Annotated in this window: 46 protein-coding genes and 2 tRNA genes (2 of these 48 cut by a window edge); 34 read left to right on the forward strand and 14 right to left on the reverse strand. The window is 49.0% G+C overall.

The window, feature by feature from the left end; genetic code table 11:
- Nucleotides 1–149, reverse strand: partial view of a serine/threonine transporter SstT gene (gene sstT, locus DXD12_RS12155; protein ID WP_118638435.1) — the 5' portion only. Its footprint begins 1,075 nt before the window's first position; 149 of the gene's 1,224 nt are visible here — the first part of the coding sequence; its start codon is at nt 147–149; the stop codon falls past the left edge of the window.
- A gap of 369 nt (nt 150–518) precedes the next feature.
- Between sstT and DXD12_RS12160 the strand changes: the two genes are divergently transcribed.
- The 5 genes from DXD12_RS12160 (at nt 519) to DXD12_RS12180 (ending at nt 6,528) form a co-directional block, all read left to right on the forward strand.
- A complete protein-coding gene (locus tag DXD12_RS12160; RefSeq protein ID WP_022359584.1) occupies nt 519–1,028 on the forward strand; it encodes a QueT transporter family protein in 510 nt (169 codons plus the stop codon).
- A gap of 225 nt (nt 1,029–1,253) precedes the next feature.
- Complete coding sequence (murC, locus tag DXD12_RS12165) at nt 1,254–2,645, forward strand: UDP-N-acetylmuramate--L-alanine ligase (protein WP_118638436.1); 1,392 nt, start codon at nt 1,254–1,256, stop codon at nt 2,643–2,645.
- Between the two features lie 548 nt (nt 2,646–3,193).
- Nucleotides 3,194–4,258, forward strand: a complete 1,065-nt coding sequence (locus DXD12_RS12170) for a DnaD domain protein (protein WP_118638437.1) — start codon at nt 3,194–3,196, stop codon at nt 4,256–4,258.
- The gene (locus tag DXD12_RS12175) at nt 4,245–5,237 is read left to right on the forward strand and encodes an ATP-binding protein (protein WP_118482233.1); all 993 of its coding nucleotides are present in this window, start codon (nt 4,245–4,247) and stop codon (nt 5,235–5,237) included. Before DXD12_RS12170 ends, DXD12_RS12175 begins: the two co-directional genes overlap by 14 nt.
- Before the next feature lie 109 nt (nt 5,238–5,346).
- Complete coding sequence (locus tag DXD12_RS12180; protein WP_022359580.1) at nt 5,347–6,528, forward strand: ribose-phosphate pyrophosphokinase; 1,182 nt, start codon at nt 5,347–5,349, stop codon at nt 6,526–6,528.
- 122 nt (nt 6,529–6,650) lie between these two features.
- On the opposite strand, the gene DXD12_RS12185 is transcribed toward DXD12_RS12180, so the two are convergent.
- The 3 genes from DXD12_RS12185 to asnS all read right to left on the reverse strand — a co-directional run bounded on the left by DXD12_RS12185 (nt 6,651) and on the right by asnS (nt 11,105).
- Nucleotides 6,651–8,510: an AAA family ATPase gene (locus tag DXD12_RS12185; RefSeq protein WP_118638438.1), complete on the reverse strand. Its 1,860-nt coding sequence runs from the start codon at nt 8,508–8,510 to the stop codon at nt 6,651–6,653.
- A 5-nt stretch (nt 8,511–8,515) separates the two neighbouring features.
- On the reverse strand, nt 8,516–9,586 hold the full coding sequence (locus tag DXD12_RS12190) for a DNA repair exonuclease (RefSeq protein WP_118638439.1): 1,071 nt from the start codon (nt 9,584–9,586) through the stop codon (nt 8,516–8,518).
- A 127-nt stretch (nt 9,587–9,713) separates the two neighbouring features.
- On the reverse strand, nt 9,714–11,105 hold the full coding sequence (asnS, locus tag DXD12_RS12195) for an asparagine--tRNA ligase (RefSeq protein ID WP_107001706.1): 1,392 nt from the start codon (nt 11,103–11,105) through the stop codon (nt 9,714–9,716).
- A gap of 351 nt (nt 11,106–11,456) precedes the next feature.
- Here asnS and DXD12_RS12200 point away from each other — a divergent pair, with 351 nt between their 5' ends.
- From DXD12_RS12200 to DXD12_RS12240, 9 genes are all read left to right on the forward strand, one after another.
- Nucleotides 11,457–12,320 (forward strand): DUF6282 family protein, encoded by an 864-nt coding sequence (locus DXD12_RS12200; RefSeq protein WP_107001705.1) that lies wholly within the window; start codon nt 11,457–11,459, stop codon nt 12,318–12,320.
- A gap of 42 nt (nt 12,321–12,362) precedes the next feature.
- On the forward strand, nt 12,363–13,442 hold the full coding sequence (locus DXD12_RS12205; protein WP_118638440.1) for a TRAP transporter substrate-binding protein: 1,080 nt from the start codon (nt 12,363–12,365) through the stop codon (nt 13,440–13,442).
- 23 nt (nt 13,443–13,465) lie between these two features.
- Nucleotides 13,466–13,966, forward strand: coding sequence for a TRAP transporter small permease (locus DXD12_RS12210; protein WP_118570683.1), 501 nt, complete (start codon nt 13,466–13,468; stop codon nt 13,964–13,966).
- Entirely contained in the window at nt 13,963–15,252 is a 1,290-nt protein-coding gene (locus tag DXD12_RS12215) for a TRAP transporter large permease (RefSeq protein ID WP_207722853.1), read from the forward strand. The genes DXD12_RS12210 and DXD12_RS12215 overlap by 4 nt, the downstream gene beginning before the upstream one ends.
- A 138-nt stretch (nt 15,253–15,390) precedes the next feature.
- Nucleotides 15,391–16,365, forward strand: coding sequence for a LysR family transcriptional regulator (locus tag DXD12_RS12220; RefSeq protein WP_118638441.1), 975 nt, complete (start codon nt 15,391–15,393; stop codon nt 16,363–16,365).
- Between the two features lie 257 nt (nt 16,366–16,622).
- On the forward strand, nt 16,623–17,897 hold the full coding sequence (locus DXD12_RS12225) for a glucose-1-phosphate adenylyltransferase (protein ID WP_118473001.1): 1,275 nt from the start codon (nt 16,623–16,625) through the stop codon (nt 17,895–17,897).
- On the forward strand, nt 17,894–19,015 hold the full coding sequence (gene glgD, locus DXD12_RS12230) for a glucose-1-phosphate adenylyltransferase subunit GlgD (RefSeq protein WP_022359575.1): 1,122 nt from the start codon (nt 17,894–17,896) through the stop codon (nt 19,013–19,015). The genes DXD12_RS12225 and glgD overlap by 4 nt, the downstream gene beginning before the upstream one ends.
- Before the next feature lie 36 nt (nt 19,016–19,051).
- Nucleotides 19,052–19,336 carry a septation regulator SpoVG gene (gene spoVG / locus DXD12_RS12235; protein WP_107001781.1) on the forward strand — a complete coding sequence of 95 codons (285 nt, stop codon included), beginning with the start codon at nt 19,052–19,054 and terminating at the stop codon, nt 19,334–19,336.
- Nucleotides 19,337–19,491: 155 nt separating this feature from the next.
- Complete coding sequence (locus tag DXD12_RS12240) at nt 19,492–20,988, forward strand: Na+/H+ antiporter NhaC family protein (RefSeq protein ID WP_107001699.1); 1,497 nt, start codon at nt 19,492–19,494, stop codon at nt 20,986–20,988.
- Nucleotides 20,989–21,159: 171 nt separating this feature from the next.
- Here DXD12_RS12240 and DXD12_RS12245 read toward each other — a convergent pair whose 3' ends face one another.
- The 6 genes from DXD12_RS12245 to DXD12_RS12270 form a co-directional block, all read right to left on the reverse strand.
- Nucleotides 21,160–21,783 (reverse strand): transporter substrate-binding domain-containing protein, encoded by a 624-nt coding sequence (locus DXD12_RS12245; protein WP_243105390.1) that lies wholly within the window; start codon nt 21,781–21,783, stop codon nt 21,160–21,162.
- 429 nt (nt 21,784–22,212) lie between these two features.
- On the reverse strand, nt 22,213–23,400 hold the full coding sequence (locus DXD12_RS12250; RefSeq protein WP_118638442.1) for an amidohydrolase family protein: 1,188 nt from the start codon (nt 23,398–23,400) through the stop codon (nt 22,213–22,215).
- 94 nt (nt 23,401–23,494) lie between these two features.
- Nucleotides 23,495–24,913 carry a sodium:solute symporter family protein gene (locus DXD12_RS12255; RefSeq protein WP_182432196.1) on the reverse strand — a complete coding sequence of 473 codons (1,419 nt, stop codon included), beginning with the start codon at nt 24,911–24,913 and terminating at the stop codon, nt 23,495–23,497.
- A 42-nt stretch (nt 24,914–24,955) separates the two neighbouring features.
- Nucleotides 24,956–26,224, reverse strand: coding sequence for an amidohydrolase family protein (locus DXD12_RS12260; protein WP_118629834.1), 1,269 nt, complete (start codon nt 26,222–26,224; stop codon nt 24,956–24,958).
- A 300-nt stretch (nt 26,225–26,524) separates the two neighbouring features.
- On the reverse strand, nt 26,525–27,142 hold the full coding sequence (locus DXD12_RS12265; protein ID WP_118629836.1) for a TetR/AcrR family transcriptional regulator: 618 nt from the start codon (nt 27,140–27,142) through the stop codon (nt 26,525–26,527).
- A 147-nt stretch (nt 27,143–27,289) separates the two neighbouring features.
- On the reverse strand, nt 27,290–28,282 hold the full coding sequence (locus DXD12_RS12270; RefSeq protein WP_107001698.1) for a LysR family transcriptional regulator: 993 nt from the start codon (nt 28,280–28,282) through the stop codon (nt 27,290–27,292).
- Between the two features lie 228 nt (nt 28,283–28,510).
- On the opposite strand from DXD12_RS12270, the gene DXD12_RS12275 reads away from it, so the two are divergent.
- From DXD12_RS12275 to DXD12_RS12285, 3 genes are all read left to right on the forward strand, one after another.
- Nucleotides 28,511–29,053 carry a chromate transporter gene (locus DXD12_RS12275; RefSeq protein WP_118469435.1) on the forward strand — a complete coding sequence of 181 codons (543 nt, stop codon included), beginning with the start codon at nt 28,511–28,513 and terminating at the stop codon, nt 29,051–29,053.
- Nucleotides 29,050–29,625, forward strand: a complete 576-nt coding sequence (locus tag DXD12_RS12280) for a chromate transporter (RefSeq protein ID WP_242995794.1) — start codon at nt 29,050–29,052, stop codon at nt 29,623–29,625. Before DXD12_RS12275 ends, DXD12_RS12280 begins: the two co-directional genes overlap by 4 nt.
- A gap of 819 nt (nt 29,626–30,444) precedes the next feature.
- Entirely contained in the window at nt 30,445–31,833 is a 1,389-nt protein-coding gene (locus DXD12_RS12285; RefSeq protein ID WP_118638443.1) for a uracil-xanthine permease family protein, read from the forward strand.
- Between the two features lie 123 nt (nt 31,834–31,956).
- On the opposite strand, the gene DXD12_RS12290 is transcribed toward DXD12_RS12285, so the two are convergent.
- The gene (locus DXD12_RS12290; protein ID WP_243105391.1) at nt 31,957–33,213 is read right to left on the reverse strand and encodes a transposase; all 1,257 of its coding nucleotides are present in this window, start codon (nt 33,211–33,213) and stop codon (nt 31,957–31,959) included.
- A gap of 13 nt (nt 33,214–33,226) precedes the next feature.
- The gene (tnpA, locus tag DXD12_RS12295) at nt 33,227–33,643 is read right to left on the reverse strand and encodes an IS200/IS605 family transposase (RefSeq protein ID WP_118629838.1); all 417 of its coding nucleotides are present in this window, start codon (nt 33,641–33,643) and stop codon (nt 33,227–33,229) included.
- 220 nt (nt 33,644–33,863) lie between these two features.
- On the opposite strand from tnpA, the gene spoVT reads away from it, so the two are divergent.
- Complete coding sequence (spoVT, locus tag DXD12_RS12300) at nt 33,864–34,412, forward strand: stage V sporulation protein T (protein ID WP_107001695.1); 549 nt, start codon at nt 33,864–33,866, stop codon at nt 34,410–34,412.
- A gap of 421 nt (nt 34,413–34,833) precedes the next feature.
- Here spoVT and DXD12_RS12305 read toward each other — a convergent pair whose 3' ends face one another.
- Nucleotides 34,834–36,162 carry a Na+/H+ antiporter NhaC family protein gene (locus DXD12_RS12305; RefSeq protein ID WP_117796660.1) on the reverse strand — a complete coding sequence of 443 codons (1,329 nt, stop codon included), beginning with the start codon at nt 36,160–36,162 and terminating at the stop codon, nt 34,834–34,836.
- A 533-nt stretch (nt 36,163–36,695) separates the two neighbouring features.
- On the opposite strand from DXD12_RS12305, the gene DXD12_RS12310 reads away from it, so the two are divergent.
- From DXD12_RS12310 to tadA, 16 genes are all read left to right on the forward strand, one after another.
- Nucleotides 36,696–36,971: an HU family DNA-binding protein gene (locus DXD12_RS12310; RefSeq protein ID WP_022360642.1), complete on the forward strand. Its 276-nt coding sequence runs from the start codon at nt 36,696–36,698 to the stop codon at nt 36,969–36,971.
- 131 nt (nt 36,972–37,102) lie between these two features.
- Nucleotides 37,103–37,342, forward strand: a complete 240-nt coding sequence (locus DXD12_RS12315) for an RNA-binding S4 domain-containing protein (RefSeq protein ID WP_022346712.1) — start codon at nt 37,103–37,105, stop codon at nt 37,340–37,342.
- Nucleotides 37,343–37,380: 38 nt separating this feature from the next.
- Nucleotides 37,381–38,046 (forward strand): TetR/AcrR family transcriptional regulator, encoded by a 666-nt coding sequence (locus DXD12_RS12320; RefSeq protein WP_118629735.1) that lies wholly within the window; start codon nt 37,381–37,383, stop codon nt 38,044–38,046.
- Nucleotides 38,047–38,273: 227 nt separating this feature from the next.
- On the forward strand, nt 38,274–45,440 hold the full coding sequence (locus tag DXD12_RS12325) for a ZmpA/ZmpB/ZmpC family metallo-endopeptidase-related protein (protein ID WP_182457081.1): 7,167 nt from the start codon (nt 38,274–38,276) through the stop codon (nt 45,438–45,440).
- 85 nt (nt 45,441–45,525) lie between these two features.
- Complete coding sequence (yabP, locus tag DXD12_RS12330; protein WP_022360387.1) at nt 45,526–45,810, forward strand: sporulation protein YabP; 285 nt, start codon at nt 45,526–45,528, stop codon at nt 45,808–45,810.
- Between the two features lie 10 nt (nt 45,811–45,820).
- A complete protein-coding gene (gene yabQ, locus DXD12_RS12335; RefSeq protein ID WP_022360388.1) occupies nt 45,821–46,219 on the forward strand; it encodes a spore cortex biosynthesis protein YabQ in 399 nt (132 codons plus the stop codon).
- A gap of 1 nt (nt 46,220) precedes the next feature.
- On the forward strand, nt 46,221–46,571 hold the full coding sequence (locus DXD12_RS12340) for a septum formation initiator (RefSeq protein WP_347561390.1): 351 nt from the start codon (nt 46,221–46,223) through the stop codon (nt 46,569–46,571).
- A 165-nt stretch (nt 46,572–46,736) separates the two neighbouring features.
- Nucleotides 46,737–48,155: a SpoIIE family protein phosphatase gene (locus DXD12_RS12345; RefSeq protein ID WP_118638445.1), complete on the forward strand. Its 1,419-nt coding sequence runs from the start codon at nt 46,737–46,739 to the stop codon at nt 48,153–48,155.
- A gap of 276 nt (nt 48,156–48,431) precedes the next feature.
- Nucleotides 48,432–49,775 carry a tRNA lysidine(34) synthetase TilS gene (gene tilS / locus DXD12_RS12350; RefSeq protein ID WP_243027774.1) on the forward strand — a complete coding sequence of 448 codons (1,344 nt, stop codon included), beginning with the start codon at nt 48,432–48,434 and terminating at the stop codon, nt 49,773–49,775.
- Nucleotides 49,768–50,292, forward strand: a complete 525-nt coding sequence (gene hpt, locus DXD12_RS12355) for a hypoxanthine phosphoribosyltransferase (RefSeq protein ID WP_022360393.1) — start codon at nt 49,768–49,770, stop codon at nt 50,290–50,292. The genes tilS and hpt overlap by 8 nt, the downstream gene beginning before the upstream one ends.
- Before the next feature lie 57 nt (nt 50,293–50,349).
- Nucleotides 50,350–52,158, forward strand: coding sequence for an ATP-dependent zinc metalloprotease FtsH (ftsH, locus tag DXD12_RS12360; RefSeq protein WP_333549125.1), 1,809 nt, complete (start codon nt 50,350–50,352; stop codon nt 52,156–52,158).
- A gap of 587 nt (nt 52,159–52,745) precedes the next feature.
- Nucleotides 52,746–54,911 carry a glycoside hydrolase family 13 protein gene (locus DXD12_RS12365; RefSeq protein ID WP_118638446.1) on the forward strand — a complete coding sequence of 722 codons (2,166 nt, stop codon included), beginning with the start codon at nt 52,746–52,748 and terminating at the stop codon, nt 54,909–54,911.
- 156 nt (nt 54,912–55,067) lie between these two features.
- A tRNA-Tyr gene (locus DXD12_RS12370) sits at nt 55,068–55,149 on the forward strand.
- 33 nt (nt 55,150–55,182) lie between these two features.
- Nucleotides 55,183–55,268: transfer RNA gene (locus DXD12_RS12375), tRNA-Leu, on the forward strand.
- A gap of 139 nt (nt 55,269–55,407) precedes the next feature.
- Entirely contained in the window at nt 55,408–56,769 is a 1,362-nt protein-coding gene (locus DXD12_RS12380; protein WP_118638447.1) for a DUF6128 domain-containing protein, read from the forward strand.
- 201 nt (nt 56,770–56,970) lie between these two features.
- Nucleotides 56,971–57,459, forward strand: a complete 489-nt coding sequence (gene tadA, locus DXD12_RS12385) for a tRNA adenosine(34) deaminase TadA (protein WP_117796687.1) — start codon at nt 56,971–56,973, stop codon at nt 57,457–57,459.
- Between the two features lie 55 nt (nt 57,460–57,514).
- Here tadA and DXD12_RS12390 read toward each other — a convergent pair whose 3' ends face one another.
- Nucleotides 57,515–57,671: the final stretch of a branched-chain amino acid aminotransferase gene (locus DXD12_RS12390; protein ID WP_118293773.1), read on the reverse strand. Its footprint extends 869 nt past the window's final position; only the last 157 of its 1,026 coding nucleotides appear in the window; its start codon lies beyond the right edge, outside the window; the stop codon is at nt 57,515–57,517.

Raw genomic sequence — 57,671 nt, forward strand, 5'->3', positions numbered from 1 at the left:
CCCTTTAATGCGTTGACAAATAGATTTCCAAGGATTGAGAGTCCGACTGCCTGCGGAATCATCATTCCCAGAACAGCGCCGAGAATCATGCCGCCCAGAATTCGTTTAGGCAGGCTGATGGCTGTCCAGCGTTCATAGAGTGCTTTCATAAAATACATACTTCCTTTGTGATGATGAAATGGGGTTGACGAGTGTCGGGGAGCTGAGTCAAATGTGCAAATGCAATATCTCCCGAATGATTCAGCTGTCTGTGCAGCATCCGGCACAAAATCACGTAGATTCTATTATACAGGAGATAGAAAGAAAGGGAAAGTGCTTTTTTATGGCAAAGTGGCAGAACTTGCAGTGGCGATAAGCGAAAAGAAAACTTGTATTTCTATCTGCTCTATGTTATACTCATACCCGTTGCAAAGCCCGCAAAAACAAGGTCTTACAGGGCTGCCGCCGATTTCCGGCGTAAAATGAATCGAGTGTTCGTGACCTTCCACTCGTAAAACAAAACTAAAGGAGAATTGAATATGAAAGAAAACAACCTGAAAAACACGTATTTTCTGGCGTATGGCGCGGCGATCGCGGCCATCTACGTAGCGCTGACGATGGCATTCCAACCGATCAGCTTCGGACCAGTGCAGTTCCGTATTTCGGAAGCACTCTGCATCCTGCCGTTCTTTACCCCGGCAGCGATTCCGGGACTCTTTGTCGGATGCTTTTTATCCAATCTGTTCTGCGGGGCAGCCGGACTGGATATCGTATTCGGAAGCCTGGCAACCCTGATCGGGGCAGTCGGCTCCTATGCGCTCCGCAAGAGTAAGGTTTTAGTATGTGTACCGCCGATCCTGGCCAACACGATCATTGTACCGTGGGTGCTCCGGTTTGCATACGGCTCTGAGGATCTGATTCCGTTCATGATGCTGACCGTCGGGATCGGCGAGGTGCTGGCAATCGGCGTGCTGGGAAGCATTCTTCTGGCGGCGTTAAACCGTTATAAAACCATGCTGTTCGGCAAGTGTCTGGCAACGGGACGCTAAGAAAAAGACATAACTTAAATGATATAAAAGATGCACGTTACAGACGGATCGCAGTGCGATGGCTGGCGTGTATCTTTTATTTTTTTTTGCCTTATATTGACAATTTCATGTAAAAGAAGTTAAATTAAAAGGACGTGAAAACACAATGCCTCGCGGTTCCATATCGTTTTTCTATGGCGTCTGCGAAAACAAAAACCGCCTGCGGCGGGGAAGGAATGCACAAATATGAGTGAGAATGTATATCAGATTGATTTTAATAAACCAGAATCCGTCCATTTCATCGGAATCGGCGGTATCAGCATGAGCGGACTGGCAGAGATTTTGATGGACGAGGGATTCACTGTGTCCGGCTCGGACGCACACCGTTCGGAGCTGACCGATAACCTGGAGGCGCGCGGCGCGAAGGTATATATCGGACAGAAAGCGGAGAATATCCAGGATGGCATCGATGTGGTAGTCTACACGGCGGCGATTCACCCGGATAACCCGGAATTTCAGGAAGTAAAACGGCGCGGCATCCCGATGCTGACCCGTGCGGAACTCTTGGGCGAGATGATGCGGAACTATAAAAATGCGATCGCGATTGCCGGAACACACGGCAAAACGACAACCACTTCGATGGTGACGGAGATTTTCTTGCAGGCGAAAAATGACCCGACGATCTCGGTCGGCGGCATCCTTCCGGCGATCGGCGGCAACATCCGTGTCGGCGGACCGGAATTTTTCGTGACAGAGGCGTGTGAGTATACCAACAGCTTCCTATCCTTTTACCCGACGATGGCGGTCATCCTTAATATAGAAGAAGATCATCTCGATTTCTTCAAGGATCTGGCGGATATCCGCCGCTCCTTCAAGCTGTTTGCCGAGCGCGTACCGGCTCAGGGCGCGGTTGTCATCAACGGCGATATCGAGAACTATCAGGAGATCATAGAAGCGGTAAAAGGCAAGGTCATTACTTTCGGTCACAGCCGCGGCAACGATTACAGCGCTGGTGATATCCAGTATGACGCTTACGCGCATCCGTCCTTCGACCTTTATATCGGCGGCGAGAAGAAAGAGCGCCTGACGCTCGGTGTGGCAGGTGAGCACAATGTATATAATGCGCTGGCAGCTATTGCAGTTTCCCTGGAAAATGGTATCTCCATGGATTCCATCCGTGCGGGACTGGCACATTTTACCGGAACGAACCGCCGGTTTGAGAAAAAAGGCGAGGTAAATGGATTTACCATCATCGATGACTACGCCCATCATCCGCATGAGATTGAGGCGACCTTGAAGACCGCGCAGAATTATCCGCACAAGACGCTCTGGTGCATCTTCCAGCCGCACACCTACACGCGGACGAAGGCATTTCTGCCGCAGTTTGCGGAGGCGCTTGCACTGGCAGATAAGGTCATTCTGGCGGATATCTACGCGGCGCGCGAGACCGACACACTGGGCATCAGCTCGGAGGATATCGTGAAGCTTCTAAAAGAAAAAGGAAAAGAAGCCTGGTATCTGCCGACATTCGATGAAATAGAAAAATTTGTCATGGAACATTGTACACAGGGCGACCTGTTGATAACCATGGGCGCCGGAGACGTTGTAAATGTAGGGGAAAACCTCCTTGCGAAATAGATGCGCTCTGAGTGTACATATAGTTATCCACATTATCCACATAGTTTTCAACATATTATGTAAAGGAACTATGTGGATTTTTTGCGCCTAAATGCGGAAATGGGGAAATGCCGAAAATGTTGATAAAATAAGGATTTTGTCGGAGGAAGGGTTATTTTTTGAGGATTTTTGAAGGCTTTTTCCACATTATCCACATTATCCACAATCAAAATAGTGGAAAAATTGGTCTAAAAGTGTCGGCCGCGAACCATAATTAGGAGTATTTCTTTTTAAAAAAAGGTATGTTATGATAGGAACAGACGCAGTGAGCCTGTGATAAATGGATGAAAACTGTCTTGTCCGGAGCAAAATTGTGGAAAAGTCCGGAAACAAAATCAAAACGGTGGAAAAGTAAGAAAACAGGAAAATTTGGATGGAAGAAATAGAGAATATTTCAAAATAAAAGTAAAATACAGCAGTTTGAATGGTTCACACAGCCGCAGACAGCTGATAGATAAATGGTAACAGGAAATGTGAGGACACAGAATGGCTAAGAGGGAAGTTAGAAGATGGGAATAGGACTCAAAAACCGGCTGGCGGTGGGCGCGACGCCGGTTCCGGACGTATTTATTGATACATATATGGCGGGGGCCAGTGGAGAATATGTGAAGGTATATCTGTACCTGCTCCGCCACCAGCAGGAGGAAGTCTCGATCGGACAGATCGCGGACGCGCTCAATCACACGGAGGCGGACGTGCAGCGCGCGCTGGCATACTGGCAGAGAGCCGGGGTGCTGGGAACGGAAGTCGGTGAAGAGGCACAGCGATCGTTTCAGGAGACGCCGGGACAGCAAATTTCGCCGGTTTCCGCTTCAACGGAATCCCTGGCAGGCGCTGGTTCCTTTGCGCCATCTACAAAAACTGCCGCGCGGGAAGCCGCAGCCTGCGATATGTCACGCCTGACCTCGAATGAGTCGTTTAAGCAGCTCATTTATATTGCCCAGCAGTATTTAAACAAGCTGCTCACACCGACGGACTGCCAGATTCTTGGAAATCTCTATTCGAATCTGGGATTTTCCGGGGAATTGCTGGAATACCTGATTGAGTACTGCGTGCAGAACCACCACACCAGCCTGCGCTATATGGAAAAGGTGGCGCTCGGCTGGCATAAGCGCGGCATCAAGGATGTGGAACAGGCGAAAGCGAGCGGCAGGGGCTACACGAAGGGTTCATTCGCGGTTATGCGGGCGATGGGGCTTTCGGACCGGAGCCCGGCGGAGGTCGAGAGTGAATTTATCGAAAAATGGTTCTGGGAGTACGGTTTCACGCGCGAGCTGATCGTCGAGGCGTGCAGCCGCACGATCCGGCAGATACATAAACCGTCGTTTGACTATGCAGACAAGATCCTGCGGGATTGGAAAAATGCCGGGGTCAAGAGCTTCCGGGATGTGTCAGAGCTAGATAAAAAACGGAAGGAAGAAGGCGGGGCGAAGCGCCGGCAGGCGTCTGCAGGCAGCAGCCGTTCTTCCAACCGGTTCCACAATCTGGAGGAACACGGATATGATTACGACGAGATGGTATGGAGCATGATAAACGGAGCGCAGAAGACAGGAGGGGACGATGGCACTCAGTAATTCGCAGTATGAATCGATCATGCGTGTTTATAACCGGACACAGCTTCAGAAGAAACATGAGCTGGACGCGCGGGTTGACGAGGTCTATGAGAAAATACCAGCGGTCCGGGAGATGAACGATGCGATCGCCGCCGCGGCGGTCAAGAGCGCGAAAGAGCTTCTGGCGGGCGATGCGGACGCGGTGAAACGTTTGCGAGGGACAATCGCAGACCTGAAAGAGCAGCGTCAGGTGCTGATGAGCGCCTACGGCTATCCGGCGGACTATCTGGAGATGCAGTATAATTGTCCGGACTGTAAGGATACCGGGTACAAAGACGGCATAAAATGCCACTGTTTCCGTCAGCGGGAGATCGATCTGTTATACGCCCAGTCGAATATCCGGGAAGTGCTGGAGCGGGAGAATTTTTCTCATTTTTCCTATGATTATTTTGATGACACGAAGATCGATCCGCGTAGCGGCAAGACTGCCCGCGCGTATATGGAGCAGGTGACGGCGTTCTGCCACCGCTATGTGGACGGATTTAAAGAAGAAAAGGGAAATATCTTATTTACCGGAAAAACGGGGCTTGGAAAGACGTTTTTAAGCAACTGCATCGCGAAAGAGCTGATTGAGCGCTGTTTCAGCGTCGTGTATCTCCCGGCGGTGGAGATGTATGAGATATTTTCAAGGGATCGCTTCGCAAACGATGCGACCGATGAGGATCGCGACCGCTCCCAGTATTTATTAGAGTGCGATCTGCTGATCATCGACGATCTGGGGACGGAACTGGTGAATACGTTTACGACTTCCCAGCTCTTCTATGTGGTCAACGAGCGCTTAAACCGGAAGAAAGGCACGATCATTTCCACCAATCTGCCGGTCAATGAGATGCGCGACGAGTTTACCGATCGCGTCATGTCACGGATCATAAGCCAGTATCAGATCATTCCGCTCTACGGCGAGGATATCCGGATACGAAAAAAGCTGGAAAACCGGTAATGGGTTGACTTATAAGGGACATAATGATATAAAAGAGACGTTAGAATGCGCTAACATATGCAAAAAAAGCGAATTAACAGAGAGTAAACAGGCTGGAGGAAAATGGAAAATGCTGTACGAAGAGAAAATCATTGAGACGATACCGGTAGGTCCGCTGGGACTGATTCCATTAAAGGGATGTGAGGAACTGGTAGGTAAGGTAGACAAATATCTGGTGGACTGGAGAAATGAGCGCGAGAGCGAGCACAAGACGTCGATCGCATTTTCAGGTTATCAGAGAGACTCCTACATCATCGGGGCAAACACACCGAGATTTGGTTCCGGCGAGGCAAAGGGCGAGATCAAGGCGTCGGTGCGCGGCGATGATCTATATCTGATCGTGGATGTCTGCAACTACAGCCAGACATATTCTCTGTGCGGCATGGTAAACCATATGTCCCCGGATGATCATTATCAGGATCTGAAACGTGTCATTGCGGCAGCAGGCGGAAAGGCACGCCGTATCAACGTAATCATGCCGTTCCTGTATGAGAGCCGCCAGCATAAGCGCTCCGGCCGTGAGTCCTTAGACTGCGCGCTGGCACTGGAGGAGCTGGTAGATATGGGCGTTGAGAATATCATTACCTTTGACGCACACGATCCGCGTGTCCAGAACGCAATTCCGCTCAAGGGTTTTGAGACCGTTCAGCCGATTTACCAGTTTATCAAATATCTGCTGAAAAATGAGAAAGAGCTGGAGATTGACAGCGATCACATGATGGTCATCAGCCCGGATGAGGGCGGTATGTCCCGCGCTGTCTTCTTCTCCAACGTGCTGGGACTCGACATGGGTATGTTCTACAAACGCCGCGATTACACCAGGATCGTCAACGGACGCAATCCGATCGTTGCCCATGAGTTCTTGGGATCCAGCGTAGAGGGCAAGGATGTCCTGATCATCGATGATATGATCTCCTCTGGCGAGAGCATGTTAGATGTAGCGAAGGAATTAAAGAGCCGCAAGGCGAGAAAGGTATTCGTATGCGCGACCTTCGGTCTGTTTACCAACGGACTGCAGAAGTTTGACGAGTACTATGAGAACGGTCTGATCGACCGCGTCCTGACCACCAACCTGGTATACCAGACACCGGAGCTTCTCTCCAGACCGTACTATATCAGCGTCGATATGAGCAAATACATCGCGCTCATCATCGATAACCTGAACCACGATGCCTCCTTAAGCGAGCTGTTAAATCCGACTGGACGTATCAATAAGCTGCTGGCGAAGTATCGGGCGGGAATACGGGACTAAAAATAGACCTTTAAAATAGAAACAAAAAGAACGTCATTTCCGGACCAATACATGTCAGAAAATGGCGTTCTTTTTAATGTCATAGGAAACAGGCAATGTCACGGTTATGTATGAAAGGAGTCCTACAACCGCACTTCATGCACCGCAGCTCCTTCCGCCTTCAGCACCCGCATCTCCCTCTCATGACAAGTAAATACAAGAATCTGCCCGGAATAGGCGGTTGGCAGCCATTTGAGGACGGTTCTCAGGCGCTCGTCGTCGTAGAGGACGAAGCTGTCGTCAAAGATGAGCGGCAGCCGGTCTGCATCGCCCTGGATAAAGTGGGCGGCGGCGAGGCGCAGCGCCAGATAGATCTGGTCGGCGGTGCCGCTGCTGACCTGTTCAAGCGGGATCAGCTTCCGGCGGGTATTTAAAAACGCATTCAAGTTCTCATCGATGCTGATGCTGGAATAAATTCCGCCGGTAATTCCGGCGATCAGGTCGGACGCAGTCTTATTTAAGTACAGGCCGAAAGAATCCCGGATGGTCGTGGAAAGCTCTTTTAAGGTATCAAGCGCCAGATCCACGGAGGCGATCTCCTGATGGATGCGCTCATTTTCATTTAAAATGTGTTTGAGCGCCGCTGCCCGGTCTTTGCAGGCAGATAGGTGCTCCAGCTTTTTCTCTAACTCCCACTGGACGCGCTGTTGTTCCTCGATGACAAGGCTGCAGTCATTCTGCTTTGCCATCAGCGCCGAGATCTGTTCGGAACGTTTTACCAGTGAATCCTCCGAGTTTGTAACGGCGTGGCAGAGCGTGATGAAGCGGTCCAGCCGCTGGGACAAAAGCTTCATGGATTCATCCGAAATCTCGGATTCGCCCAGGTGGCGGCGCAAAATCTCCGATAAAACAGAGGCACTTTTCTCCGCCTCCTGCCTGCGGCGGCTCCGGTGCCGTGTGACGCAGATTCCCAGCATGAGAAGCACAAGAGCGGCGACGCCAAATATGAGGGCGGTGGGACCAGCTCCCAGCCACGGGGACGGAAGCGGGAAGAACGCCAGATATCCGCAGTATGCCGCGCAGATAGCGCAAATTGCTGCTGCGACAAAGAAAAACACCTGGAAAAACCGGGATCCCTTGCTGGAGGAAGACACCTGTGCATGCTGATAGTCCTGGTAGAGTGTTTCAGCCTGACTGCGGTACGCCTCGATGGACGCCTCGTCCGTAAAGGAAAACTCATCCAGTACCTGACGGCTCTTCTGCAGCCGGTCGGATAAATCTTCTTTTTCTATTTTCTGATGTTCCAGTTCATTTCGGACCGAGTCACGCAGTTTTGAGTATTCCTGTAACTGATTCTCATATTTTGGCGAAGAAAGCTCGCGTTCCAGCGCGCGGATCTCGCTAAGAAGGGAGGTATAGTTGACCGAAGCCTCCGGGCTTAACTGGGATTCAAATTGTTTGCGCTGATTTTTCAGATAGGCGGTCGCCTTAGTGATATTGAGCGCCATATTGCCAGAGGTATTCATGTTAGCAATATAGTTTTTCAGTTCTGAAACCATGCCTTCATCGGTCGCACTCTTTAACTGGCTGATGCTGATGGTGTTGTTGTACATGGTTTCACTCATGCCGCCCAAAATTTCCTGCAAAACGGCGCGGCCGTCCGGTTCCTCGCGTCCGGTCGTCTCGTTGATGACGGTAAATTCCTTCTTATTTTTCTGGAACGAGCGCTCGATCCGGTAAATGGTGCCGTCGTCGGATTCAAGCCGGAGCTGCCCCTCGTAGGTGCCGCTGTTTTCCCACGGCTCATATTTGCTGTAGATGTCGTTTCTGGCGGCGCGCCCCCTCTGACGCTCGATGCCGAAGAGCATGCCGCGGATAAAGGTGTGGATCGTGGATTTGCCGGCTTCATTTTTACCGTAAATGACGTTTAACCCATCCTCAAAGGAGACGGCTGTGTCATGAAATTTTCCAAACCCACTGATATAAAGATCAAGAAAACGCATGGAAGCTAACTCCTTTCATCGGTGGTGAGAAGCAGGGCGTGGATGCCGTAAAACAGCGCCTTTTTCTCCACCGGACTCATGTCCGGTTTTTTCAGTGCTTGGATGTAAAAGCCGATCATATCGCTTGGATGCTCGGCAAACAGGGCGGAAAAATCGTATTGCGGTTCCGTCTCATCGATGATATCCGCGATGCGGAAACGCAGCTTTAAGGCGTCCAGATCGAAGGAAATATCGGGATCGCGCATGCCCTGCACCTTGAAGCGGAAAATATTGTCATTGCCGCGCTGTTCGATCTCATGGGCGATTTTTAAGTACAGCTCCGTGTTGGTCGTATCCGGCGTGACGCGGACGATGAGCGGGATGTAGCGGAGCTTCGCCATCGGAATAAAGTCCAGTGTCGTTACCTGACCGCTTTCCGGGTCGATCTCGCCGTAAAGGATGCCGTGCCTGCCGGTCTCGGTCTTATCAAGCGGCTCCGGGGAACCGCAGTATGCCATCTTTTTGTCCAGTAGGATCTCTGGCCTGTGGATGTGCCCCAGTGCGATATACGAAAATCCGGAGGAAGCCAGCGCCGCCCGGTCAATCGGGACGTGGTTCGCGTCGCCGCCGTGCCCCAGCAGAATGTGGATTTTTCCATCCTCCGGCGCTTCAAGAGTATCGAGGCGCGGCTCCGGGATCTCCGCAGTATAGTAAGAAAAGCCGGTCACCTCGGTGTTGATATCCTCAAAATAGACGGATGAGACATCCTCACTTTCCAGAAACGTCACGTTGGAAGCCCAGGAAAAGCTTAAAACAGCTGAATTTTTGCGGATCCGGTCGTGATTGCCCGCGATGATGACAACCTGTGTTTGCGGGATCGTGGAAAACAGGTAATTGACCTCTTTCAGGTCGCGCAGCAGCGGCTGGCGGTGGAACAGATCCCCCGCGATGAACAGGCAGTCCACGCGCAGCTCCTTTGCCTTGGCGATGATGGCGGTAAACGTATCGCGGATATCGCGGCTGCGCTCCCGGCTCCAAGGCTTGTCGCTGTCCGGGGACATGCCCCAGTGGATATCGCCGGTATGGATAAATTTCACATTCTCTCCCCCTTTCAGGAGTCTGTCACTCCGTATGTACATATTGAAATAATAATAGAAAAGGGACTGCTGCAAATAGCAGAAAGCAGATTCCAGTATTTGCGACAGCCCCATAGTTACTTATTGTTTACAGTTCACAGTTGTTTACGGTTCTCGGGAACGGGATGACATCGCGGATGTTGGAAACGCCGGTTAAGTACATCACGCAGCGCTCGAATCCAAGACCAAATCCGGAGTGTCTTGCGGAACCGTATTTACGCAGATCCAGATAGAAATCGTAGTCCTCCTTTTTAAGTCCAAGCTCGTCCATACGCGCCTCTAACTTCTCTAAGCTGTCCTCACGCTGGCTGCCGCCGATGATCTCGCCGATGCCCGGTACGAGACAGTCCATCGCTGCAACGGTCTTGCCGTCCTCGTTCATCTTCATGTAGAATGCCTTGATCTCCTTCGGATAATCGGTAACGAAGACCGGTTTCTGGAAGATCTTCTCGGTTAAGTAGCGCTCATGCTCGGTCTGTAAGTCACAGCCCCAGAATACCTTGTAGTCGAATTCGTCGTTGTGCTCTTCGAGGATGCGGACAGCCTCTGTGTAGGTTACATGACCGAATTCGGAATTTAATACGTGGTTTAAGCGGTCAAGGAGTCCCTTGTCGATGAACTGGTTGAAGAAATTCATCTCTTCCGGTGCGTGCTCTAAGACGTAGCGGATGACATATTTTAACATATCCTCGGCAACTTCCATGTTGTCGTTCAGATCCGCAAATGCCATCTCCGGCTCGATCATCCAGAACTCAGCTGCATGACGGGTCGTGTTGGAGTTCTCTGCGCGGAAGGTCGGTCCGAAGGTGTAGATATTGCGGAATGCCATCGCGTAGGTCTCGCCGTTTAACTGACCGCTGACAGTTAAGTTAGTTGGTTTTCCGAAGAAATCCTGAGAGTAGTCAACCGTGCCGTCGTCCTTTTTCGGAACATTGTTCAGATCCATCGTGGTAACCTGGAACATCTCACCGGCGCCCTCGCAGTCACTTGCGGTAATCAGTGGAGTGTGGACATACACGAAATCGCGCTCCTGGAAATACTGATGGATCGCGTAAGCTGCCAGGGAACGTACACGGAACACAGCCTGGAAAGTGTTGGTTCTCGGTCGCAGGTGGGAGATGGTACGCAGATACTCAAGGCTGTGGCGTTTCTTCTGAAGCGGATAATCCGAAGCGGACGGTCCCTCAACGGCTACCTCGGTCGCCTGAATCTCGAACGGCTGCTTTGCCTCCGGGGTCGCAACCAGGGTACCTTTTACGATAATGGATGCGCCTACGTTTAACTTGGAGATCTCCGCAAAGTTCGGCATTGTATCATGGTAAACAACCTGAAGTGTCTCAAAGTAGCTGCCATCGCTCACAACGATGAAGCCAAAGTTCTTGGAACCGCGCACGCTTCGTACCCAGCCGCCGATCTGAACTTCTTTGTCCAGATACGTCTCTCTGGAACGGTAAATTTCTCTTACAGTGGTTAAATTCATCTCAGTAAACTCCTTATTTTGCAAAATAAACTTTCTCATGCGGACTGCCCTGCAGTGTGCAGACCGTGTTTAACTTTCATTATACTGTATTTTTCTTGTAGATTCAAGGGACGGAGGGAAATTTGCTAGGGGAAGAAACCTGCCCGTATAAAAAGTGACAGCTTTAAAAATTAACAGAAACAAATGCAAAAACAGAAGGAAAGGGCAGAAAACAAGCTGGGTATTGTGTCAACTCTGTGAATACTTGTTTTACAGAGACAAATGCCCGGTGTTAGAATGGGGATAAAGAAAGAAAACCGCGGAATACTTTCAAAGAGTCTATCAAACGGAAAGGGTGTAGACAGAAGAATTATGACTGAACTTGACGCAAATAAAAAAGCGGAAGAGCTTCTGAAAGGTGCGTACGATTTACATGTACATTCATCGCCCTCTGTTTTTCCGAGAGAATTGGATGGATTCCAGTTGATCCGGGAGGCAGACGCGGCAGGAATGGCGGGAGTGATGCTGAAAAGTCATTATGAATCAACGGCTTTGCGGGCAGAACTGATCAACCGCTACAGCGGCTGTAAGGCAAAAGCGTATGGCGGGCTCTGCCTCAACTGCCCGGCGGGCGGCTTGAATGTATACGCGGTGAAAAATGCATTGCGGGCGGGGGCAAAAATTGTATGGATGCCGACCCGGGATGCGAAAAACAGCCTAGTATTCGGAAACATGGAGGGAGATTTCTTCGACCGCAGGGGTATTACCATTCTGGAACAGGATGGAACATTAAAAGAATGCGTCTACGACATCATGGATGCTATCAAGGAAAAAGACGCATTTCTGGCAACAGGACATATCAGCCCGGAGGAATCCCTGATTTTATGCAGGGAAGGACGGAAACGGGGGGTCAATATGATTTTGACACATCCAGAGTTTCCAAGGACGAGGATAGGAAGAGACGATCAGGCGGAACTGGCGAAGCTGGGGGTTGTGATTGAGAAGAACTGGTTTAATCTGGCACAGAAAAGTGTGATGCCGGAAGAGATGGCAGAGACGATTCGGACCGTTGGAAGTGGACACGTATATCTGGCAACGGACCGCGGGCAGAAAGGGGCGCCGACACCCGTTTCGGAATTGAAACGGTTTATCGCCGTGATGCTGACCTGTGGGATTGCGGAAGCACAGATACGGGACATGGTCCAGAAGGTACCGGAAGAAGTGGTATGCAGATAAATTTATATAAATGCACATTTTTTAGAAGGAGGATTTTACATTATGAGGAAAGACAGAGTATTGGCAGGGGCATTAGCAGCAGTGACAGCGCTCAGCATGACAGCGTGCGGCGGCGGACAGGCAGGTGGTACCACACAGGCAGCGGCGGCAGGAACACAGGCGGCAGTCGAGAACACCGCTAACCCGAATGCCGAGACAACACTCAGCATCGGTTATACGACCGCAGCAAACGCAGATGATCCGTATCACTTTACAGCAACCAAATTCAAAGAGATCGTGGAAGAAAAATCCGAGGGCAGAATTGCGGTCAACCTGTATGCGAGCAGTCAGCTTGGTTCCGAGCCGGAGATGTGGGAAGGCATGCAGACCGGAACATGCGACATGGCAGTCATGACGAATGCATATGTTTCTTCTTATGTATCGGCAAACGGTGCATTGGATCTTCCGTTCATTTTTAGCGATTTGGCACAGGCACGTGAGATCGTAGACGGCGATTTCGGTCAGTCCCTGATCGACAATATGGACGGAACAGGCGTTACATGTCTTGCATTTTCTGAGGGCGGATTCCGTCAGTTGTGTACAAAGGACAAAGAAATCAAAGCACCGTCCGATTTGAATGGACTGAAGATCCGCTGCATGGAGACAAAGATTTACCTATCTGCTTATAAGGCGCTGGGTGTAAATGCAACCCCGATGGCATGGGGCGAGCTTTTAACCGCTCTGCAGCAGGGTACCGTAGATGGCTGTGACGCACCGTTAAGTGTATTATATACCAACGGTTTTCCGGATATCTGCAAATACATTGATAATGTAAACCTGTTTTATTCTCCACTTCCGGTATGTATTTCTACCAGTGTATATGAGTCCTTATCTGAGGAAGATCAGGCGATCTTAAAAGAAGCAGCACAGGAAGCAGCCAAAGAAACACGTGAAAACAACGATGCAACCGCTGAAAAGATGGAGTCGGATCTGACGTCTCAGGGCATGACGATTGTATCCTCTGAGGATGTAGATACAGAGGCATTCCAGAGTGCCGTACAGCCGTGCTATGACGAGATGGAATCCTACATCGGTTCTGAGTGGGTGGATCAGATTAAATCCCTGACCGGCACGGAGAGGTGATTGCAGAAAGAGGGTTTGACAGCATGAAAAAATTACAGCAGGTTTCAGACATAATTAATAAGTGCGTCAGTTACATAGGAATGGTGATCTTTATTGTCCTGATTGTTGCCTGTGTGGCACAGGTGTTTTTCCGCTTCATTCTGAATAATTCACTGTCATGGAGCGAAGAACTTGCCCGGTACTGTTTTATCTGGATGCATATGCTGGGCGCTTCCTTGTTGATTGAGGGAAGCGGACATGCTACAGTAACAGCAATCCTGGATCTGATGCATGGAACACTTCGAAAAATTGTCGATATTATCATTGAATTAGTTATCTTTTTTGATGGAACCGTAATGCTGTATGCAGGCTTAAAGCTTGCGTACAGCTCCAGAACTAACTTGAGTACCGCGCTTTCTGTCCCGATGTGGTGTATCAATTCCTCCGTGGCAGTCGGCGGAATCCTTCTGATGTTCCAGGCATTTGTAGCGATTGCGATGATCGTATCAGCGACAGAGAGAAAGGAGGATAAACCGGTATTATGACACTTGTATTAGTAGTATTATTTGGTCTGATGCTTTTAGGCATTCCGGTTGCATTTGCAATCCTTTCTGCCGGAATGGCATATCTGGCGACAACGGGAGGAAGTATGCTGGTAGTCGCACAGCGGCTGATTTACGGTCTTAACTCCTTCACACTGCTTGCAGTCCCACTGTTTATCTTGGTAGGAAACCTGATGGATTTCGGTGGTATTTCCAAACGTCTGACCGATTGGGCGAAGAGTATTTTAGGCTGGCTTCCGGGCGGACTTGGAATTGTAACCGTATTCAGTTGTGCGATCTTTGCAGCGCTGACGGGCTCTGGTCCGGCGACGGTAGCAGCGATTGGTTCAATTATGCTTCCTTCCATGCTGAAGGCAGGTTATTCCAGAGAAACGAGCGCGGGGTTAGTTGCATCGGCAGGTGCATTGGGACCAATCATTCCTCCGAGTATTCCCATGATTATTTATGGAGTTACAATGAATCTTTCAATTCCGGCAATGTTTATGGCAGGGGTTGTCCCGGGACTTGTTATCGCACTGGCGTTATCGTTAGTCAATGTCGTATTCGCATACAGGAATCCGGAGGTTCTGAAACATGCGAAGACGATGAAGTTTGATTTTAAAGAATCCATGAAATTGTTCTGGAAAGCGCTGGGCGCTCTGGGACTTCCGGTTCTGATTCTAGGCGGTATTTATGGCGGTATCTTTACACCAACCGAATCCGCAGCGGTCGGCATTGTTTATGCGCTGATTCTGGGTTTTGCATTGAAAGAACTGAAAGTAAAAGATTTACCGAAGATCCTGATCAATTCCCTGAAAACATCGACAATGGTCAATTTCATCATCGCGGCGGCGTCCCTGTTCTCCTGGGTTGTATCGAAATCCCAGATCGGAATCGTGATTTCCAATGCATTTATCAGCTTCGTAGGTGGCAGCCAGGCACTTTATCTCTTCGTACTAGTTGTAGTGCTCTTAATTGTAGGCTGTCTGATGGATAACGTAGCGGCAACTCTGATTCTGGCACCAATTTTAATTCCGGTTGGAATTGCACTCGGATGTAATGAACTCCACATCGGTATGCTGTTCTGTATTTGCCTGGTAGTTGGATTCGTAACACCTCCGTTTGGATATAATCTGTTTACGGCGGTTTCGATTTCAGGCTTGAATTTTAAACAGATTGTAAAGGGAGCGCTTCCGTTCCTTTTGACGGAAATATTGCTTCTGTTTGTATTTGCATATGTACCGGGAATCATCACATGGCTTCCGAGACTAATGGGGTACGGATACTAAGTATTAGAAAAATACGTAAGAAAAAGGGGCTGTGAAAAGACAGCAGAAGAGACTTGAAAGGTCAATGCGCTGTTTTTTTACGACTCCTTTTGGTTAGAATAAGAAAATAGATAGAACTGAGAACTGGCGGAGGAAACAATGAAAATAGGATTCGAAGTTTTTTTGGTGGTAGCCAGAGAAATGAGTATTACAAAAGCTGCAAATGAGCTTCATATTACACAGCAGTGCGCCAGCGATCATATAAAGAGGCTGGAAAAAGAGTATAATGTCGTGTTGATTGAGCGGCGTCCCAAATTCCGTCTGACACAGGCTGGCGAGATCATGCTTCATAACCTGTTAAATATCCAGATTATGGAGACGAGTATGAGCCGGAGTCTAGCGGGGATAGCGGAGGGGACGGTGGGCGGTTTTACCTTGGGAATCAGTACATCCCGCGCGCCGATCATACTGCCCCGTGTGCTGCCGCGATATTACCAGTGTTACCCGAAGGTAAATATATCCTTTACGGAGGAGGACACACAGATTCTGGAGGAACGCCTGTTGAACGGACAGGTAGATTTATTTATCGGGGTCAATACGTCACCGCATCCGGATTATAAAATCCAGACCCTGACGACGGATGAGATCATCCTGGTTATCTCCGCCAAGCTTTTGAGGCGGGAATTTAGCAAGCAGGAGATCCGGCAGATGGAGGATGGGATTGATCTGAAACGGTTTTCCAACATTCCGTTTACGCAGAGTTTCAAGACCGGAAAAGTCAACCATGCGATTCAGGAATATCTGGACAGTTATAATGTAAAGCTTAATGTCATCTATAACATCAGTGATAGTGAGACGCAGATTCTGCTCTGCGCGTCCGGCATCTGTGCGGCGCTGTGCCCGAAAATGCTGCTGGCAGCCGCGTACCGTCACAATCAGACCTGTAAACCGGAGGATGAACTCTATATGTTCCCGATCCGGAACTTGGGACGGGAGTTAAAGATCGAGCTGGTCAGCCATCGGAATGCGATGCATCCGATGTATATACAGGACTTTGTCCATATCTTACAGGAGGAGTTGCCGCGGATTGCAGATTCGATGAGTCTGGAAGAATTGAGAAAGAGTATACAGTAAAAAAGCCTTGAATCGGAAATGCTTTTGAGTCAAAAGTGTCTCAGATTCAGGGCTTTTTTTCAGTTCACGGGAGGTTCACTCTCAGATTCCACATCCCGGAATTACGAAAATATTATGTAAAAGGAACGAAAAATGTCGGAAAATGTACAAAATTGGGACAAATTCTATTAAAAATTTGTTCACTATTTTCGTGAAGTATGTTATAATAAAAACAGGTTTAAAATACACATTATATGTGAGCATCGAGGGGTGATATCGTGATTAAAAAGGAAATGATAGCTATGCTGTTGGCAGGCGGACAGGGCAGTCGTCTGGGTGTCTTAACTCAAAAAGTAGCAAAACCTGCGGTTTCTTTCGGAGGAAAGTATCGAATCATCGATTTTCCGTTAAGTAACTGTATCAATTCGGGAGTGGACACGGTAGGCGTTCTGACCCAGTATCAGCCGCTGCGGCTGAATGCACATATTGGAATCGGTATTCCGTGGGATCTGGACCGCAACGTAGGTGGTGTGACGGTACTTCCGCCGTATGAGCGGAGCAAAGGAAGCGATTGGTACACCGGTACGGCGAACGCGATCTACCAGAATCTGGAATACATGGAAACGTACAATCCAGAGTATGTGCTGATTTTGTCTGGCGACCACATCTACAAGATGGACTACGAGGTAATGCTGGAATACCACAAAGCAAACAATGCGGATGTGACGATCGCGGCGATGCAGGTTCCGATGGAGGAGGCAAGCCGTTTCGGTATCGTTATAACCGATGACAACAACCGCATTACGGAGTTTGAGGAGAAACCGGCGAATCCGCGCAGCAATTTAGCTTCCATGGGTATTTACATATTCAGCTGGAAGGTGCTCAAGGAAGCGCTCATCAAGCTCTCGGACGAGCCTGGATGTGATTTTGGAAAGCACATTATCCCGTATTGCCATGCAGCTGGAAAACGTATCTTCGCATACGAGTACAACGGCTACTGGAAAGATGTCGGAACCCTTGGCTCCTACTGGGAGGCAAACATGGAACTGATCGACATCATTCCGGAGTTCAACCTGTATGAAGAATACTGGAAGATTTACACGAAGAGCGATATTATTCCCCCACAATTTATATCGGAGCAGTCCAAGATAGAGCGCAGTATCATCGGCGAGGGCACCGAGGTATACGGCGAAGTCATTAACTCGGTCATCGGAGCAGGCGTTACGATCGGAGAAGGTGCGGTGATCCGTGATTCGATCATCATGAAGGGCACGACGATCGGCGCTGGCACGGTTGTGGATAAGGCGATCGTGGCGGAGGACGTTACCATCGGTGAGAATGCCGAGGTCGGCGTCGGAGAATATGCCGAGAGCAAGTACGACAAGAAGGTATATCAGTTCGATCTGGTAACGATCGGAGAGCGCTCCGTGATACCGGATGGAGTGAAGATAGGACGGAACACAGCGATTTCCGGTGTGACGACGGCAGACGATTATCACGGCGGCGAGCTGGAGAGCGGCGATTATATCATAAAGGCAGGTGGAATACAATGAGAGCGATCGGGATTGTTTTAGCTGGCGGCAACAGCAAGAGAATGAGAGAATTATCCAATAAGAGAGCCATCGCAGCGATGCCTATCGCAGGCAGCTACCGCAGTGTCGATTTTGCTCTGAGCAATATGAGCAATTCCCACATCCAGAGTGTGGCGGTACTGACGCAGTACAACTCCCGTTCCCTGAATGAGCACTTGAGTTCTTCCAAGTGGTGGGATTTCGGACGTAAGCAGGGCGGCATGTATGTATTCACACCGACGATCACGGCAGAGAGCAGCGACTGGTACCGCGGTACCGCAGATGCGCTGTATCAGAACCTCGATTTCTTAAAGAAAAGTCATGAGCCGTATGTGGTCATTGCAGGCGGCGACTGTGTCTATAAATTGGATTACGGCAAGGTACTGGAGTATCATATTGAAAAGAAAGCGGATATTACCGTAGTATGCAAGGAGATGCCTCCGGAGGAGGACGTTACCCGCTTCGGTCTGGTGAAGTTAAATGATGACGGACGTATCACAGATTTTGAGGAAAAACCGATGCTGGCGACCTCCAGCATGATCTCCTGCGGTATCTATGTAATCCGCCGCCGTCAGCTCATCGAACTTCTGGAGCGCTGTGCAGCAGAGGATCGGTATGATTTTGTTACCGATATTTTAGTCAGATATAAGAACCTCAAACGCATTTACGCGTATAAGTTAGGAACTTACTGGAGCAACATCGCTTCGGTTGATTCGTACTACAAGACGAACATGGATTTCCTAAAACCGGATGTACGCCACTATTTCTTCAAGGAATACCCGGAGATCTACTCCAAGGTAGATGATCTTCCGCCGGCAAAATACAATCCGGGTGCAAATGTCAAGAACAGCCTGGTATCCAGCGGCTGTATCTTAAATGGTACGGTGGAGAACTCGGTTCTGTTTAAGAAGGTATATGTAGGCAATAACTGTATCATCCGGAATTCTGTTATTTTAAATGATGTTTACATCGGGGACAATACAGTGATTGAGAATTGTATTGTAGAGAGCCGTGATACGATCCGCGCCAACACGACGCACATCGGTACGCCGGAAGATGTAAAGATTGTCATTGAGAAGAACGAGCGGTTTACATTATAGGGTACATCAAAGAACAGACGGAAGGGGTAAATGGGTATGCAGATTACAGACGTAAGAGTGCGGCGGATAGAGAAGGAAGGTAAGATGAAAGCCATCGTATCCATCACACTTGACAATGAATTTGTGGTTCATGATATCAAGGTTATTGAGGGAGAGAAAGGACTTTTTATTGCTATGCCGAGCCGTAAGGCTGCGGATGGAGAATACCGGGATATTGCCCACCCGATTAATTCGGAAACCAGAGACATGATTCAAAATGTCATTCTTGCCAAATACGAGGCGACAGCTCTGGAACTGGCAGAGCTGGAGAAAGCAGAGTAAAAAGCAGGAAAAGAAAGTAAAAAGAGAGAAAATATGAAAAAATGTCCCCGGACGCTGGACAAAGTGCCCGGGGACATTTATTATGTAGATATAGTGTGCTCAAAAACGGGCAGAATTTGCCCGAATGTGTACAGATAATCCATAAGGGGGTAATTATGAGCGGTACGATTTTTTCTTTAATACCGCCTATCGTAGCCATTGCGCTTGCATTGATTACGAAAGAGGTGTACCTGTCTCTGCTGATAGGTATTATGTCGGGCGCGTTTTTATTTACGGGTCCAAATCCGCTTCATGCGGTGGAAACAATGATCGCGATCATGGGCGAGAAGATCGGGGGCAATGTCAACATTCTGCTTTTCCTGGCATTTCTCGGCATCGTGGTAGCACTGATCACAAAGTCTGGTGCGTCGAAGGCTTATGGTGAGTGGGCGTCCCACGCGATCCGCACGAAGAAGGGCGCGCTGTTTGCAACCATGTTCCTCGGAATGCTGATTTTCGTGGATGACTATTTTAACTGCCTGACCGTCGGCACGGTTATGCGTCCGGTGACGGACAAGCACAAGATCACACGTGCGAAGTTAGCCTACATCATCGATGCGACGGCGGCGCCGATCTGTATCATCGCGCCGATCTCAAGCTGGGCGGCAGCGGTCGGTTCTTCGCTTCCGGAGGACAGCGGAGTGGACGGCTTCAGTCTGTTCCTTCACACGATTCCGTTTAATCTGTATGCGCTTCTCACGATCTGCTTCATGCTCTTTTTGGTAGCAGGCGATTTTGATTTCGCGGCGATGAAACGCTATGAAGAACAGGTGAAAAAGACCGGAAAAGAGACGACGGTCGAGGCGGAGGCGATGGAGATCTCCGGCAACGGAAAGGTTATCGATCTGATTCTTCCGATCCTGGTTCTGATTGCGTTCTGCGTCAGCGGTATGCTGTATACAGGCGGCATCCTGGACGGCGTTGGTCTGGTCGAGGCGTTCGCCAACTGTGATTCGGCACTGAGCCTGGTGCTTGGTTCCTTCTTCACACTGGTGTTTATCTTTGCATTTTACATGATCCGCCGTGTCATCCGGTTCAATGAGTTCTGTGAATCCTTCACGATCGGCGTTAAGGCGATGATCCCGGCGATCATGATTCTGTGCCTTGCCTGGACTCTGTCTGGTATCTGCAGTGCGGATTACTTAAACATCGGCGGCTATGTCAAAGAGGTAGTGGGCGGCAATGCGCTGGTCGGCTCCCTGATGCCGGCCCTGATGTTCGTCATCGCGGCGGGGCTGGCGTTCTCGACCGGTACGTCCTGGGGTACCTTCGGTATTCTGCTTCCGATTGCATTTGCGGTGGTTGGCGCTGAAAATATGAACAGCCTTACGATCGTGACGGCTTCGATTCTGGCAGGTGCGGTCTGCGGCGACCATGTTTCCCCGATCTCGGATACGACCATCCTTGCGTCGGCTGGCGCCCAGTGCCACCACATCAACCACGTATCGACCCAGATCCCGTATGTGCTGTGCGTAGCGGCGTGCTGTTTCCTCGGTTATCTGGCAGCCGGAATTACCGCCAATGGCTGGGTGGGAACCGGCGTGGGATTCGCAGCGCTGATTGTGGTTCTGGTTATTCTGGATCGAAAGAATAAAGGGACGAAAGAGGCGTAAAAGCATCGGCAGTAAACGAAAATTGGTTCGTTTACTGCCGATTTTTGCGTTTATGCTATATCTATACAACCGCCGGCTCCAGGAGAAGCTTGCCGGTTTTATAGCGTTCTTTGCTGAATAACTTGATATTCATGCTGTCCTCCTGCCCGGCGAGATCCTGTAAGCAGGCATCTACCTTACCCTGTTCCAGGGATTCATAACAGGAGTGATGGTATCGTGTACCCCGATGCAGGATTCTGGGAAATTTGCCTGTGCGTACATGTGGGAGGCAGTTCCTTTTTCAACTGCTACCTTGTAGTCACCGCTTCGGAGTGCTTCTTCGCCGGTAATCTCTTTCGGACTGCTTTCGGTATTGACCATGACAACCTGGCCTGCGTCATAATATGTCTTGGAGAAGTTCATGACCTCTTTTCTCTGGTCGGTTGCACACAGGGCAGCCATGCCTATATCCAGCTTTCCCTCTGCCAGGGAGGCAGTCAGTGCGGAATAATCCATAACCTGGATATCACCGTCCAGCTCAAATCCCAGATAATCTTTCAGGGCGTTCATCATATCGATATCAAACCCAATCAATGTGGTTCCGTCTGTGTCGTAGTAAGTAAACGGCGCGAACAGTGCGGTGGTACCGAATTTAAGCTTTACGCCTTTCAGCGCGTCCTTGGCGCCAGCGCTGGTTTCTTTCGTTTCATCGGAGGAAGCGGTCGTATCTTCCGCTGGGGCATCGGTAGCAGCTGCGGTTGTTTCTGCCGGAGCAGAAGACTGTCCGCATCCTGCCATTGCCGTTGCTGTTATCACCTTTTTTTCATAATGGTTCCTCCTCTTTTTCAGCTGTGCCCGCGGTAAGCCGGCACGTGATCAGTTGCCATATAAATAAAAACAAGGACGCATTCATCGTAAAAGAGATGCGCCCTTGCAATTATTTTCTGTTATGTTTATTCTGCTTTTCCTGAATTGATGCCAATTATACGTGCGGTTTTTCGATATGTCAACTGAAAAATCTGCCATTTGTGTTATATATTGAAAAATTTTGCGTAATTTATATCAAAAAAATGATATCGAAAGTAATTTGCTGGAAAAAATCAAACAGAATGCGGTAATGTATGAAAAAATATTCAATATACGATAAATAAACGAGGCGATTTTTCGCTGAAATGAAAAAACTGCGCGCGTATTAGGGGGAACGAAATACGCACGCAGTTATCCGCTATAGGAATTGGATAAATGTCAAATAAGAACCCCCTCTTTGTAGACACTGTACAGATGGTCGGTAAACGCGTGCAGGTCATCGAGCGGGTTAGCATCCAGAATCAGGATGTCCGCCAGTTTTCCAGCCTCGATCGAGCCGCGCTGTGTGCCGATGCCGAGTTCGTTGGCAGCTGCGATGGTCGCACACCGGATGACATCTGCGTTTGGCATGCCGTATTCGTGCATGGTAAACATTTCCAGGTAGGCGGACGGGTGCGGACCAAAGTTGGCAGAGCCGGCGTCACTTCCGAGAATGATTTTCACACCGATTTCCATTGCCTTTTTAAAGGATTTCCGCTGGTTTTCAGCGACTACCTTTGCTTTTTCTACAATCACATCAGCGATGATGCCTTCGCTCTCTACAAGACTCTTGTAAACGGCTACCGTCGGTACCCAGCACTGTCCATGTTCCTTCATTTTTAGAAGGATTTCTTCGGTCATTTCAGCGCCGTGCTCGATCGTATCGATGCCAGCGTCCACGCATTTGGAGATGGCGTCATAGGAGAGCGCATGGGCGGCTACCTTCATATTCAGGCGGTGCGCCTCATACACCAGTGTTTCCAGTTCTTTCGGCGAATACATACACGGACCGACATCTTCCAGACCGGCAGCTCCGCCGCTCGCCATGATTTTTGCCCAGTGGATCGGCGGGATTGACATTTCGATATCATAGCCCTTTAAGCGCTTGATGCGATCGATCAGCTGTGCCTCCGTATTTGCGATAAAACCAATCATCGGGCAGTGTCCGTAGGAACCCTGGATGGCGCTTCCGGCAGGAAGAATATTGGCGCCCTGAATAATTCCACGGTTGATCGCGCTTGCCAGCGGAATGGCGGCGTCATCGTGGGAGCCGACATCCCGGACGGTGGTAACGCCCGCTTTCAGGGAATCCATTGCGCCGCGGACACCCTTTGCAAAGCAGACATAGTTGCCGTCCTTGATGGTATCCCCCATCGGATCCGGGGAAGTACCATCCCAGACAAGGTGGACATGGGCGTCCATGACGCCAGGAGTCAGATATTTGCCGGTACAGTCGACCGCGTCCGCTCCGTCCGGGGCTTTTTCGTCCAGTGAAACGATTTTTTTGTTTTCAATTTTAACATCAGCTGAGAAAAAGGTTCCTTTTTCTACATCCAGCACGTGTGCATTTTTCAGATAAAAAGCCATGAAATCCCTTCTTTCTTAATGGAAACGGCAGTTCCAAACGCGGTGGAAAATTGCAGTCGCGCTGGGACTGCCGGTTAAACACAATGAGTATTATTTATGCAGCTTCGCCTGCCAGTGTTTTCTGTGTGCAGGCAGATACGATAACGAGTACCAGGATAGAGATAGGAGCTGCAATCAGAGCACTCTGATATCCGCCCGGGCATCCGAGGAGTTCCCAGGTAAGTGTTGCAATCGCGCCGCAAAGCATGGACAGGAAGCCAGCCGGACGGGTTACTTTCTTAGAGAACATGGAGCCGAGGACTGCTGGTGTGATGCTGGCGCCGATCATGGTGTAAGACCAGTTCTGAAGCGCCAGAATTGTCGGGAAGAAGTTTAAAATAATCAGGGCGATGATACCGATTAAAGCAGTACCGATCCGGTTTACCCAGAGTGTCTGGGAGTCGCCCGGAGTTTTATTGATATACTGTTTGTAGAAGTCATACGTAACACTGGTTCCACAGGTCAGCAGGTAAGAAGTACCGGTTGTGATGATGAATGCGGTGGAAGCTGCTAACAGCATGCCGCCGATGAATGTCGGAATAATCGTCGTGGTAGACAGGAAGGACATACCTGCGTCAATGTTGGTACCAAATAAAACGCTTCCGGTGAAGGCGATGATGCCGACGCACGGCATAACGATGAGCGCCATAACGCCCCATCCGATGATGGCGTTTCTGGCTGTCTTATCAGTCTTGGCAGCGGTCAGACGGGTATAGAAGTTCTGGTCGCCGGTCTCAAGAAGGATAAGCGGCAGGAAAGAACCGATCCAGATGATGATGTTGCGTCCGCCGAAGAAGGAAAGCTTATTCGGGTCGATTGCAGCTGCGGTAGCGGTGATGGACTCCCAGCCGCCTCCGGCTTTGAGGACAAACGGAATACCGACGATACAACAGGCAACGATTAGGAATGCGCTGACTGCATCTGTCCATGCAACGGAGAAAAGACCGCCGGTAACAGAGAGGACAATAATGATAATAGTTGCGATCACGGTAGAGGTTTTCGGATCAATACCGGTTGTAATATTTAAAACGTATCCAAATCCTTTGTACTGTGAAGCAATGATACCAGCCATACCGAAGAGGTTGATGACAGAACCTAGGATCCGGGTCTCAGCGCCGTATTTCTGCTGGAGAATCTGCGGTACGGTAAAACAATTGCTCTTTCGAATCTGCTTGTATACACACATATAGATGATACAGAAAACGATGAACGGGATAACCCACTGGATACCAGCCCAGTAGCCGTAGTTGTAAGCGAGCGAGTTGCCGCCGCCGGTGATGGTTCCGCTTCCGACGGAAGTTGCGAGCAGTGTTCCCATTAAGACGAACGGACCTAAGCTTCGACCGGCGAGTGCATAGTCTTCACTGCTTTTTATTTTTTTTGATGCCCAGGCGCCGATTCCAATCATAACACCAAAATAAACAATAACGAAAATCAACAGGTGAGGGGCAGTTTTAAGTTCCATAAATGTCATAGTCATTTCCTCCTTGCTGTAATGGTTCAGAATGCGTTTTATTTATTCTACATTCAGATAACTTTTCGCTTCATAGACGGTGCCCTCTTTCATGACAAAGGAGCAGTCGCGCAGGGCGTCCTTGTCGGTGAGAAGATCCCGCTTCCATCCGGCGATATCGGCGTATTTGCCTTTTTCGATAGTGCCGGTGATGGAGTCAATTTCACAGATTTCTGCGTTATTTTTCGTGGCAGCCTGTAAGATGCGGAAAGCATCCATGCCGCTCTCCATCATGCAGCGGAATTCCATGCCGCTTTCATAATTCTGGTAAGCAGCGACGAAATCGGTGCCGTAGCCCAACTTGATGTGGCTGTCCACGATGATTTTCCGACCTTTCTGCATCCGTTCCTGATAAATTCCCAGCTTGCGCTGAAATTCCGGGGACTTCTGTGCCATTTTTTTCGGATCCGGATAAATCGCTTCATGGAACGGGCTGAAGGTAGGAACCAGATAGGTTCCGGTCTGTTCAAACATTTCGGCGGATTCTTCATCCATGAGGGAGCCGTGCTCGATTCCCGTGATACCGAAGCCCATCAGTTTTTTCATGAGGCGCGGTCCGTAGGCGTGAGCCGTGACCGGAATCCGGAGTTCTCTGGCGGTATCGAAAATCGCTTTAAATTCCGCATCATTTAACTGGATGTCGTCCGGATCATCATACGGAGTAGCAAATCCGCCGGTTGCCATGATTTTGATAAAATCGGCGCCGAGCTTTTTCTCCCGCCGGACCGCTGCTGTGAAGAAATCCGGTCCATTTCCAAGCCCGGAATACTGGTGTTCCATGAAATCACAGAGAACCGGGTTGCTCCGGACGGTCTGCGTCATGTCCGCATGGCTTCCGGTTGTACCGAGAAGATGCGGGGCAACAACCAGGCGGGCGCCAGGGAGATATCCCTCGTTGATTGCCCGTTTGACGTCGAGTTCATAGGATTCCCGGAACCATCCCATTGAGCGGATAGTTGTGAAACCGCCGTGCAGGGCACGTTCGGCGGTGCAATAGGTGGCGAGTGTGCGGTAACCGTCGGAGTTGTAGATGGTATCGCTGTAGACATCGCGCCAGTTGAAAAATTCCGGGTGCATATGAGCGTCGATCATGCCGGGAGTCACGGTCAGGTGGCTTAAATCCAAGATTTCAGTTCCTTCCGGACATGGGAGGTTGCTGCCGACTTCTTCAATGTATTTGCCGTGGACCAGAATTTCTGCGTGCTCAAGAAAACGAGCTTCCAGTCCGGTATATAATTTTCCGCATAGAATTTTAATCCATTTATCCGACATATACCTACCTCCTGTGTGTTCAATTTTGGAAAACAATTTTTAGATGAATGCACTCACTGAATATGTTCATTTAAAAAATACCACAGGTTCAGGGCATAAGTCAATAATTAATCTGATAATTTGTTAATTTCATTTATTATAACAGAAATAGTTGAAAGAAATTGTAATATATGAATTAATATAGACAGAATACAGGATGTACAGAAGTCTGAACGATAGTTTATAGACAAAACACCGGAATGGAATTGTGATGAATGCCCAACAGTTCCATTCCGGTATCTAAAAAGAAATTTCACGAAATTAAATCGGTTTTCTAATATATGAAAAGATGATTTCCCACCATTTTAATGCCTGGGTGTCGATATCAAACTGTCTGCGCCGCAGCAGCCAGTCCAGAAGCATTCCGCGGCTCGACTGGAGCATCAGATCATAGAAATCATATTCGTCTAAATCTGCCCGGATGGAACCTTCCTTCTGGCAGGCTTCAAACAGGAAATGATAAATCTGGTAGAGAGCGCGGCTTCCATCCGTCAGGGTGGATTCCTCCTGCTGATTCCGGAGGTTGTAGATATAGAGGCTCCGCAGGTTGCTGTAGCTGGAAACGGCTTTCTGGACGAAGAAATAAAAGCGGGCAAGCTTGTCCATGGCGGACAGATCCCTGTATTTTGCATGGGTACTCAGCTGCTCATAGAAGTTGACGTAGAGATCGTCCAACGGTTCCGCATTCTGCGCCGCCATCTCTTCTTTATTTTTAAAATAGCGGTAGATGGAGCCGACCGAGGTCTGAGCCGCATCCGCAATATCCTGGATGGTGACATCCTCGAATCCCTTTGTTTCAAAGAGATCAAGCGCACAGGTCAGGATGCGTTTCCGCGTTTCCAGCGCCTGCTGTTTTCGTTTGGTTAAATTTTCGCTCATATATGTCCATGCAGAAGCGCACCGTCTTCTGCCCCTTCCTGAAATTCATGGTAAATAAGTATCCTGATTTTATTATATCGGATTTTGTGTAAATATGCCAATGAAAAAAGTGTAAAGTCAATTGAATTTATAGGATAAAATTCATATTTATGAAATAGCGGTGGCATGGAAACTTTGGAAAAACGCATTCCCCACCAGCGATAAACTCCGTTCCTTCCGTTTGACCAGACAGATACTTGAGTGGATCTGGGGCTGGGTGATGATCCGGCGGATCAGGGCGGGATCGGAATTTAAACAGAGGGCAGATTCAGGCGCGAGCGCGATGCCCAGCCCTTCGGACGCCCATAAAAGGGCGGTTCTGGCATCGTCGGCAATGCAGACGATGTTCGGTTCCAGCGCCTGTTCCTCAAAATATCCCAGAATCAGCGGCTGCCAGCGGCGGTAAAGGATGAGCGGCGCGCGGGTGAGGGCGGAGAGGGGAAGAGATGTGGGCGTATGGCTTTTTTGTGGTTCGGAAGCGTCGGATGCAGGCATAGGGTGGGAACTTTGAATCACAGAACCAGTGTCGGATGGAGGAATATCGGTCAGAAGGGCATTCGGGCATTCCTGGTAATGGCTCCAGATCATTTCGCGCCCGATCGCCAGAAATGCCTCCGGCGGCAGTGTCTGCATCTCCAGCCCGGCTTTGGCAAATGGCGTCCGGATCACGGCGAGGTCGATCTGGTTGGAGTGAAGCAGATCGAGCAGGTGGTAGGAATTGGACTCATGGAGTTCAAACAGGGCTTTGGGATAGGATCGCCGGAATGGGGCAAGATAATGCCGGGTCACAAATTCGACGGCGGAGGAGATGATGCCAAGGCGCACAACGCCCTGAATCTCCTGTTTCTGTGCAGTCAGCTCCGTGCGGGCAGCCTGGCTCAGATCGAGGATCGCAAGCGCCCGGTCGTAGAACGTCTTTCCAGCAGGTGTCAGTCGGATGCGGCGGGAACCGCGCTCAAACAGCGTCACACCCAGTTCTGCCTCCAGAAGCTTCATCTGGTGGCTGAGCGGAGGTTGTGAGATATTCAGTTTTTTGGCTGCCTGGGAAATATTTCCCTCGTTGACGATGGTGGTGAAGTAGGATAACTGGCGAAGTTCCATAAATGCTCCTTCCTGTTCGGATTCGTTGTAAAACTGTGTATACGGCAGATATATTATATAACAAAATCCGATAGAATAACAGACGAACTATATCTTTCCGATATATATTCTATATCCGAATGGTATTTTTCAGACTCCTTGAATTCTGGTATGATACATAAGCAGGTATATACTGGAAATTCCAGAGAAATAAAAGTGTAGGGATAATACGGAAGGGAGTGGGCAGAAATGAAAGAACTGCTGGATATGTTTCTGACGTTTGCCAGAATCGGAGGGTTTACCTTCGGCGGCGGATATGCGATGCTGCCGATGCTGCAGAAAGAGGTAGTCAATGGACGCCATTGGGCGACGGATGAAGAATTGATGGATTACTACGCGATTGGTCAGTGTACACCGGGTATCATCGCGGTCAACACGGCGACGTTTGTCGGTTATAAGAATCGGGGAATTCCAGGGGCGATTGCGGCGACACTGGGAGTCATTGCGCCGTCGCTTGTCATCATTATGATTATTGCGGCATTTATTTCTAACTTTATTGAACTTAGCTTTGTGAGCAGCGCCTTTGCAGGCATCCGCGCCTGCGTTTGTGTGCTGATCGGCAGTGCGGTTGTCAAGCTGGCGAAGAAATCGCTGGTTGATAAAGGAGCGATCGCGATTGCGGCGGTTGTGTTTGTACTGTCACTGTTTACATCGGTTTCCCCGGCGCTTCTTGTTGTCGTGGCGGGTGCGATCGGGATTGTACTGAAGGGCGGAAAGGGGGAGAAGAAATGATGCTGATACTTGAATTATGCTTCCGCTTCTTCTGCTGCGGACTGTTTGCGATTGGAGGCGGACTGGCGACCCTCCCGTTCCTTTACAATATTTCCAAGGAGACGGGATGGTATACCTTTAATGATATTTCCAACATGATCGCTGTCTCCGAGTCCACACCGGGACCGATGGGAGTCAATATGGCGACCTACGTCGGCTTCCATATTAAGGGGATTCTCGGCGGACTGGCAGCGCCACTCTCACTGGTGCTTCCGTCGGTCATCATCATTGTGATTATCTCGAAGATTCTCGATAAGTTTAAATCCTCTTCGATCGTACAGAATGCCCTCTATGGTCTGCGCGCGGCATCTACCGCCCTGATTGCGGCAGCCGGTATCGGCGTGGCAAAGATAGCGTTCCTCCATGTCGGCGAGGATGGCAGCCTGGCGTTTTCCGAGCTGTTTTCCATCATCAACTGGAAAGCGATCGTACTGTCGCTTGCGATCTGGTACGGCTTAGTTAAATGGAAAAAGCACCCGATCCTCTATATCGTGGTGGCGGCTGTGGCCGGAATCGTTTTCCAGTTCCACTAGGGAAGATAGAAGAAAATAGAACCATTTCCAGAAGAGGTAGTTCGGTATCGGCATATTCTTTTGGGGTGGTTCTTTTTTGTCATAGGAAGCTTCGTCCTATAAAACAAAAAATACAAGAAAACGCGATCGCAAAGCGCGATAATAGTTAGAAACAGAACAAATAAAACAGAAATACACAACAATTACAAAAATATAATCAGATAAATAAAGAAAAATATGGAAAATAATTAGAAATAATGCTTGACAAAATGAAAATTATCTAGTAGAATAAAACCATCAAAAGAAACAGAGATAACCCCAACAAACGGTTACCATAGTTTCTAGGACGAAATAAGGAACAAGGAGGACGGTCCAATGGGATAGTTAGTTACTAAAAAACATGATCATGGTTTTAAAAACCGAATTTATCCAATTAAATAAAAAGATAAAAATCGGTATCGATGGAATCCATCATCATACAATCTCTAAAAGAGTTTACATAGATACATGTAATCAAAGGAGGAGATTCATATGAAAGGAAGAGGTCCATAGCACATTTAAAACAAAATATAAAAGAAAGAGAGGTTATATAGTGAAACTTCGAGATATTTCATAAAAGAGCTGTCTGATGACGAGAAAGTCGGACAGCTCTTTTTTTGTGCAATAGGAAATTCCTTGGAATTCCCCATTACACAAAAAGGCACATTCTTTGTTTTGTTTACAGAAAATCGAAGCAAGCGCGGCAGAAAGGTTGACGAATGAAGTCAAAAAGGATATTCTGGAAAATGAAAATGATGTACATTATAAAATGAAGGGAATTGTTGGAGGTATCTATCTAAAATGAATGAAAACGACATGGTCATTAAAGACGCCAGAACACTGGGTCTGCCGAAGATGCTGCTTTTAGGTTTGCAGCATATGTTTGCGATGTTCGGCGCGACGATCCTGGTGCCGATTCTGGTCAATACCTATTTTGAGGGAGAGGGACTTTCGATTCAGGTAACGCTGATGTGTGCGGGTCTGGGAACACTGTTTTTCCATGCCTGCTCTAAGTTAAAAGTCCCGGCGTTCCTCGGTTCCTCGTTCGCATTCCTCGGTGGATTTGCGACGGTGGCAAACTTGGACAGCGGTATTTTTGCAGATATGACGATGGGCGAGAAATTGCCATATGCCTGCGGCGGTATCGTGGTAGCGGGTGCGCTGTACCTGATTCTGGCGCTGATCATCAAGCTGGCAGGCGTGGAGCGCGTCATGCACTATCTGCCGCCGGTTGTGACAGGTCCGATCATTATCTGTATCGGACTTTCACTGGCGCCGTCCGCGATCGCCAACGCATCGACAAACTGGCTGATTGCGTTGATCGCGCTGGGAACCATCATCGTTTTTAATATCTGGGGCAAGGGAATGTTCAAGATCATTCCGATTCTGATGGGCGTTGTGATCTCCTATGCAGCGGCAGCAGTCTTCCAGATGATGGGAATGACAAACCCGGACGGAAGTGCGATCCTGAATTTCTCAGAGGTAGCGACGGCTTCCTGGGTCGGACTTCCTCCGTTCCAGCTGTGCAAATTTGACCCGACGGCGGTCATGGTAATGGCGCCGATCGCGCTTGCGACGATGATGGAACATATCGGCGATATGTCGGCGATCTCCGCGACGGTCGGAGAAAATTTCCTTGCGGATCCGGGACTGCACCGGACGCTGGTCGGCGATGGTATCGCAACATCTCTGTCGGCACTCGTTGGCGGTCCTGCCAATACGACTTACGGTGAAAATACGGGCGTTCTGGAATTAAGTCGTGTTCATGACCCGCGTGTCATCCGGATTGCAGCTGTCTTTGCTGTGATTCTGAGCTTTATTCCGAAGATGGCAGAGGTCATCGGTTCGATGCCGTCTGCAATCATCGGCGGCGTTAGTTTCATGCTATACGGTATGATCTCCGCGATCGGTGTCCGCAACGTGGTCGAAAACCAGGTGGATTTAACCAAATCCAGGAACTTGGTAATCGCTGCGGTGATTCTGGTCTGCGGGCTGGGATTCTCCGACGGTCTGACCTTTGAGGTGGCAGGAACTTCGGTTACTCTGACAGGTCTTGCGATCGCAGCGATTGCGGGCGTTCTGCTCAACGTGATTCTTCCGGGTAATGATTACCAGTTCGGCAAGAATTTACAGGGCGACATCAACCGCGGTGTGGCGATCAATCCGAATCCGAAGAAATGGCAGGAATAAAAAACACAAAAATTTTCAGTTGTGAACTACATCGGCAATTGAATTACCGAGCATCTGATTACGAAGCATAGCTCCGTAGCTTCAGAGGTGCGTCCATGACACCCGTACTGCTACCCAGATGGGTTACACAGCTACTTTTATTGTTTTTGTACTGCTCAGCCCGGTTACGGGCATATCAATCTTTTTGCCGGATACGGCATGATACTTTCTCAAAATGTTATAAGCTCCTACTGCATCTGCATTGTAGATCACGGTATCTACAATGTAGATGCCACGCTTTTTTCGATTCCTTTTCTCTGCATAAATGTGCGATACTTCTTCTGACTGCGGCGGACATTGACTGGAATAACTTTCTTCCTGTCTTATCAGGCAAATCCCTTTCATTTTAAGCTTATATTCTAACTGCATATAGATACGGGCATATGGCAGACTGTGAAGCTTCTGGTTCGTTTTCCTCCCCAGGTTTCTCTCTTTACGAATCCCCTTTATATCTCCAATTACAACCGTATGAATATCATTCTTTACACAATAGTTCGTGATATATCGTGTCATCTTATGAATGTAATCCTTGATACAGTCATTTTTCTTTCGATAGAGTTTCTGCAGATGCTTAGATCTTTTCGGATCCTCCATTTCCCTTGCAGCCTGGATCCGGTCCCGTTGTGACTGGACTCTCGCGATTTCCTTGTTATAAAAATAAGAAAGAGAAAGATATTCCCTTCCAATAATAAAAGTTTTCCCTACATTATCATAGCAAGTCATAAGATTATGCAAGCCCAGATCAATCGACAGATAATGTCCATTGTCCTCTTCTGGCAAAACATCTTCCACCTCATAAATAACAAGGATCCTGCTGGTTCCGTCATTTGCCGGAGGATATATTTTTATCTGTTTTATGATATCCATGTTTGAAAAAACAGGATTTTTCAAATAAAGGTATGCGGCACGAATATCATAGGTATGAGCCATATATTCCTTCAGCTTTTTTGGTAAAGAAAGTCTTACATTAAAAGAGCCGTTTTCATGTTGAATACCATTTTGCATATAGGTAATCGGCATTTTATCTTTCTTATATCTTGGTGTTCCCGGATTCTCGATACCTCCACTTTCTTTTAACCGGTAAAAAGATTTCCATGACTTGTCCAAAAGCTTGCAGATTTCCTGTGCAGTCTGTGACGGGAGTGATTTGAACCACAGATCATCTTTATGCTTGGACTTCTGATAATACCAGTCAGGATATTTCTCCAATCCCAGATTTTTGTAGTTGTTTCTTTCATAATTGCAAACATTCCAAAGCTTGTAAGCCGCATAACACATGTGTCCTACAATATTTGCATCATTTTTATTTAATACAATGGTTGTTTCATGTGTTAACAGCATATTTTTCCTCCTTCTAGTAAGATTTGCTCTGATGCTCGATATAGCGTCGGATATTTTCTTCCGACACCGAACCAATTGTTTCTACATAATATGAGTGATTCCAAAGCTGACCTTTCCAAAGTTTCTGGCGGAGCGCCGGATATTTTTCAAAGAGTTTTCTTCCGGTAATTCCTTTTAAATACTTTACAATATCTGTCACTGACAGTTTCGGCGGTGCAGACACAAAGCAATGGATATGATCACCTTCACCAACTTCAAAAAGATGAACCGTAAAACCTTTATCGGATGCTATCTTCTGAATCAGTTCTTTCAGATAAATCTCAATCTCTGCTGATAAAATTTTCCTGCGATATTTCACAGACCACACCACATGGTAATTAATATTATAGACACAAGTTCTCGAATGTATTAAATTCTCTTTCATACACATAGTATACTATCATACAGAAAGAAATGCAAGCAAAATCGAACATGCTTTCGATTTTGCTTGCATTTCAGACGCTTTCATCTCGGCAATTGAATAACCGAGGATTCTCGCTTATTATCCTAAAATTGGGACGAACCATTTCAGATGTATAATCCGCCTGCATTTCCACATACTACCCATAAGACACACGATATGGCAAACGTGGTATGCAGGAGGAAGAATCATGAAAGCTACAGGAATTGTGAGAAGAATCGATGATCTGGGTCGCGTTGTCATCCCGAAAGAGATACGCCGGACGCTGCGCCTTCGGGAAGGGACGCCGCTTGAGATATTCACGGACCGCGAGGGCGAGATTATATTGAAAAAATATTCACCGATGGTGGAGCTGGCGGCATTTGCCGTGCAGTACGCGGAGGCGATGGCGCAGTCCACGGGGCTGATGGTCTGCATCGCGGACCGGGATCAGATCATCGCGGTATCCGGGGGACCAAAGAAGGAATATTACCAGAAGACGATCAGCCGGGCGCTGGAGCTGGCAGTCTCCGAACGTCAGAATATCTGTGCGGCGCGGGGAGAAAAAGCATTTATCCCGATTACCTCGGATGAGGTGGAGGAGAGCAGCGCCGAGGTGATTGTGCCGATTTTGAGCGAGGGAGATGCGATCGGGGCGGTGATTCTCCTCAGCCGGGAGGCAAAGCAGGCGCTTGGAGGGGCGGAGATGAAGCTGGCAGCGACGGCAGCCGGATTCCTGGGACGTCAGATGGAAGGATAAAAAAGATAAATGAGATAAATCTGCCTGGAAACAGGCGGTGAGAGAAAAAAGAAGACGGGATCGATGGAAAACGTAAAGAGAGATAAAACTCCTGGGCGGTTGTCCATCGATCCTGTTTTTGATAGTCCTGTATTTGATAAAAACTGGTATTTGATATAACAGATATATCGAAAAGCAGACGAAAGCGCAAGGAAGTTCACAGATACTCCATGATTTTTCACAGAAAAAACACAGCAAGGCGCACGACAAACGCATGAGTAAATAAATTGTGAACACGCCCTCTTTTTTGTTAAAATTAAGAAAGAGAGGTTATATAGTGAAACTTCGAGATATTTCATAAAAGAGCTGTCTGATGACGAGAAAGTCGGACAGCTCTTCTTATGTTTAGCTTTTTATGTGTACAGTGGAAAGGGTTCCGCTGTTATTTTTTTGCCTTGACACGGTCTCCGCGCTCTGGAAGCAGAAAGATACAGATTAAAGAACTGATAAACAGCATGCTTGGATAGAACAGAAGCGGCATGACCTCAAAGGCAGACAGTTCATAGCCCAGCTCATGAACCGCCGATAATGCTACCAGCATCTGAGCACCGTAAGGCAGGATTCCCTGGGAGATACAGGAAAAGGTATCCAGAAGGGAGGCTGTCTTTCTGGCACTGATGCCATAATCTTCAGAAATTTCCTTTGCAATAGGGTTGGCCATAACGATAGCTACTGTGTTATTGGCAGTTGCGATATCCAGCAGGGTAACTAAAAGGCCGACACCAAACTGACCGCCGCGTTTTCCACGGAAGATGCGATGAATAACGTTAAGAAGAACGTCGAAGCCACCGTTTTCACGGATCAGTGCGCACATAGCTGCAACTAAGATGGCAACCATACTGGTCTCAAACATGCCGGAAGTGCCGGAACCCATGTTGGTAAGCATTTCCCAGGGAGTAGTCTGGCCGGAGCCCAGCATAATGATGGCACCGGATACGATTCCGACTAACAGAACGACAAATACCTGAATACCGGCAATGCCGCCTGCTAATACCAGAAGATAGGGGATCAGCTGAATCAGGTTGTATGGTTTTATGATGGCAGCTCCCGGATCCTGATGGAAGGAAACGACCAGGATAAGTGCCAGGGAAGCGATGGCAGCCGGAAGTGCGATGCCGAAGTTCTCACGGAATTTATCCTTCATAGCACATCCCTGACCGTTGCAGGCTGCGATGGTTGTATCGGAGATGAAAGAGAGATTATCTCCAAACATGGCACCGCCGATGACAGATGCGACGCAAAGGGCCAGAGAGAAACCAGAGGTCTCAGATACGGCAGTGGCAATCGGAACAATCAGGGTGATGGTTCCAACGGAGGTTCCCATGGAAGTAGAGACAAAGCACGCTACCACAAAGAGAACAGCAACGGAAAAACGGGCCGGGATAAGAGACAGCATCAGATAAGCAACGCTTTCAGCACTGCTTCGTCCTACGACACCGACAAAGGTTCCGGCTGTCAGGAAGATGAGAAGCATGGTGATGATGTTCTTATCTCCGATGCCTTGCCCCATCAGCTCCAGTTTCCGGTCAAAGGAAAGAGAACGGTTCTGGAAACAGGCCGTCAGGATCGCAAGCATAAATGCGACAACAATCGGAATGTTGTAAAAGCCCATCGGGATCTTCATGATATATTCTGACCAGATTCCTAGCCCCAGATAAAAGATCAGAAATACAGCGATAGGCAGAAGGGAAGATAGTTTTTGCTTTTTCATAATAATTTTCAGCCTTTCTATATGTTTGCCGTAATAGGCCGGATATACATTATTTGATCTTACCATAAGAATGGGATTCAGGCAAGTAAAGAAGACAGTGTAACTGTAACGAAAAGGTTGACGAAAGCCTGTAAAAACGATATTCTGAAAGACGGAGAAAAGCATGCAAAAACGATAGAAAACATGATCGGAAATGAGATAAAAGCACAAGGGATTTCACAGATACTACACGGGTTTTCACCAAAAAATCACAGTGTGAAGTGCTTGCGTGTGCTTCACACTATGATTTTGGCGATGCTTCGCATTTAAAATCGGAATAATCTGCTGCCTCAACGGCATCGTACGGAATTTTCAGTTTAGAAAATTCCTATTTGCGAGTCGTAACGATTGTCGGTTCGGAATGTGAGGAAAAGTGCAAAAAACCTTGACAAAGCAAGGAGAAATGTATATAAATGTAAAGTAAGATTTGCGGGCATGTACGAAGAAAACTAAGAGGATTCATGTGCAAAGATATAAGCTAGGAGGAATATACGATGAACAAGACAGAATTAATCGCAGTTGTAGCTGAGAAAGCAGAGCTTTCCAAGAAAGACGCAGAGAAGGCAATCAAGGCTTTCACAGATGCAGTATCCGAGGAACTGGTTAAGGGCGGAAAGATTCAGCTGGTTGGCTTTGGTACTTTTGAGGTAGCTGAGAGAGCAGCTAGAGAGGGAAGAAACCCGAAGACCGGCGAGACCATGCCGATCGCAGCTTCCAAGACTCCGAAGTTCAAAGCTGGTAAAGCATTAAAGGATATGGTAAACGCATAATTATCTCAGACATATATGTGTGACAGACAGCCCTTCGTGATGATACATCATGGAGGGCTTTTGATATTATGGGGATTGAGGGAAATCCGCTATGATGAAAATGCCCTGCAAGGGTTATGGAAAGGGAAGATATGAGATTAGACAAGTATTTGAAGGTATCCCGCATCATCAAGAGAAGAACCGTAGCCAATGAAGCGTGTGACAGCGGACGAGTGATGCTGAATGATAAAGTGGCAAGAGCCAGCGCGGAGGTCAAGGTTGGGGATGTGATTGAAATTGCCTTCGGCAATAAATCGGTGAAGGTCCGCATTACAAGCGTACAGGAGACCATCCGCAAGGAAGATGCCAAAGAAATGTTTGAATACCTGTAAAAATCCAAGAGACGTCAGTAAAAGGCGCGGAGGACGAAATGCCAAGAAATATAGAGCGGGATGAAAAAGAGGCGATGCGCCGGAAAGAACAGCTGATGGAAGCTGGATTCAGGCTGTTTTCGCAATATGGGATCGAGAATGTCAGTTTACAGAGGGTGGCGGACGCTGCGGAAGTGGGCGTTGCGACCCTATATAACTATTATCAGACGAAGGTCAAGCTTGTGATAGCGATCAGCGGAAAAATCTGGGGCGATCTCTGGAAGGAGATTCTGGAAGAAAAGGGACCGGAGATATTTGAATCATTCACGGCGTATCAGTACATTGAGTTTTATACGGACCAGATCATCCGGATTTACCGGGAACGACCGGAAATGCTCCGGTTCAGTAATAACTATAAAAACTTTATCTCCCGGGAGAAGGTCAAGGGTGAAGTGCTGGCTGAACATCTGGATGTTTTGAAGCCGGCAGGAGCGCTGTATCATAAGTTCTATGAGCAGGCGAGGAGTGATAAAAGCATCCGGACCGATATTCCGGAGCAGCAGTTATTTACAAGCGTTGCGATTGCGATGCTGGCAGTGGCTGAGCGCTATGCACAGGGAATTGTGTGGGCGGACGATCACAAGGCAGACCATACGCAGGAACTGGAATTTTTAAAAGAAATGCTCCTGACATGGTGCAGAACCCCGGAGACGCTGAAGAAATAATCATATAAAGAACGGAAATAAAAAAAGAAGTCAAGAGAATGCAAGCTTTTCGGGCTTCTTTTTTGTTTATGCGCTTAAAAGAACAGCTCCTGTCTTGAAATCGCGAGGGATGTTTATTATAATACAAATATAGTTATGACTCATTTGTGTATGTACACTTTATGACTAATAATAAAGATTTCGAGAATGAGAGGAAAAAGCGTATGAGAAGGAGAAAAAGAAGAATCTTGGCAGCAGGAATGGTGGTAGTGATAACGTGCAGTTCATATGGCTCTGTGCCGAGAGTTTATGCGAACTCGAATTTTTATCAGATCAGGGAGATCGAAAGTTTATCGGAACAGGTTCTGTATCAGAAAGTTCCCTATGGCACCCGGTATCAGGATCTGGAGATGCCGGACAGCATAGACGTTTTTGTCAGCGGGGGGGGGCAAAATGAAGATGTGCCTGACGCAGGGAACGATGAGAATGTAGTTGCGTTTGCCAACCGCACAGATGATGATGCCGTGCTGGAAAAACTGGACAGCGAAGCGAAGGGAGAAAACGAAGATACCGAAGGAAAAGATGCCGGAGAGGATAGCAAAGACAAAGGCGAAGAGGACTTAGAGAAAGAGGAATCCGGTTCAGATGAACAGGGAGATTCTGGGAAAGATGGAAATTCGGCAGGAAATGGGGACTCCCAGGATGAAAATGCAAATCCGGGAAACGGTGAATCGGACGGAAAAGGCGAAGATTCGGATTCTGGAGAGAATGGATCGGATGAAAGGGGCGAAAATTCAGATTCTGGGAAGAAGGAATCCGATGAAAAAGATGATTCCGGTAAGACAGATTCCGGTTCTTCGGGTGGAAATGCAGATTTGAATGAAGATGCCGATTCTTCGAATGGAAAAACGGATGAATCGAATGAAGATGTCAAGACGGATGAGAAAACCGAGGAAGAGATTGACGAAAAGGAAGGTTTCTGGCGAAAAGTAAGGGTGCGCTGGGTTCTGGATGAAGAAGAGAGCCAGGCATCCCGTTATGATGGGGAAAATCCGGGCATCTACCTGTTCCGTGCAGAGCTGAAAAGCAGCAATTATGAGGTAGATGAGGACGAACTCCCGGTGATCCAGATCACGGTCCTGGAAGAAGAGCAGGCGAAAACGACGCTGGAATTTGCACCGTTGGAAGAATCGATCGCCGATCAGCTTCTCCCGCTGGGAAGCAAGGAATCCGACATCCGGTTCCCGGAGACTCTTGCCGTGCGTGAGACGATGGGAGAAGAAACCACCGAGCGGACCTTGTCGGGTGTTACGTGGAAACTGGATGCGGAAAACAGCGCCTATTCCGAATTTCAGGGCGGACTGGCACCGGAGGACTATTTTGACCGCTTCGATGAGGACGGTGAACCAGAAGAAACTGAAGAAAAGACCTGGGAGGGCTACGATAAAGCCAATGAAGAATACAATGGGGCGATCTATACCTATGTTCCGGTGATTCCGGAAAGCGAAGAGATACCGGAAGACACTGCTTTGCCGGAGATCCATGTGCAGGTGGGAGACGCGGGGATTGCGTTGTATAGTGGTAGGATAGAAGGGCAGGGAACGGAAGAAGAACCGTGGCAGATAAAAAATGAAGAAGATTGGGAAACCATTACAACAAATCCTCGATATTGTAAGTATGGTAATTTGCAGGGATGTATTCGATTAGAGGGAAAAATTGATTTTAGTCAAATTAAAGAGGAGAGCCGGAAGATACCGCTTAAATTACATGACAAGACATTTGATGGAAATGGATATCCGATAGAGAATCTCAAAAAACCATTATTCAGTGTCGCGAATGGTACAGTGAAAAATTTAATTTTACCAGATGTAGAGATTGATGGAAATGGAAATCAAGGAGCGATTGCTCAGACGGTAGGAGATAAAGCAAGAATTGAGAATTGTTATATTAGCGGTAGTATCACAGCGACAGGAAGTAATAATGGTGCAGCAGGTGGATTAATTGGGGCGGCTCAAAATGCCCAAGAAGCTCCCCTGACGATTGAAAATTGTGTTGTTAATGCAAATATCACAAGTAAAGGAAAATTTCTGGCAGGAGGTTTGATCGGTTCTGTTAGTTGGAGTAATGCGGTAACAATCAAAAAATGTATTGCAATGGGAACTGTCTCAAGTGAAAATGGTCAAGGTGCAGGTGGATTGGTTGGTGGACCAAACCGAACGGTCACAATTAACAATAGCGCAGCATTGCAAGAAGAGGTTTCCACAAAAAAATCGAAATACTTTGTAGATCGAATTTTTGGTTATGACAACGATAAGGCTTATGTAAACGATGGACAAAATTTTGCCTATCAGGATATGAGGGTTAAATGTGGTGAAATCCTTCTTGATAAAAATAATGATAAAAATTATAAAGATTGGCCAAAGTCGCATCGTGGCGAGCGTGTTTCCAAAACAGACCTTTTAACAGCCGATTTCTGGAAAAATATGATTGGCTGGGGAAGTGATACGGAAAACTGGAAATTTTATGATAAGCAGCTTCCAACGCTAAAGATGGAGAGAAGTAATGATAATAAAGAAGTAGAGATATTCTCTGGAACAGACATACCAGATTATCTTGAGGCAACCGAGACAAAAAAAGGCTCAGTAAAGTCTGGAGAAACCGGAATCGCAGGCGCAGAGATTACTTTTAAAAAGGGCAGTAGCGAGAAAAAGGCGGCAACAGATTCCGATGGAAATTTTAGCATTGATCTTGCCAACGGAGAATATGACGTAACAATCAAAAAGACCGGATATCTTACGGTTAAGAAAAAAGTTACGATTTCGGATTCAGAAGCTCTTAATTTCACCATGGAAACAAACCCGGTTTCCATGCTTTCGGGACAAATTGTGACAGGAACTTTCCAGACAACCGATGCGGACACTGTCACGGCAGATGGAAAAATTGCGCTTACGTATACCGGAAATGACAATTTACAAGCGGAGGATTTTAAACTTTCATCCGAGGAAGATGGAACGGAGTATGACGGAGTTACAATTCTTGCAGTGGACAATACAGAAAATGGACGGGGTATAAAGATTCAATTTGCTAAATCGTTGAATCTTGGCAATACGAATGAAATAACATTATATGTCCATTACAAGGGAAGTTCGATTGGTTCAATTGTGCTGAAAAAAGAGGTAAATCTTGTTCAGCTTGCGGCGCCTGCGGATGTCAAATGGGATGAGACAGTAAAAGGAAAGACCGTCTGGAGTCCGGTTGCATATGCATCGGGCTATAAAGTACAGCTCTATAAGGATGGTTCAGCACTGGGGAATCCGGTAACACTTGGGGCGGATGCAGCCGGTCACGATTTTACCGCCCAGATTGCAGAGAGCGGAACCTATACGTTTAGAGTCCGGGCAACGGGAGATGGTTCAACCTACGGTGACAGCGAGGAGGCGAAGAGTGGAAATTATGAATTTTCCGAGCAGACCTTAGAGGATGTTAAAACAGCGGCACAGGCAGCGCTGCAGGCGATGACAGTGACAAATGAGACAACAGCGGATGAAATTTTGCAGGCTGTACGGAACATTATCACAAATCGAAAAATTCATGCGAGCTGGTCCGATGAAAAAGGGTTCCATCGAACACCGGCAACGGATGGCGAAGATCCGGGACAAAACGGAAGTATCACGGGAACGATTGTTTTGAGCGATACATCTGAGGGCGCGTCAACAGAAACAATCGAAATAAATCTTCCAATCGCGGCGAAGTATGCAATTACTTTTGCATCCGGACGCCAGGATTCACAGGGAACTGCGCCGACACTGGGAAATGCCGCAGCCGGAACTGTGATTACGCTTCCGAAGAATCCCTTTAAGGTATATGGCATGAATTTCGGAGGCTGGAGTGACGAAATTCATACATATGCCAGCGGTGCAAGTTATACAATGCCGGGAGGAAATGTGACATTTAAGGCGGTATGGGTGCAGGATCAGTGGGATGGAACGACAGTTGTGGAACCGACCAAAGATGAAAATGGTTATTATCAAATTAGTACCGGGGCGGAGCTTGCGTATTTCCAAACTCACGCAATGCAGAAAGCAAAGCTGATGTGCGATATTGATTTGGGAGAACATCCATTTACGCCGATTTCAAACACAGTAGTAGAGTTTGATGGATGCGGACATACGATTCGAGGCTTGAATGTGATCGGCAATGTTTATGTGGGATTGTTTCAAGCAATTTCTTCGGATTGTGAAATTAAGAATCTGACCATAGAAAATGCGGTGGTTAAAGCTTCCAGCGGTGAGGCGAGAGTTGGCATCCTGGTGGGTGATGTACGTGATTCTCTGACAGTAGAAAATTGTTACGTCAGTGGAACAATCGAAACTACAGATGGAACAAATAAGATTGAATCGGCAGGCGGTTTGATTGGAAACGTAAGGGAGAAGTATTCGGTAAATATTAAGTCCTGCTATGCAGATGCTAAAATCAAAGGAACCGCCGACAGGGGGTTCGCGGGTGGTTTGGTTGGTTGGACCGGTGGAAGTACAACCATTGACAACAGCTATGCAGTTGTGGATATGGACGTTGATGAGGGATATTATATCGGCGGACTGGTAGGAAGCGGCAACGTAACGATCTCCCACAGCTACGCGGCAGGCGAAGCGCTGATAAAAAATTCCACTGGCGCAGCCGTGGCGGGCATTTCCGACAACGGTTCGCTTTCCTCCTGTGTCAGCATTTTCCCGGAGATGCGATCGCTCAACCGGATTGGCGGAACGTCAGGAAAGTATACGAATAACTACGGCTTTGCCGGCACAGTCGCGAGAAAATCAGATGGGACGATTTTGACCCCGGATCCGAATATGATGGGGGCAGACAAGCAATATGGAGCGAACGCAACGGAGGCGGAATTGAAAGATCCAGACTTTTATAAAAAACTGGGCTGGGATTTTGATTCTACCTGGATGATGGATTCAACCGGCGGGTATGCCTTCCCGATTCTGAAAAACCAGACCTTACGTCCGAATCTGACGCTGGATCTGAAACCGTCGGTTACTGGAATTACGCTGAATAAGACCAATGAGACGATTTATCCGAGAGGAAGCGTCCAGCTCACTGCGACCGTCGATGTGGCAAACGGAGCGTCCAGAGATGTGACGTGGAAAAGCAGTGATCCGACAGTCAGGGTAGAGGACGGACTGGTAACCGCTGCGGATGTGGCAAAAGCGGGAACCTATACGATCACAGCCACCAGCGTGGCGGAGCCTTCCAAGCAGGCAGAATGCCAGCTGACAGTTGATACGGCGGAGCACACGGTTACAGTAGGACGGGAGCCGGGTCATACGAATTCTCTGAATGCAGTTGTGAAAGCGTATGCATCCCTGAATGATGCAAAAGGGGGAACAAATCCAATTTCTACGACAGGTAGTGAAACTGGTACATTTACATTTTCACAGAAAGCCGGAGAAACAGTTTACCTTGCATTTACGGGTCTGGATTCAGGAGATGTCGTAAGCGAAGTAACAATTACCGATGCAAATGGTTCAAAGGTGAATGCGACAATCTGCAATCTGGAGAATCCGACGGTGTATTGCTTTACGATGCCGTGTTCAGATGCCTCTGTACAGGTTTCCTATGCGGAAGATATGAACGCGTACCAGTATACCTGGTTCGTAGGACAGGAGTGGGGTACATGGGGAACAACGGCAACTTTTGAGACCACAGAGTGGAGTGGAAGGGATCATATTGGCTCTCTGAAAGTGACAAATATTATCAGTGGCAAGCTGTTTAAAGAATTTAATATAAAGTCAATGTCGATCTATAAGAATGGTTCATTTACACCGAACCAAGTAGGTAGTCAATCAGACCTTAAGGCAAACGGTGATTATTGTGTTGAATACGATGATGCAACCGGTCTCCCGACTCTCTATGTATACTTAGAGGGACCGGGTATGGTAGTTGTGGATATCGAGGTTCAGGATGATCCAAATGCAGTATTTTCAATTACGAAGAAGCCGGAAAGCAATTCTTATTATAAGCTGGACAAGATTACAGCAAACGCCGGGGAGCAGGTAACGGCGACCTTGACAGATGAAGGTGTCAGACGGATGAAGGAGAATCCGAACAAGAATGCCTGCCTTACATACAGCGGTGGTTTACTTGTAGTTATTTACCTGCCGAAATTTACCGAATCCGGCGGCAAATGGACAGCATCCTTTAAGATGCCGGCGCAGAATATTGAGACACATGTGTATTTTGGGGACAAAGATAAGGTTACACTGAATGGTACGGATAAAGAGGTTGATTACGATGGTACGCCGAAGTCTGTTGGGGATGAAATTCAGGCAACGATAGGTGGACAGGATCTTTCGGAACAGTTTCAGGGCCAGTATGAGGTGTACTATAAAGGTGTGAACGGAACCGTTTATTCCAGCACGACACCGCCGACCAATGCGGGAACGTATTCCTGTAAGATTAAGATCCCGGACAGCAACGTAAGTTATATGAGTGATCCGATTACAGTGCGCCTGACGATCAAAAAAATAGCAACAAAGACCCCGAAAGCACCGCAGGCAGCAGCGTGGACAGACACCAGCGTGACCCTGGAAGCACCGTCTGCATTTGTGGATGGAACCGCGATTCCAGCGGGATACGAACTGGAATACTGCGTGGATCAGGGAGAATGGCAGGATTCACCGGTATTTACCGGGCTGACACCGGAAACGACTTACAATTTCTATGTGAGACTCAAAGAAGGCGTCAATACAACGGCATCCGCAGCCAGCGAGGCGGTCGCGGTCCAGACAAAGAAAGCATCGTCTGACCCGTCCAATCCGACGAAACCCAACCCGTCGAACCCGAATCCATCGACCCCGGGCAATCCGCAGGGAACGGCCACTTCCGGCCGCGACAGAAGTACCAGCACATGGGTAAAAGAGAGTGCCGGATGGCGCTACCGCCTGTCAAATGGCACGTATCTGTCCGGAAGCCTGGTTCTGGATCCGGCGACCGGCAGGCAGGTTGAACAGGTTGTGTGGAAACAGCTCCGGGGCGCATGGTGGGCATTTGGAGCCGACGGATATATCCGGACGGGCTGGGTCTATGATTACAGCGCGGGCGAATGGTACTATGTGGACGAAAACACAGGCATGCGGACGGGCTGGTATCTGGATCCGCAGGACGGCAGATGGTATTATCTGGATCCGGCAACGGGAGAGATGCTGACGGAGTGGCAGCTGATTCCGGATTTGGGCTATGTATATTTAAATCCGTATGCACCGCAGCCGACTTGGGCGTATGATGAAGAATTAAAAACCTGGGTTTACATGGAGGGCGCAGGGCGTCCATACGGCTCCCTTTATATGGCTGAGTGGACACCGGACGGCTATTATGTAAATGCAGACGGTGTCTGGGAACCGGCCAGATAATCATTCATAAACCTGAAAACCTCCCAATATATTTAACAATAGGCAGCTATAGGCTATAAGTTAGATAAATTGGGAGGTTTTTTGCATGGAAGAAAAATTGGATGCCAGACCTCACAAGCTGGAGCTTCTGAACCGGGAAAAGGGGAGTGTGACGGGGATCCAGGATGTGGTGTCATTTGATGAGAACCAGATGATTCTCGATACAAACATGGGGCTTCTGACGGTGCGTGGGAAGGCGCTGCATGTGAGCCGTCTGACGTTGGAAAAGGGCGAAGTGGATATTGAGGGCGAGTTTGAAAGCTTTTCGTATTCCTGCAACGAGTCCCACCGGAAATCGCAGGAGTCGTTCTTTGGACGGCTGTTCCGTTAGGCGGTGGCGGATGAGCGGGACGGTGAGAGGGGAAATATGGCTGCTTGGCGGCAGTGTGTGTACGGGAATCGCGCTGATGATGATGTATGACGGGCTTAGGATCTTCCGGTGGCTGGTACGGCACGGCTCATTTTGGACAGGCATGGAGGATGCGGCGTATTGGCTTTTTGCCAGCTTTGCGACGTTCCGGCTTTTGTTCGGGCAGAATGACGGAGTCTTGCGCGGCTATGCGGTGGCGGGCGTGCTCGGCGGCATGGTGTTTTATGACCGGACGGGCAGCCGTCTTTTGTTTGCGGTATTGAAAAAATGCAGCGGATGGATTAAAATGAAAAGAAGAGGCAAAAAAAGCCAGAAGACCGGAAAGAAACGTACAACAAGGGGACAGGCAGAAAACATGGAAAGGAAGTGAGATGAGAATGCGTAGACAGATGTCGGAAGGCAGACCGGGTGGAAATGTGCGGAAAAAGAAAAAGGATAATTTAAACAACCGGATGGCGCTTGTGGGCGTTACGATGGTAGTGCTGAGTCTGGCGGCTGCCGTGCACATCAAGGGCATCGATCTCAAGGAAAAGGATAAGAGCTATTCAATTCGCGAGGAAAATCTGGAGGCGCAGGTTGCGAAAGAAGAAGAACGTGCCAAACAGCTTGAGGAATACCGGGTATACGTGCAGACCAAGCAGTATATCGAGAAGGTAGCGAAGGAGAAGCTGGGACTTGTAAACCGCAATGAGATCCTGCTCAAACCGTCCAATTCGAATTAGGCTTGCGGTGCATCATAGAATGTCCGGGGCATGCCACACAGGGGAGCAGCATTCCTGGATGTGTCGGAAAATGTCGAAGTTTTCCCTGATTTTGCTCCGTCCGTTTGACAAATATTTCCCTCCAGCCTGTATATAATGGCGTTATACAGGTTAGGAGGGATTTTTGTGCTTAAACGGAGAACTTTACATAGAGATATGGCGGATGTCAACGTCTACACGGCAAGACGTTTAAAGAGCATGGCACTGTCACTGGGTGGTCTGGCGCAGGCGTTTGCGGATGAGATCGGCGGGCAGGGGCATCTGACGAAGGAGGACGGACTGGCGGCAATGCAGACGGCGGCGTCGGCGGTATGCGGCGATTGTACACGGTGCAACCTGTATTATGGCAACCGCCGGGACGACAGTTATTATCTCTATTATCTGCTTCGGACGTTCGAGCAGAAAGGGAAAATCGACCTGGAGGACATGCCGCGCCTGTTTCATGAGATTTGTTCCCAGAGAGAGGCATATTTGCGGGAATTGAACCGGAGCCTCGGCCGGGCGACGATGAATCTGGGGTGGAAAAACCGTTTTCTGGAAAGCCGGGATGCGGTGATCGTCCAGTTCCGGGAGCTGGCGGCGATTTTGGAGGAATTTTCCAACCAGATGGAACAGGCGGCGGATGTGACGGCATCCTGGGAGGAGATGCTTTCGGGGATACTTCGCAGAAGCCATCTGCGCGTGGACAACATGCTGGTGCTTCAATATGAAAATCAGCAGAAGGAGGCGTTTCTCACACTCCGCAGCGTCAATGGGCGATGTATGACGGCGCGGGATGTGGCGGAACTTCTGGGACGCGCGATCGCCGGAAGCCACTGGAGTGTGGCGAAGGACAGCAAAAGCCTTATCACCCGCAATGCGGCGACCTTCCGTTTTGTGGAAGAAGGTAAATACCGGATGGTGTACGGCATGGCGTGCAGCCCCAGGGAGGGAGAACCGATTTCAGGCGACACATGCACGGTGCAGACCGGGCTTCCGGGGCAGGTGATTATGAGCCTGTCGGACGGCATGGGAAGCGGCAGAAGCGCCAGCGAGGACAGCGAGAAGGTCATTGAGCTGACCCAACGCCTGCTGGAGACGGGATTTTCGGCACGATCGGCGCTCAAATTGGTAAATACGGTGCTTCTGCTGGCGGGTACGGAGCAGAATCCGGCAACAATCGATCTATGTTGTATCGATCTGGGGACAGGTGTGCTGGAAGCGATGAAGCTGGGCGCGGTGCCGACCTTTATTCTGGGGCGTGAGGGCGTTGAGTTTCTGGAAGCAGGCGGGCTGCCGATGGGAATCGTACAGAACGCGGAGCCGGTTCTGATGTCGCGGAAAATGTGGGACGGCGAAAAAATCATTATGATAAGCGACGGTATTCTCGAAGCGATGCCGGGGGAACACAAGGAAGAGACGTTCATGGAATTTATATCAAACCTTTCCGGCGGCAACCCGCAGGAATTGGCAGAACAGATCCTGGCGTTTGCGTCCGGGCTTTCGGACGGGGGTGTGGTGGATGACTGCACCGTGTTGGTCGGGACGGTGCTGGAACGTGGGTAGTTACTGTTCACAGGTAGGCACTTTTGGAACCGAAAGTGCCGTAAGAAAACGTGGTGGCAGCAGGAATTTGCCGTATTTAAATGCGAAGCCACGGCAAATTCCGTTACTGGGCACGTATGCGTGAACAGTAACCGTGGGTAAACGGTAGAATCTGGCAGGTTGAGAAATAAGGGGAGATCCGTTATACTGTGAAGGTATTGAACAGTTACGAGTGGATTTATTTTTAAGAGGGATAAAAAGAAATATAAAAGAATGCAGAAACAAACAGAAATTTATATGAAACAAAATCATATGACCAGGCCGGGGGATGGCGTTCTGGTCGGTTTATCCGGGGGAGCGGATTCCGTCGGTCTTTTGCTGGTACTCTGGAAGCTGCGGGAGACGTTTCAGATTTCCCTGCGGGCGCTCCATGTCCATCACGGGCTGCGCGGCGCGGAGGCGGATCGGGACGCGGCATTTTCACGGATGCTGTGTGAACGGCTGGAAATTCCTTTTTATGAGTTCCGTATCGATGCGGCAAAAGAGGCGCTTGACCGGAAATGTTCCGTCGAGGAGGCGGGACGACTGGCACGGTACCGCCTGTATGAGGAGACGGCGCGGGCGTGGGAGGAAGAGATTCGGCAGGTTCATATCGCCACCGCCCACCATGCGGATGATAATGCGGAAACGGTTCTTTTTAACCTGTTCCGCGGAAGCGGTCTGACCGGGCTTTCCGGCATTGCTCCGGTGCGGGGGCGCATCATCCGTCCTCTTCTCTGGGCGCAGCGAAGCGAGATTCAGACCTGGCTTTTGCAGCAGGGACAGGACTGGGTCGAGGACTCGACGAACCAGGAGAGTGAATACAGCCGCAACTGGCTTCGGAATGAACTGCTTCCGGCGGTAGAAGAGCGCCTGAATGCACAGGCAGTCCGTCATATCGACCAGGCGGGCAGACGCATCCGGCAGGCAGATGCCTATCTGGAAGAGGTGGCAGAAGAATGGCTTCAAAAGCATGCACCGGACGGAAAGGCGGATGCAGGAGCGCTGGCAGAACAGGCGGAGATTGTGCAGGGTTATATCGTGCGGCGGTTGTTTTTAAAGAGCAAAATGCCGCTCCGGGACGTGACGGAGACGCATGTGCAGGCGGTGCGGGAACTTCTGCATCAGGGAACCGGAAAGAGTATTTCGCTGCCGCATGGGTTCCGGGCGGTAAATATATATGGATTTCTTGAAGTGCGCCCGCTTAGTCATCCAGGGGAAAGAAAAGGGGTTTTGCTTCCGGGCATCCAGAATGGGAATCTTTTGCAGATGCATACTTTCCCCTGTGAAAATGGGGATGAATTTCCGAAAAACCAGTATACGAAATGGTTTGACTATGATAAAATAAAAGGTACCTTATCGCTGAGACACCGGCAGCCGGGGGACTACCTGACATTGCCGTCCGGCGGTCGGAAGACGCTGAAATCTTGGATGATCGATGAGAAAATTCCGAGACAGGAGCGGGAGGAAATCTGGCTTCTGGCGGAAGAAAAACATATCCTGTGGATAGTGGGGCACCGGATCAGCGCATATTATAAGATAACAGAACAGACAAAAACCATCCTTGAGGTGGAATTTAACGGAGGAAAAAGCAGTGGCTGATAAGATTCGTGTATTATTAACGGAAGAAGAAGTAAACAAGAAGATCAGTGAAGTGGCAGCACAGATCAACAAAGATTATGAGGGAAAGGAAGTCCACCTGATCTGTATCTTAAAGGGCGGCGTATTCTTTACCTGTGAACTGGCAAAACGCCTGACCATTCCGGTTTCCCTGGATTTCATGTCTGTATCCAGCTACGGTTCCGACACCAAGTCAAGCGGTGTGGTAAAGATTATCAAGGATCTGGACGAGCCGCTGGAGGGCAAGAATGTCATCATCGTGGAGGACATCATCGATTCCGGACGCACCCTGGCATATCTGATCGAGGTATTAAAACAGAGAAATCCGAAAAATATCGAGCTGTGCACCCTGCTTGATAAGCCGGAGCGCCGCGTGAAAAAACAGGTTCAGGTTAAATATACCTGCTTTACAATCCCGGATGAGTTTGTCGTAGGTTACGGCCTGGATTACGATCAGAAATACCGCAACCTGCCGTACATCGGTGTTGTGGAAGTATAAGGAGGAAGCCAGTTGAAACAACGTCAGTCGATGGGAGGCGTGGGGTTTCTGATCCTCATGCTGCTCGTTATCATGTTTTTCTCGTTGAAAGTCCCTGGAATGGCGACGGAGCGGGAATTAAGCTATCCGGAGTTCATGGTATATCTGGAGAATAAGACCGTAGAGAGCGCACAGATCCGCCCGAACCGCGAGGTGCCGACCGGTGAGGTTGTTTTTGAGACAACCTCCGGCGACCGGGAGGAATTCAATGTGCTGGATGTGAAGGAAGTAGAGATGGCGCTGCGCAAGGCGGGGGTTCCGTACACGACCACCAGCGTCCGCCAGGATAGCTATTTTATGACGGTGATCTTGCCGATCGCTTTGTCCGCAGGCGTCCTGATCTTCCTGTTTATGTTTATCAATTCCCGTTCCGGCGGCGGGGCAAATGCCAAGATGATGAATTTTGGACGCAGCCGTGCCCGGATGGTATCGACCAGCAAGGTCAACTTTACCAAAGTTGCCGGTCTGGAAGAGGAGAAAGAGGAACTGGAGGAGATCGTAGATTTCCTGAAAAATCCGCAGAAATACACCGGCGTCGGGGCGCGCATCCCGAAGGGCGTGATCTTAGTCGGACCTCCAGGAACCGGTAAAACCCTGCTTGCCAAAGCGGTGGCGGGTGAGGCAGGCGTTCCGTTCTTCTCGATTTCCGGTTCGGATTTTGTTGAAATGTTCGTCGGTGTCGGCGCATCCCGTGTCCGCGACTTGTTTGAGGAAGCCAAGAAAAATGCCCCGTGTATTGTCTTTATCGATGAGATCGATGCGGTTGCCAGACAGCGTGGTACCGGCATGGGCGGCGGTCACGACGAGCGAGAGCAGACGCTCAACCAGCTCTTGGTTGAGATGGATGGTTTCGGAGTCAATGAGGGCATCATCGTCATGGCGGCGACGAACCGCGTGGATATTCTCGACCCGGCGATTCTGCGGCCGGGCAGATTTGACCGAAAGGTGGCAGTCGGACGACCGGACGTCAAGGGACGCGAGGAGATTCTCGGCGTCCATACGAAGGAAAAACCGCTGGGCGAGGATGTGGATTTACACCGCATCGCGCAGACAACCGCCGGATTTACCGGAGCCGATCTGGAAAACCTGATGAATGAGGCGGCGATCAATACCGCAAAAGAGGGACGTAAGTTTCTGACCCAGACGGATATTGAGAAAGCCTTTATTAAAGTGGGAATTGGCGCTGAGAAGCGCAGCAAGGTGATTTCCGAGAAAGATAAGAAGATTACCGCATACCATGAGGCAGGTCATGCGATTCTGTTCCATGTCCTCCCGGATGTGGGACCGGTTCATACCGTTTCGATCATTCCGACCGGCGTTGGTGCGGCAGGCTATACGATGCCGCTTCCAGAGCAGGATGAGCTTCATATGACGAAGGGCAGAATGCTTCAAAATATCATGGTTTCGCTGGGCGGACGAATCGCCGAGGAGATTATCTTTGACGACATCACGACCGGCGCTTCCCAAGATATCAAGCAGGCGACCTCGATGGCGCGCGCGATGGTAACCGAGTATGGTATGTCAGAGAAACTGGGCATGATCAACTACGGCGGCGACAACAACGAGGTCTTTATTGGCCGCGACCTGGCGCATACGAGAACCTACAGCGAGGAAGTGGCGAGCGAGATCGACAGCGAGGTAAAGCGCATCATCGATGAGTGCTACGCCAAGGCAAAACGGATCATTCTCGACCACGAGGATGTCCTTCATTCCTGCTGTGCCCTGCTGATGGAGAAGGAGAAGATCGGTCAGGCTGAGTTTGAAGCGCTGTTCCAGGATGGAGAAAAGCCGTCAGGGGAAGCTGAAACTCCGGTGACAGAAGCATAAAAAGTTCAAAGCATGAAACAGGTCTGGAAATAAGCCTGAAAAAAGGTGCCAGTCAGCTGCCAGAATGTGCGGGAAACATCCCGGACAGCCATCGGATAGATGGAAATGGCAGTGGCGGTACCTTCTTTTATGCAAATTTCAGGCGGATTTTGCTGGACATTTCCGGAGAGAGTGTTGATTTGCACAAAAAAGAAATTGAAATAAAACGATGTTTGTGCACACTTATTTCCGCTCCTATGCTATTATAATAGACGTAACCCCCCCAATACATTATATAGTTTTTGCTACACCCCATAAAACGAAATACCTTCTCCTAAAAAGGTCAGCTACCCCGCTGACCTTTTTTATTTCATAGGAAATTACGTCCTATGAAACAAAAAATGCTCCGCGAGGATGCACACTCGCGCGAAGCAGAAACATGTCGCAAGCGACCGCGCGAGACGCCCGAATGTGCCAAGGCACATTCTTTTTTATTACCTAAAATTAGGGGTGTGAAAATAACTTGTGTAATTTGGGGAAATCCTGTAAAATATGGGCAGAAAATAACATGATTGTGAAAGCGGTGAAACCGCTGGAAAGGGAAACAGATGGAGCAGATCAATCGCGACGCGCTCTTTTGCGATGAGACAGAGGATTACCGTTGTCCTTCGGAGGCAGATGCGGGTGAAGTCGTTACATTTTATTTCAGAACAGAGAAAAATGGAGCAGATGCGGTTGTACTGCTGGAATATGACCCGGAGACCGGGGCGCTTTTGCAGGAGTGGCAGATGAAACGGCTTTCGTGGGAGTGCTGTGCTGGCAGCGTTGGGAACGGTGCAGATACAAATCGAGGCATAGATGGTAGCGGTATGGCTGACAAGTCAGACAGCCGTTTTGATTACTACAGCTGTGCGCTGACTCTGGGAACGAAAACATTTTCGTATGTATTTCAGGTGACCTGGGGCGAGAACGTCTGTCTTTACAACCGGATCGGGCTGACAGAGGATGCGGCGGCGCACCCGTTCCGCCTGATTCCGGGATTTTATGTGCCGGAGTGGATCAAGGGCGCGCTGATGTATCAGATCTATGTGGATCGGTTTTGCAACGGCGATCCTACAAACGATACGGAAACCAATGAATATATTTATCTGAAAAAGCCGGTCACCCGGGTGACGGACTGGAAGGAACCGATCAGTACATTCGATGTGGGACGGTTTTACGGCGGTGATCTGCAGGGTGTTTTAGATAAACTTGATTATTTAAAGAGTCTCAAGATAGAAGCAATCTACTTAAATCCGGTATTTGTATCACCGTCGAACCATAAGTATGACTGTCAGGACTACGACCATATCGATCCGCATTATGGAGTGATTCTGGAGGACGCAGACGGACTGGTGTGCCCGGAAGATACGGACAATGACCGCGCACATAAATATATGACGCGGACGGCGGATGAGCAGAACCTGGAGGCGAGCGATGCCTTTTTTGCCCGCCTGATTGAGGAAGCGCACAAGCGGGGAATCCGGGTGCTGGTGGACGGTGTGTTCAACCATTGTGGTTCTTTCAATAAATGGCTGGATGCGGAACTTCTGTACCAGCACGCGGGCGGCTATCCGCAGGGGGCATATGTCTCGGAGGACAGCCCGTACCGCTATTTTTTCCAGTTCCACAATGAAAATGCCTGGCCGTTCAATGACAGCTACGACGGCTGGTGGGGACACGCGACGCTTCCGAAGCTTAATTACGAGGAATCGCCGGAATTGTACCAGTACATTCTGGGGATTGCGAAAAAATGGGTGTCGGCGCCGTTTGGAGCAGATGGCTGGCGGCTGGATGTGGCGGCAGATCTGGGGCGGAGTGCCGGGATGAACCATCAGTTCTGGCGTGATTTCCGCGCGGCAGTCAAGGAGGCAAATCCGGAGGCGGTCATGATCGCGGAACATTACGGCAGCCCGTATGACTGGCTGAAGGGCGATCAATGGGATACGGTCATGAATTATGATGCATTTATGGAGCCGCTGTCATGGTTTTTGACCGGGATGGAGAAGCACAGTGACGAAGAAAATCCGGCGCTGTTTGGGGATGGATGCGCCTTTTTTGAGGCGATGCGCTACCATATGAGTGAAATGCCGACGGCTTCCGTGCAGTGTGCGATGAACGAGCTGTCCAACCACGATCACTCCCGCTTTATGACGCGGACAAACCGCCGGGTGGGCCGTCTTGCGTCGGCAGGTGCAAAAGCAGCGGAGGAAGGCATCAGCTATGGCATTTTCCGCCAGGGTGTTGTCATGCAGATGACCTGGCCGGGCGCACCGACGATCTATTACGGCGACGAAGCGGGCGTCTGTGGATGGACCGATCCGGACAGCCGCCGGACGTACCCGTGGGGCGGGGAAAACCTGGAGCTGATCGAGTTCCACCGCTACATGAGCGGCATCCGGAAACGCTGTCCGGCATTTAGAAATGGTTCCCTGAAAGCGCTGGCGGCGGGAGATGGCTATATTGCCTATGGACGTTTTCAGAGTGCTCAGAGAGCTGGCGGCGCGTGCTGCGGCGTGACGGCGGTCAATACAGGTGATGACTGGCTGACGCTCAAGATTCCGGTCTGGCAGATCGGGGCGCGCGACGGGGCGGTCCTGCGCCGGGAAATGATGACCTATGAGGACGGTTACAACGCCGGACAGGTTGAACATGAGATAAAGGACGGCTATATCGAGGTGAAAATCCCACCGGTCGGAAGTATCGTTTTGACGGGAAAGGATACGGCATTGTAGGAAATGTGGCTTCGACAAGATATATGATTTCTGGCAGTTGAGCGAGAAGAATCAAAAGCAGGAAAAAATGGAAATAAAAATATTAAATAAAATATATAAAAACACTTGCTTTTTTGAGACAGCCATGTTATAATCTTCAACTGTCAGAGCAATTTTGGATGGGTTCCCGAGTGGCCAAAGGGGGCAGACTGTAAATCTGTTGCGTCTCGCTTCGGTGGTTCGAATCCACCTCCATCCATTTGGCTTTGTGCCAGTCATGAGTAATCATGATGCCGGCGTGGCGGAACTGGCAGACGCACAGGACTTAAAATCCTGCGAGGGTTAAACTTCGTACCGGTTCGATTCCGGTCGCCGGCAGTATCGGGAACAGTTTTTAACTGTTCCCGATTTTGCGTTATACGGACGTATTTGCAGCGTTGGTTTATATCAGGATATAGAAATCCTGTCATAAACCGGCGCTTCTTTTGCATATAATACAAAGCAAAGGAGTGAAAACATGTCTGCATATCATCGGTTAATATCATATATCTATGCATACGAGGGCGGAATCAAAGGGAAAAATACGGGATTTGCGAAATTGGAGACGCGGGGAACTTCCTGCCGGATTCAGGTCAGCGTCCGCCGTGTCTTTGCGGGCGGCAGCCCGATCGGCGTATACCTTTTGGCAGGGCAGGAGGAGATCCGTATCGGCACCCTGTTTGTCCGTGGCGGAAATGGGGAGTTCCGTGCCGTCGTCAATTGTGAAAATATTGAAGGAAGCGGCTGCAATATGGAAGAGTGCTGTGGTCTGACTCTTCATGAGACGGACAGCGCATGGCGTGCCTATACGACGATCTGGGAAGATGCCGTCGCGCATGCGGCAGAGGTTGAGCTGGCGGATGTGACTGCTGAGAAAGTGCGGGAGCAGGAAGCGGAGAAGGAAGAGGCAACGCGGAAACTGGCAGAGAATGTATCTGGGGAAGTGAACAGCGCGTCTGTAGGGAAAGAAAAATTGGATGAGGCGTCAGAACTTACCCGGTCGGGAGAAATGGAGAGTCAGGACACATCCACGGAGACAGAGAAGAAAGAAGCTGTGAATATAAACGAAACGGACTTCGGAATCAGCCAGCCCCAGCCAGAAAAGCTGGAGGATTCAAACCTGGAGATTTTCGAGGACACGGAAACCATGGAAGCGGTTCCAGATATCTCAGAAACATCCGATCATCAAGAGGCAGAAGTTGTTCAGGAAACGCAAACGGAAACACCGCAAGAAAGTTTTCAGGAATCCACTCAAGAAGTGCAAACGGAGACACCGAAGGAAAGTTTTCAGGAATCCTATCAGGAAGCACAGACAGAAGCACGGCGGAAAGATTCTCAAGAATCCACCCGGGAAGTCCGGAAAGAGGCGCTTCCAGATTCTCCACCAGACCATCAAGAAGCATTTCAGCCAGGCTCTCAAAATCAAAAACAACCGCAACCAGATTCATCCAAGGAATTTCCGAAAGAAGATCCCGCCGAGTCCCTCTGGAACCGTCTGCGTGCTGCCTATCCCAAAGTAACCGCCTTCGAATGCGCCGACGGCTGCGAGATTCTGGTAATCAAACCGCAGGATATCGGGCTTCTGCCGCGGGAAAACTGGGTGTATGGAAATAACAGCTTTCTTCTGCACGGTTACTACAACTACCGATATCTGATTCTGGCGAGACTGGGGAAACCCGGCGAACGGGGGCGCTACATTCTGGGCGTGCCGGGACATTATGGAAACAATGAAAAATATATGGCGGCGATGTTCGGCTTTGACCGCTTTGTCCGTTCCACCCGCCAGCCGCCGCGCGACAGCCGGTTCGGGTATTGGTATACGGATTTGAATTTTACATAAAAGCCGGTCGCTCCTTTTACAGAACTCTTGACAAAGGATAGCTTTTCTGGGTAGGATGGATAGAGGTCAAATGCTTTCAGGTGTTTGATTGGCAGCGGAGCAAACTTGCCGGGAAACTGGGATAAGGATGTCTGTTGTTGGACGGAGGAAAAAGATAGAAATATATAAAACAAGAAAGAGGAAAAAACAGTGGCAACAAAATTGACACGGGAAGAGAAATATATGAAAGCGGCGATCCGCGAGGCGAAGAAAGCCTGGGCGCTCGGAGAAGTGCCGATCGGCTGCGTGATCGTGTATGAGGACAAAATCATCGGCAGGGGTTACAACCGCCGGATGGTCGATCATAGCGCGCTGGCACATGCGGAGATCGCGGCAATCAAAAAAGCGTGCAAGCGCATGGGCGACTGGCGCCTGGAAGAATGCGAGCTGTACGTGACGCTGGAACCGTGCCCGATGTGTGCAGGGGCGATCGTGCAGGCGCGGATTCCAAAAGTTTACATCGGTTCCATGAACCCGAAAGCCGGTTGCGCCGGTTCGGTACTGAATCTTCTGGATGAAAAAGGATTCAATCATCAGGTGGAGACAGAAGAAGGACTTTTGGGCGAGGAATGTTCGATGATGTTGAAAGAATTTTTCAAAGAATTGCGTGAAAAGAGAAAAAAGAAGAAAGAAGAAAAAGCTGGTGAATGATTTCCACCAGCTTTTTGCATTCCATATTTCCCATTCAAACCGAAAAATACAGTCCTTATTTGATTACGTGGATCCAGCCCTCCGGAGCTTTGATGTGACCCATCTGGATGCCGGTCAGTGTCTCGTAGAGTTTCTGGGTAACCGGACCCATCTTCTCCATACCTGCCGGGAAGCAGATTTCCTTGCCGTGGTCAACGATCTTGCCAACCGGA

Source organism: Clostridium sp. TF11-13AC, assembly GCF_003481065.1.
GTDB lineage: Bacteria > Bacillota > Clostridia > Lachnospirales > Lachnospiraceae > Otoolea > Otoolea fessa.

What these genes read in the sequence shown, in the direction of transcription:
- DXD12_RS12160 (WP_022359584.1), top strand. Translation starts at nt 519, where the DNA reads ATGAAAGAAAACAACCTGAAAAACACGTATTTTCTGGCGTATGGCGCG.
- murC (WP_118638436.1), top strand. Translation starts at nt 1,254, where the DNA reads ATGAGTGAGAATGTATATCAGATTGATTTTAATAAACCAGAATCCGTC.
- DXD12_RS12170 (WP_118638437.1), top strand. Translation starts at nt 3,194, where the DNA reads ATGGGAATAGGACTCAAAAACCGGCTGGCGGTGGGCGCGACGCCGGTT.
- DXD12_RS12175 (WP_118482233.1), top strand. Translation starts at nt 4,245, where the DNA reads ATGGCACTCAGTAATTCGCAGTATGAATCGATCATGCGTGTTTATAAC.
- DXD12_RS12180 (WP_022359580.1), top strand. Translation starts at nt 5,347, where the DNA reads ATGCTGTACGAAGAGAAAATCATTGAGACGATACCGGTAGGTCCGCTG.
- DXD12_RS12185 (WP_118638438.1), bottom strand. Translation starts at nt 8,510, where the DNA reads ATGCGTTTTCTTGATCTTTATATCAGTGGGTTTGGAAAATTTCATGAC.
- asnS (WP_107001706.1), bottom strand. Translation starts at nt 11,105, where the DNA reads ATGAATTTAACCACTGTAAGAGAAATTTACCGTTCCAGAGAGACGTAT.
- DXD12_RS12200 (WP_107001705.1), top strand. Translation starts at nt 11,457, where the DNA reads ATGACTGAACTTGACGCAAATAAAAAAGCGGAAGAGCTTCTGAAAGGT.
- DXD12_RS12205 (WP_118638440.1), top strand. Translation starts at nt 12,363, where the DNA reads ATGAGGAAAGACAGAGTATTGGCAGGGGCATTAGCAGCAGTGACAGCG.
- DXD12_RS12210 (WP_118570683.1), top strand. Translation starts at nt 13,466, where the DNA reads ATGAAAAAATTACAGCAGGTTTCAGACATAATTAATAAGTGCGTCAGT.
- DXD12_RS12215 (WP_207722853.1), top strand. Translation starts at nt 13,963, where the DNA reads ATGACACTTGTATTAGTAGTATTATTTGGTCTGATGCTTTTAGGCATT.
- DXD12_RS12220 (WP_118638441.1), top strand. Translation starts at nt 15,391, where the DNA reads ATGAAAATAGGATTCGAAGTTTTTTTGGTGGTAGCCAGAGAAATGAGT.
- glgD (WP_022359575.1), top strand. Translation starts at nt 17,894, where the DNA reads ATGAGAGCGATCGGGATTGTTTTAGCTGGCGGCAACAGCAAGAGAATG.
- spoVG (WP_107001781.1), top strand. Translation starts at nt 19,052, where the DNA reads ATGCAGATTACAGACGTAAGAGTGCGGCGGATAGAGAAGGAAGGTAAG.
- DXD12_RS12240 (WP_107001699.1), top strand. Translation starts at nt 19,492, where the DNA reads ATGAGCGGTACGATTTTTTCTTTAATACCGCCTATCGTAGCCATTGCG.
- DXD12_RS12250 (WP_118638442.1), bottom strand. Translation starts at nt 23,400, where the DNA reads ATGGCTTTTTATCTGAAAAATGCACACGTGCTGGATGTAGAAAAAGGA.
- DXD12_RS12255 (WP_182432196.1), bottom strand. Translation starts at nt 24,913, where the DNA reads ATGACATTTATGGAACTTAAAACTGCCCCTCACCTGTTGATTTTCGTT.
- DXD12_RS12260 (WP_118629834.1), bottom strand. Translation starts at nt 26,224, where the DNA reads ATGTCGGATAAATGGATTAAAATTCTATGCGGAAAATTATATACCGGA.
- DXD12_RS12265 (WP_118629836.1), bottom strand. Translation starts at nt 27,142, where the DNA reads ATGAGCGAAAATTTAACCAAACGAAAACAGCAGGCGCTGGAAACGCGG.
- DXD12_RS12270 (WP_107001698.1), bottom strand. Translation starts at nt 28,282, where the DNA reads ATGGAACTTCGCCAGTTATCCTACTTCACCACCATCGTCAACGAGGGA.
- DXD12_RS12275 (WP_118469435.1), top strand. Translation starts at nt 28,511, where the DNA reads ATGAAAGAACTGCTGGATATGTTTCTGACGTTTGCCAGAATCGGAGGG.
- DXD12_RS12280 (WP_242995794.1), top strand. Translation starts at nt 29,050, where the DNA reads ATGATGCTGATACTTGAATTATGCTTCCGCTTCTTCTGCTGCGGACTG.
- DXD12_RS12285 (WP_118638443.1), top strand. Translation starts at nt 30,445, where the DNA reads ATGAATGAAAACGACATGGTCATTAAAGACGCCAGAACACTGGGTCTG.
- DXD12_RS12290 (WP_243105391.1), bottom strand. Translation starts at nt 33,213, where the DNA reads ATGCTGTTAACACATGAAACAACCATTGTATTAAATAAAAATGATGCA.
- tnpA (WP_118629838.1), bottom strand. Translation starts at nt 33,643, where the DNA reads ATGTGTATGAAAGAGAATTTAATACATTCGAGAACTTGTGTCTATAAT.
- spoVT (WP_107001695.1), top strand. Translation starts at nt 33,864, where the DNA reads ATGAAAGCTACAGGAATTGTGAGAAGAATCGATGATCTGGGTCGCGTT.
- DXD12_RS12305 (WP_117796660.1), bottom strand. Translation starts at nt 36,162, where the DNA reads ATGAAAAAGCAAAAACTATCTTCCCTTCTGCCTATCGCTGTATTTCTG.
- DXD12_RS12310 (WP_022360642.1), top strand. Translation starts at nt 36,696, where the DNA reads ATGAACAAGACAGAATTAATCGCAGTTGTAGCTGAGAAAGCAGAGCTT.
- DXD12_RS12315 (WP_022346712.1), top strand. Translation starts at nt 37,103, where the DNA reads ATGAGATTAGACAAGTATTTGAAGGTATCCCGCATCATCAAGAGAAGA.
- DXD12_RS12320 (WP_118629735.1), top strand. Translation starts at nt 37,381, where the DNA reads ATGCCAAGAAATATAGAGCGGGATGAAAAAGAGGCGATGCGCCGGAAA.
- yabP (WP_022360387.1), top strand. Translation starts at nt 45,526, where the DNA reads ATGGAAGAAAAATTGGATGCCAGACCTCACAAGCTGGAGCTTCTGAAC.
- yabQ (WP_022360388.1), top strand. Translation starts at nt 45,821, where the DNA reads ATGAGCGGGACGGTGAGAGGGGAAATATGGCTGCTTGGCGGCAGTGTG.
- DXD12_RS12340 (WP_347561390.1), top strand. Translation starts at nt 46,221, where the DNA reads ATGAGAATGCGTAGACAGATGTCGGAAGGCAGACCGGGTGGAAATGTG.
- tilS (WP_243027774.1), top strand. Translation starts at nt 48,432, where the DNA reads ATGAAACAAAATCATATGACCAGGCCGGGGGATGGCGTTCTGGTCGGT.
- ftsH (WP_333549125.1), top strand. Translation starts at nt 50,350, where the DNA reads ATGCTGCTCGTTATCATGTTTTTCTCGTTGAAAGTCCCTGGAATGGCG.
- DXD12_RS12365 (WP_118638446.1), top strand. Translation starts at nt 52,746, where the DNA reads ATGGAGCAGATCAATCGCGACGCGCTCTTTTGCGATGAGACAGAGGAT.
- DXD12_RS12380 (WP_118638447.1), top strand. Translation starts at nt 55,408, where the DNA reads ATGTCTGCATATCATCGGTTAATATCATATATCTATGCATACGAGGGC.